This is a genomic window from Ruegeria jejuensis (assembly GCF_041537905.1).
Taxonomy (GTDB): domain Bacteria; phylum Pseudomonadota; class Alphaproteobacteria; order Rhodobacterales; family Rhodobacteraceae; genus Ruegeria_C.
On record NZ_JBGRUO010000019.1, the window covers coordinates 56,458 to 111,488 of the forward strand.

The 55,031-nt window shown below is 60.4% G+C and carries 56 protein-coding genes, 1 tRNA gene and 1 riboswitch (1 of these 58 running past the window's edge); of the genes, 38 read left to right on the forward strand and 19 right to left on the reverse strand.

All coding sequences use genetic code 11. The features are described 5' to 3' along the window. Nucleotides 1–827, reverse strand: the 5' portion of a protein-coding gene (locus AB1E34_RS19265) for a LysR family transcriptional regulator (protein WP_372573942.1). Its footprint begins 82 nt before the window's first position; only the first 827 of its 909 coding nucleotides appear in the window; the start codon lies at nt 825–827; the stop codon falls past the left edge of the window. Nucleotides 828–922: 95 nt separating this feature from the next. Between AB1E34_RS19265 and AB1E34_RS19270 the strand changes: the two genes are divergently transcribed. Then, nucleotides 923–2,152 (forward strand): acyl-CoA dehydrogenase, encoded by a 1,230-nt coding sequence (locus AB1E34_RS19270; protein ID WP_372573943.1) that lies wholly within the window; start codon nt 923–925, stop codon nt 2,150–2,152. 109 nt (nt 2,153–2,261) lie between these two features. Here the strand turns inward: AB1E34_RS19270 and AB1E34_RS19275 are convergent, their stop codons facing one another. Genes AB1E34_RS19275 through AB1E34_RS19295 form a run of 5 tightly spaced genes read right to left on the reverse strand, consistent with a single transcriptional unit; the run spans nt 2,262 to nt 6,190 of the window. Further along, entirely contained in the window at nt 2,262–2,924 is a 663-nt protein-coding gene (locus AB1E34_RS19275; protein WP_372573944.1) for a glutathione S-transferase family protein, read from the reverse strand. Continuing rightward, entirely contained in the window at nt 2,921–3,346 is a 426-nt protein-coding gene (locus AB1E34_RS19280) for a pseudoazurin (RefSeq protein ID WP_372573945.1), read from the reverse strand. The genes AB1E34_RS19275 and AB1E34_RS19280 overlap by 4 nt, the downstream gene beginning before the upstream one ends. Nucleotides 3,347–3,360: 14 nt before the next feature. Continuing rightward, nucleotides 3,361–4,128: an ABC transporter ATP-binding protein gene (locus AB1E34_RS19285; RefSeq protein ID WP_372573946.1), complete on the reverse strand. Its 768-nt coding sequence runs from the start codon at nt 4,126–4,128 to the stop codon at nt 3,361–3,363. After that, nucleotides 4,125–5,177 carry a FecCD family ABC transporter permease gene (locus tag AB1E34_RS19290; RefSeq protein WP_372573947.1) on the reverse strand — a complete coding sequence of 351 codons (1,053 nt, stop codon included), beginning with the start codon at nt 5,175–5,177 and terminating at the stop codon, nt 4,125–4,127. Before AB1E34_RS19290 ends, AB1E34_RS19285 begins: the two co-directional genes overlap by 4 nt. After that, the gene (locus AB1E34_RS19295; RefSeq protein WP_372573948.1) at nt 5,174–6,190 is read right to left on the reverse strand and encodes an ABC transporter substrate-binding protein; all 1,017 of its coding nucleotides are present in this window, start codon (nt 6,188–6,190) and stop codon (nt 5,174–5,176) included. The genes AB1E34_RS19290 and AB1E34_RS19295 overlap by 4 nt, the downstream gene beginning before the upstream one ends. A gap of 142 nt (nt 6,191–6,332) precedes the next feature. Continuing rightward, nucleotides 6,333–6,532, reverse strand: a riboswitch (cobalamin riboswitch). Nucleotides 6,533–6,864: 332 nt separating this feature from the next. On the opposite strand from AB1E34_RS19295, the gene AB1E34_RS19300 reads away from it, so the two are divergent. The 4 genes from AB1E34_RS19300 to AB1E34_RS19315 are packed head-to-tail and all read left to right on the forward strand — an operon-like array spanning nt 6,865 to nt 11,633. Further along, entirely contained in the window at nt 6,865–7,662 is a 798-nt protein-coding gene (locus AB1E34_RS19300) for an ATP-binding cassette domain-containing protein (protein ID WP_372573949.1), read from the forward strand. Continuing rightward, a complete protein-coding gene (locus AB1E34_RS19305) occupies nt 7,659–8,444 on the forward strand; it encodes an ABC transporter ATP-binding protein (protein WP_372573950.1) in 786 nt (261 codons plus the stop codon). Before AB1E34_RS19300 ends, AB1E34_RS19305 begins: the two co-directional genes overlap by 4 nt. 13 nt (nt 8,445–8,457) lie before the next feature. Further along, entirely contained in the window at nt 8,458–9,915 is a 1,458-nt protein-coding gene (locus AB1E34_RS19310) for an ABC transporter substrate-binding protein (RefSeq protein ID WP_372573951.1), read from the forward strand. Further along, the gene (locus tag AB1E34_RS19315) at nt 9,912–11,633 is read left to right on the forward strand and encodes an ABC transporter permease subunit (protein ID WP_372573952.1); all 1,722 of its coding nucleotides are present in this window, start codon (nt 9,912–9,914) and stop codon (nt 11,631–11,633) included. The genes AB1E34_RS19310 and AB1E34_RS19315 overlap by 4 nt, the downstream gene beginning before the upstream one ends. A gap of 1,021 nt (nt 11,634–12,654) precedes the next feature. Here AB1E34_RS19315 and AB1E34_RS19320 read toward each other — a convergent pair. Continuing rightward, a tRNA-Ser gene (locus AB1E34_RS19320) sits at nt 12,655–12,744 on the reverse strand. 133 nt (nt 12,745–12,877) lie between these two features. On the opposite strand from AB1E34_RS19320, the gene AB1E34_RS19325 reads away from it, so the two are divergent. The 11 genes from AB1E34_RS19325 (at nt 12,878) to AB1E34_RS19375 (ending at nt 21,372) form a co-directional block, all read left to right on the forward strand. After that, nucleotides 12,878–13,720 carry a DUF2059 domain-containing protein gene (locus tag AB1E34_RS19325; protein ID WP_372573953.1) on the forward strand — a complete coding sequence of 281 codons (843 nt, stop codon included), beginning with the start codon at nt 12,878–12,880 and terminating at the stop codon, nt 13,718–13,720. Continuing rightward, nucleotides 13,720–14,529 (forward strand): DUF2059 domain-containing protein, encoded by an 810-nt coding sequence (locus tag AB1E34_RS19330; RefSeq protein WP_372573954.1) that lies wholly within the window; start codon nt 13,720–13,722, stop codon nt 14,527–14,529. Before AB1E34_RS19325 ends, AB1E34_RS19330 begins: the two co-directional genes overlap by 1 nt. Before the next feature lie 245 nt (nt 14,530–14,774). Beyond that, nucleotides 14,775–15,392, forward strand: coding sequence for a 50S ribosomal protein L21 (locus tag AB1E34_RS19335; protein WP_372573955.1), 618 nt, complete (start codon nt 14,775–14,777; stop codon nt 15,390–15,392). Nucleotides 15,393–15,403: 11 nt separating this feature from the next. Further along, nucleotides 15,404–15,673, forward strand: a complete 270-nt coding sequence (gene rpmA / locus AB1E34_RS19340) for a 50S ribosomal protein L27 (protein ID WP_136442474.1) — start codon at nt 15,404–15,406, stop codon at nt 15,671–15,673. A 79-nt stretch (nt 15,674–15,752) separates the two neighbouring features. Next, the gene (locus AB1E34_RS19345; RefSeq protein ID WP_372573956.1) at nt 15,753–16,253 is read left to right on the forward strand and encodes a GNAT family N-acetyltransferase; all 501 of its coding nucleotides are present in this window, start codon (nt 15,753–15,755) and stop codon (nt 16,251–16,253) included. Next, on the forward strand, nt 16,253–16,756 hold the full coding sequence (locus AB1E34_RS19350) for a GNAT family N-acetyltransferase (protein ID WP_372573957.1): 504 nt from the start codon (nt 16,253–16,255) through the stop codon (nt 16,754–16,756). The genes AB1E34_RS19345 and AB1E34_RS19350 overlap by 1 nt, the downstream gene beginning before the upstream one ends. Continuing rightward, nucleotides 16,753–17,361 (forward strand): LysE family translocator, encoded by a 609-nt coding sequence (locus AB1E34_RS19355; RefSeq protein ID WP_372573958.1) that lies wholly within the window; start codon nt 16,753–16,755, stop codon nt 17,359–17,361. Before AB1E34_RS19350 ends, AB1E34_RS19355 begins: the two co-directional genes overlap by 4 nt. Next, nucleotides 17,358–17,894, forward strand: a complete 537-nt coding sequence (locus tag AB1E34_RS19360; RefSeq protein WP_372573959.1) for a GNAT family N-acetyltransferase — start codon at nt 17,358–17,360, stop codon at nt 17,892–17,894. Before AB1E34_RS19355 ends, AB1E34_RS19360 begins: the two co-directional genes overlap by 4 nt. Before the next feature lie 37 nt (nt 17,895–17,931). Beyond that, nucleotides 17,932–18,966: a GTPase ObgE gene (gene obgE / locus AB1E34_RS19365; RefSeq protein WP_372573960.1), complete on the forward strand. Its 1,035-nt coding sequence runs from the start codon at nt 17,932–17,934 to the stop codon at nt 18,964–18,966. Continuing rightward, nucleotides 18,954–20,060, forward strand: coding sequence for a glutamate 5-kinase (gene proB, locus AB1E34_RS19370; RefSeq protein ID WP_372573961.1), 1,107 nt, complete (start codon nt 18,954–18,956; stop codon nt 20,058–20,060). Before obgE ends, proB begins: the two co-directional genes overlap by 13 nt. A 49-nt stretch (nt 20,061–20,109) precedes the next feature. Further along, the gene (locus AB1E34_RS19375; protein WP_372573962.1) at nt 20,110–21,372 is read left to right on the forward strand and encodes a glutamate-5-semialdehyde dehydrogenase; all 1,263 of its coding nucleotides are present in this window, start codon (nt 20,110–20,112) and stop codon (nt 21,370–21,372) included. Nucleotides 21,373–21,376: 4 nt separating this feature from the next. On the opposite strand, the gene AB1E34_RS19380 is transcribed toward AB1E34_RS19375, so the two are convergent. After that, nucleotides 21,377–21,973, reverse strand: coding sequence for a histidine phosphotransferase family protein (locus tag AB1E34_RS19380; RefSeq protein WP_372573963.1), 597 nt, complete (start codon nt 21,971–21,973; stop codon nt 21,377–21,379). A 48-nt stretch (nt 21,974–22,021) separates the two neighbouring features. On the opposite strand from AB1E34_RS19380, the gene AB1E34_RS19385 reads away from it, so the two are divergent. The 5 genes from AB1E34_RS19385 to tsf all read left to right on the forward strand — a co-directional run bounded on the left by AB1E34_RS19385 (nt 22,022) and on the right by tsf (nt 25,807). Beyond that, nucleotides 22,022–22,204 (forward strand): DUF3553 domain-containing protein, encoded by a 183-nt coding sequence (locus AB1E34_RS19385; protein WP_306194223.1) that lies wholly within the window; start codon nt 22,022–22,024, stop codon nt 22,202–22,204. Between the two features lie 96 nt (nt 22,205–22,300). Continuing rightward, nucleotides 22,301–23,065 (forward strand): L-ornithine N(alpha)-acyltransferase, encoded by a 765-nt coding sequence (olsB, locus tag AB1E34_RS19390; protein ID WP_372573964.1) that lies wholly within the window; start codon nt 22,301–22,303, stop codon nt 23,063–23,065. Beyond that, nucleotides 23,062–23,904: a lyso-ornithine lipid O-acyltransferase gene (olsA, locus tag AB1E34_RS19395; protein WP_372573965.1), complete on the forward strand. Its 843-nt coding sequence runs from the start codon at nt 23,062–23,064 to the stop codon at nt 23,902–23,904. Before olsB ends, olsA begins: the two co-directional genes overlap by 4 nt. Before the next feature lie 161 nt (nt 23,905–24,065). Then, a complete protein-coding gene (gene rpsB, locus AB1E34_RS19400; protein ID WP_372573966.1) occupies nt 24,066–24,854 on the forward strand; it encodes a 30S ribosomal protein S2 in 789 nt (262 codons plus the stop codon). 77 nt (nt 24,855–24,931) lie between these two features. After that, nucleotides 24,932–25,807: a translation elongation factor Ts gene (gene tsf / locus AB1E34_RS19405; protein ID WP_372573967.1), complete on the forward strand. Its 876-nt coding sequence runs from the start codon at nt 24,932–24,934 to the stop codon at nt 25,805–25,807. Nucleotides 25,808–26,210: 403 nt separating this feature from the next. On the opposite strand, the gene AB1E34_RS19410 is transcribed toward tsf, so the two are convergent. The 3 genes from AB1E34_RS19410 to AB1E34_RS19420 form a co-directional block, all read right to left on the reverse strand. Then, nucleotides 26,211–26,966, reverse strand: a complete 756-nt coding sequence (locus tag AB1E34_RS19410; RefSeq protein WP_372573968.1) for a LuxR family transcriptional regulator — start codon at nt 26,964–26,966, stop codon at nt 26,211–26,213. Further along, complete coding sequence (gene aroQ, locus AB1E34_RS19415; protein WP_372573969.1) at nt 26,963–27,412, reverse strand: type II 3-dehydroquinate dehydratase; 450 nt, start codon at nt 27,410–27,412, stop codon at nt 26,963–26,965. Before aroQ ends, AB1E34_RS19410 begins: the two co-directional genes overlap by 4 nt. 363 nt (nt 27,413–27,775) lie before the next feature. Continuing rightward, on the reverse strand, nt 27,776–28,780 hold the full coding sequence (locus AB1E34_RS19420) for an NADPH:quinone oxidoreductase family protein (protein ID WP_372573970.1): 1,005 nt from the start codon (nt 28,778–28,780) through the stop codon (nt 27,776–27,778). A gap of 128 nt (nt 28,781–28,908) precedes the next feature. On the opposite strand from AB1E34_RS19420, the gene AB1E34_RS19425 reads away from it, so the two are divergent. Beyond that, complete coding sequence (locus tag AB1E34_RS19425) at nt 28,909–29,739, forward strand: SDR family oxidoreductase (protein ID WP_372573971.1); 831 nt, start codon at nt 28,909–28,911, stop codon at nt 29,737–29,739. Between the two features lie 40 nt (nt 29,740–29,779). Then, complete coding sequence (locus AB1E34_RS19430; protein WP_372573972.1) at nt 29,780–30,808, forward strand: phosphotransferase family protein; 1,029 nt, start codon at nt 29,780–29,782, stop codon at nt 30,806–30,808. Here AB1E34_RS19430 and AB1E34_RS19435 read toward each other — a convergent pair. Then, entirely contained in the window at nt 30,805–31,569 is a 765-nt protein-coding gene (locus AB1E34_RS19435) for an SDR family NAD(P)-dependent oxidoreductase (protein WP_372573973.1), read from the reverse strand. The two genes, AB1E34_RS19430 and AB1E34_RS19435, sit on opposite strands and share 4 nt — an antisense overlap. A gap of 698 nt (nt 31,570–32,267) precedes the next feature. Between AB1E34_RS19435 and AB1E34_RS19440 the strand changes: the two genes are divergently transcribed. Beyond that, nucleotides 32,268–32,924 (forward strand): PAS domain-containing protein, encoded by a 657-nt coding sequence (locus AB1E34_RS19440; protein ID WP_372573974.1) that lies wholly within the window; start codon nt 32,268–32,270, stop codon nt 32,922–32,924. 49 nt (nt 32,925–32,973) lie between these two features. Here the strand turns inward: AB1E34_RS19440 and AB1E34_RS19445 are convergent, their stop codons facing one another. Next, nucleotides 32,974–34,344, reverse strand: coding sequence for a class II 3-deoxy-7-phosphoheptulonate synthase (locus tag AB1E34_RS19445; protein WP_372573975.1), 1,371 nt, complete (start codon nt 34,342–34,344; stop codon nt 32,974–32,976). Between the two features lie 174 nt (nt 34,345–34,518). Between AB1E34_RS19445 and AB1E34_RS19450 the strand changes: the two genes are divergently transcribed. Together AB1E34_RS19450 and AB1E34_RS19455 are read left to right on the forward strand one after the other, a co-directional pair. After that, on the forward strand, nt 34,519–35,523 hold the full coding sequence (locus AB1E34_RS19450) for a GlxA family transcriptional regulator (protein ID WP_372573976.1): 1,005 nt from the start codon (nt 34,519–34,521) through the stop codon (nt 35,521–35,523). Nucleotides 35,524–35,719: 196 nt separating this feature from the next. After that, nucleotides 35,720–35,953 carry a DUF1127 domain-containing protein gene (locus tag AB1E34_RS19455; RefSeq protein ID WP_372573977.1) on the forward strand — a complete coding sequence of 78 codons (234 nt, stop codon included), beginning with the start codon at nt 35,720–35,722 and terminating at the stop codon, nt 35,951–35,953. A gap of 84 nt (nt 35,954–36,037) precedes the next feature. Here the strand turns inward: AB1E34_RS19455 and AB1E34_RS19460 are convergent, their stop codons facing one another. Beyond that, nucleotides 36,038–37,135, reverse strand: a complete 1,098-nt coding sequence (locus AB1E34_RS19460) for a PQQ-dependent sugar dehydrogenase (RefSeq protein WP_372573978.1) — start codon at nt 37,133–37,135, stop codon at nt 36,038–36,040. 178 nt (nt 37,136–37,313) lie between these two features. Between AB1E34_RS19460 and AB1E34_RS19465 the strand changes: the two genes are divergently transcribed. The 7 genes from AB1E34_RS19465 (at nt 37,314) to AB1E34_RS19495 (ending at nt 43,340) form a co-directional block, all read left to right on the forward strand. Then, nucleotides 37,314–38,504 carry an ABC transporter substrate-binding protein gene (locus AB1E34_RS19465; RefSeq protein WP_372573979.1) on the forward strand — a complete coding sequence of 397 codons (1,191 nt, stop codon included), beginning with the start codon at nt 37,314–37,316 and terminating at the stop codon, nt 38,502–38,504. Nucleotides 38,505–38,602: 98 nt separating this feature from the next. Next, entirely contained in the window at nt 38,603–39,394 is a 792-nt protein-coding gene (locus AB1E34_RS19470; RefSeq protein WP_372573980.1) for an ABC transporter ATP-binding protein, read from the forward strand. After that, nucleotides 39,387–40,100 carry an ABC transporter ATP-binding protein gene (locus AB1E34_RS19475; protein WP_372573981.1) on the forward strand — a complete coding sequence of 238 codons (714 nt, stop codon included), beginning with the start codon at nt 39,387–39,389 and terminating at the stop codon, nt 40,098–40,100. Before AB1E34_RS19470 ends, AB1E34_RS19475 begins: the two co-directional genes overlap by 8 nt. Before the next feature lie 2 nt (nt 40,101–40,102). Continuing rightward, on the forward strand, nt 40,103–40,639 hold the full coding sequence (locus AB1E34_RS19480) for a hypothetical protein (RefSeq protein WP_372573982.1): 537 nt from the start codon (nt 40,103–40,105) through the stop codon (nt 40,637–40,639). Next, nucleotides 40,639–41,649: a branched-chain amino acid ABC transporter permease gene (locus tag AB1E34_RS19485; protein WP_372573983.1), complete on the forward strand. Its 1,011-nt coding sequence runs from the start codon at nt 40,639–40,641 to the stop codon at nt 41,647–41,649. The genes AB1E34_RS19480 and AB1E34_RS19485 overlap by 1 nt, the downstream gene beginning before the upstream one ends. Continuing rightward, complete coding sequence (locus AB1E34_RS19490) at nt 41,646–42,986, forward strand: branched-chain amino acid ABC transporter permease (protein WP_372573984.1); 1,341 nt, start codon at nt 41,646–41,648, stop codon at nt 42,984–42,986. The genes AB1E34_RS19485 and AB1E34_RS19490 overlap by 4 nt, the downstream gene beginning before the upstream one ends. A gap of 99 nt (nt 42,987–43,085) precedes the next feature. Beyond that, nucleotides 43,086–43,340 carry a hypothetical protein gene (locus AB1E34_RS19495; RefSeq protein ID WP_372573985.1) on the forward strand — a complete coding sequence of 85 codons (255 nt, stop codon included), beginning with the start codon at nt 43,086–43,088 and terminating at the stop codon, nt 43,338–43,340. A gap of 3 nt (nt 43,341–43,343) precedes the next feature. On the opposite strand, the gene AB1E34_RS19500 is transcribed toward AB1E34_RS19495, so the two are convergent. Next, on the reverse strand, nt 43,344–44,885 hold the full coding sequence (locus AB1E34_RS19500) for a helicase HerA-like domain-containing protein (protein WP_372573986.1): 1,542 nt from the start codon (nt 44,883–44,885) through the stop codon (nt 43,344–43,346). A 413-nt stretch (nt 44,886–45,298) separates the two neighbouring features. Here AB1E34_RS19500 and AB1E34_RS19505 point away from each other — a divergent pair, with 413 nt between their 5' ends. After that, entirely contained in the window at nt 45,299–45,919 is a 621-nt protein-coding gene (locus AB1E34_RS19505; protein ID WP_372573987.1) for an invasion associated locus B family protein, read from the forward strand. A gap of 95 nt (nt 45,920–46,014) precedes the next feature. Here AB1E34_RS19505 and AB1E34_RS19510 read toward each other — a convergent pair whose 3' ends face one another. From AB1E34_RS19510 to AB1E34_RS19525, 4 genes are read right to left on the reverse strand one after another with little or no spacing between them, the layout of a single operon-like run. Beyond that, a complete protein-coding gene (locus tag AB1E34_RS19510; protein ID WP_372573988.1) occupies nt 46,015–47,223 on the reverse strand; it encodes a beta-ketoacyl-[acyl-carrier-protein] synthase family protein in 1,209 nt (402 codons plus the stop codon). A gap of 9 nt (nt 47,224–47,232) precedes the next feature. Continuing rightward, nucleotides 47,233–47,490 carry an acyl carrier protein gene (locus AB1E34_RS19515; RefSeq protein WP_372573989.1) on the reverse strand — a complete coding sequence of 86 codons (258 nt, stop codon included), beginning with the start codon at nt 47,488–47,490 and terminating at the stop codon, nt 47,233–47,235. Between the two features lie 33 nt (nt 47,491–47,523). After that, nucleotides 47,524–48,612 carry a UDP-3-O-(3-hydroxymyristoyl)glucosamine N-acyltransferase gene (gene lpxD / locus AB1E34_RS19520; protein ID WP_372573990.1) on the reverse strand — a complete coding sequence of 363 codons (1,089 nt, stop codon included), beginning with the start codon at nt 48,610–48,612 and terminating at the stop codon, nt 47,524–47,526. A 36-nt stretch (nt 48,613–48,648) separates the two neighbouring features. Beyond that, complete coding sequence (locus AB1E34_RS19525; RefSeq protein ID WP_372573991.1) at nt 48,649–50,265, reverse strand: L,D-transpeptidase family protein; 1,617 nt, start codon at nt 50,263–50,265, stop codon at nt 48,649–48,651. 355 nt (nt 50,266–50,620) lie between these two features. Here AB1E34_RS19525 and mepK point away from each other — a divergent pair, with 355 nt between their 5' ends. The 4 genes from mepK to AB1E34_RS19545 all read left to right on the forward strand — a co-directional run bounded on the left by mepK (nt 50,621) and on the right by AB1E34_RS19545 (nt 54,905). Then, a complete protein-coding gene (gene mepK / locus AB1E34_RS19530; RefSeq protein ID WP_306194162.1) occupies nt 50,621–51,190 on the forward strand; it encodes a peptidoglycan L,D-endopeptidase MepK in 570 nt (189 codons plus the stop codon). A 317-nt stretch (nt 51,191–51,507) separates the two neighbouring features. Then, complete coding sequence (locus tag AB1E34_RS19535; protein ID WP_372573992.1) at nt 51,508–52,593, forward strand: hypothetical protein; 1,086 nt, start codon at nt 51,508–51,510, stop codon at nt 52,591–52,593. A 945-nt stretch (nt 52,594–53,538) separates the two neighbouring features. Further along, nucleotides 53,539–54,768, forward strand: a complete 1,230-nt coding sequence (istA, locus tag AB1E34_RS19540) for an IS21 family transposase (protein ID WP_372573993.1) — start codon at nt 53,539–53,541, stop codon at nt 54,766–54,768. Further along, nucleotides 54,765–54,905, forward strand: coding sequence for a hypothetical protein (locus AB1E34_RS19545; protein ID WP_372573994.1), 141 nt, complete (start codon nt 54,765–54,767; stop codon nt 54,903–54,905). The genes istA and AB1E34_RS19545 overlap by 4 nt, the downstream gene beginning before the upstream one ends. Nucleotides 54,906–55,031 lie beyond the last annotated feature (126 nt).

The window sequence follows — 55,031 nt, forward strand, 5'->3', positions numbered from 1 at the left end:
GATTTTGGCCAGACGAGATAATAGGCGCCGTTGGCTTCGACCGAATGGTCATGAACCGGAACCAACCGTCCGGTCGCCAGTTCCTGCTCGACCAGGTATTCCGGCATCAGGGCGACACCAAGCCCGTGCAGGGCGGCCTGTGTGATGGTCGAGAACTGATCATAGATCATGCCGGGCAGGGGCGGTGACACTGCTACGCCCACGCGCGCAAACCAGTCCTGCCAGGCATTGGGCCGGGTCTGAATATGCAGCAGCGGCAGTTTCAGCAGGTCCGCCGGATCATCGGGTGGCCTACCGATCAGACCGGGGGCCGCCACCGGCACAACACGCTCGGTCTTCAGCAAAAGCGCCTCGGTGCCCCGCCAATCCGGTTGACCGAAATGTATCGCCGCATCAAAGGGTTCCACGTCGAAGCTGAACGGTCTGAGCTGGGTCGACAGGTTGACCGTTATGTCGGGATGCAGATGGGTGAATTCGGGCAATCTGGGTACCAGCCAGCGCATTCCGAATGTGGGCAGGATCGCAAGGGTCAAGCTGCCGCCGGTGGGCTGTACCTGCAATTGGATCGACGCCTGCGCAATCTGGTTCAGGGCCGCGCGGACCTCGACGACATAGTCGGATGCGGCCGAGGTCAGCGACAGGCGCTTTCTGTCGCGCCGGATCAGCGTGACGCCCAGTTGCTCTTCCAGCCCTTGAAGCTGTCTGGAAATCGCACTCTGCGTCAGGGCCATTTCCTCGGCCACAGCCGAGGCCGAGCCAAGGCGGTCGAGCGCCTCCAGCGCGCGCAACGCGGAAAGGGACGGGATCAGACGGCGGGCAGGAGTCATCTATGCGAAAATCTCACGTATCGATGCGGTTTTATCGCTGTTTTTTGCGCCCTGCGCACGTTATTTTTACCCCAGCCCTGCATTGGAGACCTGCCATGAACGCCCCCGTTGCCAAACCGACCCTGAAAGCCAAGGACGCGCCAGATCTGGGGCCGTTCAATTGGGAAGACCCGCTGCGGCTGCAGGACCAGTTGACCGAAGACGAGCGCATGATCGCCCAAAGCGCCCACGCTTATGCGCAAGAAAAGCTGCAGTCGCGCGTGACCGAGGCGTTCGAAACCGAGGCCACCGATCCGGCGATCTTTCGCGAGATGGGCGAGATGGGGCTGCTGGGCATCACCATCCCCGAGGAATATGGCGGGCTGGGCGCGGGCTATGTGTCTTATGGGCTGGTCGCGCGCGAGATCGAGCGGGTGGATAGCGGCTATCGTTCGATGATGTCGGTGCAAAGCTCGCTGGTCATGTATCCGATCTATGCCTATGGCAGCGAAGCACAGCGTCAGAAATACCTGCCAAAGCTTGCCAGCGGTGAATATATCGGCTGTTTCGGCCTGACCGAACCGGACGCGGGCTCTGACCCGGCGGGCATGAAAACCCGCGCCGAAAAGATCGAGGGCGGCTATCGCCTGACCGGCACCAAGATGTGGATTTCCAACGCGCCGATCGCGGATGTCTTTGTGGTCTGGGCCAAGTCCGACGCTCATGACGGCAAAATCCGTGGCTTCGTGCTGGATAAGGGCCTGCCGGGCCTGAGCGCGCCGAAGATCGCCAACAAGATGTCCCTGCGCGCGTCGATCACCGGCGAGATCGTCATGGACGGCGTCGAGGTCGGTGAAGAGGCGCTTTTGCCCAATGTGCAGGGCCTCAAGGGGCCGTTTGGGTGTTTGAACCGCGCCCGCTATGGCATCTCCTGGGGTGTGATGGGTGCGGCCGAGGCGTGCTGGCACGGCGCGCGGCAATACGGGCTGGATCGCAAACAGTTCAACAAGCCCCTGGCACAAACACAGCTGTTCCAGCGCAAACTGGCCGATATGCAGACCGAGATCGCGCTGGGTCTGCAGGCCAGCCTGCGGGTCGGGCGGCTGATGGATGAGGCCAGTGCCGCGCCCGAGATGATCTCGATCATCAAGCGCAACAATTGCGGCAAGGCGCTGGAGATCGCGCGTCACGCCCGCGACATGCATGGTGGCAACGGGATCAGCCTGGAATTCCAGGTGATCCGCCACATGGTGAACCTTGAAACGGTGAACACCTACGAAGGCACCCATGACGTCCACGCGCTGATCCTGGGGCGCGCCCAAACCGGATTGCAGGCCTTTTATTAAGCGTGGGGCCTCTTTAAGCCCGAACGCGAGCTGGAGCGCCGTTTGTGATTTGTCCCTCTACATCAGACGGTTCTGAACTTCCAGCAGGTTCTGTCGTATCACGAATTGGCTATTCGTCTTGCCACCGATGATCCAACCGATGATCGAAGTTCCGGAACCAGATTTCCGCTATCTGCTCTTGATTGGCGACAAATTCTGTCACTGCGTTGCAGCGCGGCAGATCTGGCTGCGGGTTGTGCCAAGCCGAGAGCATAGCCAGAAAGATATCAGCCGGAGACAGCCTCATCCCGCAAAGAAAGGCGCTATCCGCGAGTTCGTTTTCGATAAGATGCAAAGCCCGGTGCGTGCGGGCCCTGGCGGCGGTCCTTATGGCGTTGCGTAGCTGCTCTTGCGGAATAGAGGGGTCAATCGCGTATCTGTCAGGGTAGCTTTTTCGCAGGATACCTTCATAGACATTGGTCGCCAGAAAGCTGGTCCAGCGATAGAAGCGGGAAACATCTTCGACAAACAGGTTTGGCCCGTACCGAAGCGATCTGTGCCTCTCGGCGAGATAAAACAGGATGGCGGCGCATTCGGTCAGAACCGCGCCCTCGGGCGTGGTCAGGACGGGCACTTGCCCCCATGGATTGAGATCGCGGAACTGATCGGGCAATGGCGAGGACGGGTCGGATGCGATCAGATCGAGTTCGAACGGTATGTCGGCCAGTGTCAGAGCAGCCTCAACAACAAAGCCACCCGAGCCAAGGCGGTTGATCAATCGGTAAGGTTTCATTGCGGCTGCGCCGAGATATAGCTCAGAAGACGGTCCTTCGCGCGCTTCGGTAGGTCGTCGGGCAGGGTATCCGGGGTCGCTGGCCCATCTCCGACCTGGATCAGCATGACCATGCCCATCGCGTAATGCGGCGTGCATTTGATGCCGTAGATGCCGGGAACCGTAAAGGTGACCTCGATCTCTTCATTGATCTTGCCTTTGAAGGGCTCGGCGCCACCGGGCACCATACCATCGATGCTGGCAGCGTTGTGGCCCGGTCGTGTGGCGAGGAATTTCACCGTGTCGCCGGGCGCGATCTTCAGATAGCTCGGGGCATAGACCATCGAGCCGGTCTCATCGCGGTTCAGCATCTCAACCTCATGCAGCTCTGCCAGCGCAACGGACGGTAAGATAGAAACAATGAGGGCAACGAGTAAACGCATGTTGGGTCCTTTGGCTATGACATGGCTGTGTGGAAACGGATGACCTGCGATTGATCCGCCGGGTCGGTGAGGAAGTGGGCGCAGACGCCGAACACCTCGCGCAGCATCCCCTCTGACAGAATTTCTTTCGGGGTTCCGCTGGCCTTGAGGCGGCCATTCTCAAGAATGCAAATCCGGTCGCAGAGCATCGCCTGGTTCAGATCATGCAGCGCAATCACGGCGGTTACGGGCAGGCGCGCAACCATGTGCAGGATCGCCAGTTGGTGTCGGATATCCAGATGGTTGGTCGGCTCGTCCAGCAGCAGGATTTGCGGCTGCTGCGCCAGCGCGCGGGCGATATGAACCCGCTGCCGTTCGCCGCCGGACAGCGTGTGCCAGTGTCGGTGCCCAAAGCCCGACAGGTCCACATCGGCCAGCGCCTGCGCAACAATCGCATCATCCTGAGCGCCCCAGCCCCGCAACGCCGACAGCCAGGGGGTGCGGCCCAATTCGACCGCATCGCGTACGGTGATGCGGTCGGCAGTGTCGGCATGTTGCTCAACCAGCGCCAATCTTTGCGCGATCTCGCGCTGGCGCATCCCGGCCATGCTCTGGCCACCCAGATGCACGGAACCTCTGGAGGGCGTGCGGATGCCCGCAAGCATACGCAGCAAAGTGGATTTGCCCGACCCGTTTGGCCCGATCAGCCCCAGCTTTTCGCCTTCGTTCACGGTCAAGGAAATATCGCTGACGATGGGTTTCCCGCGCGTCTCCCAGCCGAGGTTTTGGCACGACAGGATCATGGCGACGTTCTCCCGCCGATCAGGATCAGGGCAAACACGGGCGCGCCGACCAGGGCGGTGACGACCCCGATAGGCAAAACCTGTCCGGGGATGATCATGCGTGAGATGACATCCGCGAAGATAAGGAAGACGGCTCCGGCGAGCGCCGAGGCGGGCACCAACCGGCCATGCCGGTGGCCGACCACAAAGCGCATGGCGTGCGGGATCACAAGGCCGACAAAGCCGATGGCCCCGACAACTGAAACCATGGCGGCGGTTACCAGCGCGGCGATACCGATCAGGGTCAGTTGCACGCGCTTCACAGCGATACCCAGCGAGGCGGCGCTGTCTGCACCAAAGGTGAACGCATCCAGAGCGCGGGTGTTCCACAGGCAGGCCACGATGCCAAACATTGCAGCGGGCAGCGCGCTGGCAACGTCAGGCCAGCGCACACCGGACATATTGCCCAGCAACCAGAACATGATGGCGCGGGCCTGTTCCGCATTGGCGGATTTGGTGATCAGAAAGGCGGTCAATGCGTTGAACATTTGCGACCCGGCGATCCCGGCCAAAACGATGACCCCCGCCGCGCGCAGGCCGACACCGCCGCCCGCAGCATGGGCGAGCAGCGCGACAAAAGCGAAGGCCAGCAGGGAACCCATGAACGCGCCTGCAGACAGCGAGATCAGCCCGCCGCCCAGCCCCAGCACGGTGACGGCGACGGCTCCGGTTGAGGCCCCCGCCGAGATGCCCAGAAGATAGGGATCGGCCAGCGCATTGCGCAGCAGCGCCTGCAAGATCACGCCGGACAGGGCCAGCCCCGCGCCGCAGCAGGCGGCCACAACCGCGCGCGACATGCGGTAATTCCAGATGATGCCCTCGTCGATCTTGTCGACGGGATAGCCCGCATCAAACAGTTTGTTGGCCAGCACCTTCAGTACCACGCCGGGTGGAATACTGGTTTCCCCCAAAGCGGCCCCGAACAACAGCGCGGCCAGAAGCACCGGGGGCACGACCAGCCCCCAGTGCCACAGCGACCGGCGCGCAAGTGGCCGATCAATTGCCGTCATTGGGTCAGACCAAAAGCAGGCAGTTCATCCGCGATCTGCTCCAATGCATAGATGGCGCGGACGGTCGGGCTCATGGCATGGGCGTCGATGGTGATGATCCGGCCTTCCTTGACGGCGGTCATTTCCTTGGCGACCGGGTCGCTCATAAGGAATGCGCGCTTTTTCTCGACGTCGTCCGCCGGGAAACGGCGGCGGTCCATTTCGGCAATCACAATGAAGGTCGGATCAGCCTTGGCGATGGTTTCCCAGCCCACAAGCGGCCATTCCTCGCCCGAGGTAACCACATTATCGACACCCAGCTTGTCCATCATGTAAGCAGGAACGCCCTGCTGACCGGCGACATAAGGGTCTGACTCCATATCCGCCGACGAGAACCAGAACAGCGCCGAGGACCCCTCTGGCAGGTTCAGGCCTGCGGCCTTGGCGATGGCCTGTTCCTCGCGGGTTTTCAGATCGTCTACCAGCGCGGCACCCGCATCCTGAGCATCATAGATTTCGGCAAGCTGTTCGATGCTGGTGTACAATTGCTGGGTCGAGAACAGTTCCGACCGTGTGCCATCGACCCCAACCGAGTTATCCTTGGCCGCGCAATCGGTGGGCATCACATAGGTGGGCACGTTCACATCGTGAAACATCTCGCGCGTGGCGACGATCCCTTCGGCTCCCACATGCCATTCATACATGACTGTGACCAGTTGGGGTTTCTTGCCAACGACGCTTTCAAAGCTGGGATCATTATCGGCCAGACGTTCGATCTTGTCGTTGATCTCTTTGAACTCGGGCAGGACCGGGTTGAACCAGACCGAGGTGCCCGAGAGTTTGTCCTGCTGGCCCAGCAGATACAGGATTTCGGTCGTGGACTGCCCGATGGTCACGGTGCTGTCGGGTGCCTTGTCGAAGGTCAGCGTGTGGCCGCAATTCTCAATGGTCAGCGGATAGCTGGTCTTATCCGCAAAGGCCGGTGCGCTCAGCACAGCGGCCAGCGCGGTCAGGGTGATGAATTTGGATGTCATTGTCTTGGCTCCGGTAAATCCGATGCCGGGGTTTGAAAACAGAAAGAAAAAGGCCAGCAACCGGGCAGGCAAGTGCACTAATCCATGCACGGCACAAAGGTGTCAGTCGCATCACGATCCTTTCCCGAGCAACCCCGCCCGGTGGTTCAGGTTTACGTCGGCAGGTCTCCTGACTGACGGATCTTAGCTGGCCCTGACCTTCCCAGACCGTTTGGCCCAGTGGTATGTTCAGAGCTGGCTCACCGCCTACAGTTGCGGGGGCAGTTTCGGTTCATATGGGTCTGACCCATATGGCGAATTCCCTGTTAGGTCCGAATGGACACCGACAAACCGCGCATGACATCTCAGGGCTGTATCGTCAAGATTCGAAATCATCCAAAGATGGTCAGTCGTCAATTCTGCTAGCGCAACGCTGCCCCTTTTGGCACGCCGCAACGAAGCTTTTGGGCCCTTGTTGAGCGACAAGTATCGGCGGATCGTCAGCTATGCAACTTGGCAAGGCCTAAACCGCTTCTTGTCGGCTTAGGTCTTACGGCCCGGGCAGCGCCAATAAGCACAAGATACATCAAACCCAAGATCGCATCAGAGGGTCAATTACCAGCGATTCTGCCACTTGAGCTTGCTGATACGTTATACTATCACAGGTAAATCTGAACCAGATTCTGTGTGAAATCGTGGCGCTTTCCCCTTGCCTGTCCATTGACCGATTAACGGTTTCTCTGAATGGGCAATCGATCCTGAACGGTATCGATCTTGTGCTTGAACCGGGTCAGCGGGTTGCCCTGCTGGGCCAATCCGGATCCGGCAAGTCCATGACGGCACGGGCCGCTCTGGGCCTGCTTCCGCCGCAGGCCGAGATCACCGGGCGGATCGACGTTGGCGGTGTTGATGTCACCCGCACGCCGGCCCTCTCGCGGCCCGCATCAGCACGGCCGGCGATGGTGATGCAGGATACGCAGGCGGCGCTCAACCCGTTGACAACCATCGGTTATCAGCTTGAACAACCGCTGCGAAAATCAGGTTTGGGTGCCGCGGACGCGCGCCGAGCAAGCATCGACCTTCTGGCGCGGGTCGGCATGCCCGAGCCTGAGCAGATCGCGCGGCGGTGTTCTCCCGAATTGTCGGGCGGTCAGCGACAGCGGGTTTGTATTGCGATGGCCGTCGCCTGCAAGGCTCAGACAATCATCGGGGACGAACCCACCTCGGCGCTGGATGTGGTGACGCAGGCTCAGATCCTGAGGCTTTTGCGCGACGTCACCCAAGCCCCCGGCGGGCCGGGCCTGTTGCTGATTACCCATGACCTTCACGCAGCCGCGCATCTATGTGACCGCGCCCTTGTCATCGAGGCAGGGCGCATCGTCGAGGACGCACCGATGCAACGGCTCGTGACCGATCCTCAGCACGCGCATACGCGTGAGTTGATCGCCTCAGCCAGAAACTGCGGCATCGCCTGCGAGAGGTTGTACGGATGACCTTCCTGTCGATAGGTAACCTGTCGCTTGCGTATCCGGCGCCGCGCGGGTTTTGGCGTAAGACACCGCCGGCGCCCGCGCTGCACGAAGTCTCCTTCGATCTCGACGCAGGCGACCGAGTCGGTCTGGTTGGCGTGTCCGGCTCTGGAAAGTCCAGCCTGCTGCGATGCCTTCTTGCGCTTGAAGCCCCGCAGGCCGGGCAGATCTTTTGTGACGGGCGCGCCGTCCTGCCAGGTTCAGTCGCGTCGCTGCGCTGGTATCGGCGCATGGTGCAGTATATTCCGCAGGATCCGGCGGGATCGCTGGAGCCGCGCATGACGGTCTTACAACTCGTGACCGAACCGTTGCTGCGCCTGCATATCGACCGGAACCCCGAACAACTCGCAAAACAGGCGCTCGCCAGCATTGGCCTGGATCACCGTTTCCTTTCGCGCCGACCGGGCGAGTTGTCTGGCGGGCAGGCGCAACGCGTAGCGATTGCCCGTGCCATTGCGATGCGCCCTGTATTCCTGCTGGCGGACGAGCCGGTCAGTGGGCTGGATATGACCATCCGCGCCCAGGTGGCGCGCGTGCTGAAAGACCTTTCCACAGATCAAGGCACAGGCTTCCTTATGGTGTCACATGACATCTCCATTTTGGCTGAACTGTGCCAGCGGATACTGGTCATGCAAGAGGGCCGCATAGTCGAAGATCGACCCACCCGCGACCTGCTGCGCGACCCGCACCACCCGCATACGCAAGAATTGTTAAACGCCGCACCGCCGATGATCGCCGCGGCATAAGAAAGGACCCCCAATGAAATCTACCCTTCTAAGCGCCGCGCTCGTCGGCCTGAGCCTCGCAGGCGCTGCGCATGCCGAAGACCCGCGCATCGGTGTCGCAATGCTGCAACCGCCGCGCTCGGGGTTGAGCCCGTTATCCGACGACGCCTTCAAGTTGTCCCGCTGGTCCACTGCGGAAACACTGATCCGCCTGAACGCCGACGGTGAACCGCAGCCCTTGCTGGCAACCGAATGGAGCCGAATTGACGATCATACGTGGCGGTTTGTGATCAGGTCCGGCGTCAAGTTTCACGATGGCACCGATCTGACCCCGGAGCAGGTCGCAGCCGCGTTGTTGGCGGCAACGCAGGCCGCGCCCAAGCCGCGCATTCTTGATGGGGTCGAGATGGCGGTTGAGGTCGATGGCAATGCCGTGATCGTTCGCACCGAGGCCGTCGATCCTTTGGTACCCAATCGTCTCTCCAGCCCGCAGCTCGCGATTCTGGCTGAAAAAGCCTATGGCGAAAAAGGTGTCGTGACACCGACCGGAGCAGGGACCGGCCCGTTTGTTCTGACGGAAATCAACGGCGTGACGAGCGCGCATCTGGATCGGTTCGACGACTATTGGGGTGAGCGTGCCAAGCTAGCGGGCATCGATGCCGACTATGTAGGCGATGGCACCGCGCGAGGGGCCGCGTTGCGCACCGGTACCGCGCAGGTGGTCGAAACCGTTCCGGTCAGCCAGGCTGCGCTGATCGACCCGGCTCTGATTCACGAAGTCCCGATGCCGCGCACCAATACGCTCTACGTGAACTCCAAGAAGGGCCCGCTGACCGATCCCGCCCTGCGCAGCGCGGTACGTGATGCGATTGACCGCGACGCTATCGTCCGGACCGTTTATGAAGGGCGGGCCGACGTCGCGCGCGGTCTGTTCGGCCCGGCGCTACCCTGGGCGAACCCCTTGCGAACGCCGATCGATCACGTCCAAGCCAAGGCCCCTGAAGGCACCAAGATCACGCTTGGCACCTATACTGACCGGGCCGAATTGCCCGAAGTCGCCGTACTGGTCGCCCAAATGCTGGGCGAGGCGGGTTTCGACGTCACTCAGGATGTCCGCGAATACGCCAATATCGAGGCCGACATGCTGGCTGGTAATTTCGACCTCATTATTCTGTCACGTGCCACCGTGCTCGATAGCGGTGATCCGGTGTCCTACATGGTCAGTGATTTCGGGTGCGAAGGCTCGTTCAACATCTCGCAGCTTTGCGACCCGGCAGTCGACGCCGCCCTTGAGGCCGCAGCCGCAATCGAGCCCGGTGTGGAGCGCCGCGAGGCCATCATCGCCGCTGAGGCCGCCATTCTGGCAAGTGGTGCAGCCGTTCCGATGCTGCATGGGCGCATCATTCAAGGTGAGGCCGCTAACGTGTCCGGAGCGCAACGCGACCCGCGCGAGCGCAGGCTGATCACGGAACACACCACGCTGACCAAATGATCCAAACGCTGGATCGTCTGACCCCCGCGCTTTCGCGCGGGGTGACATTGGTTGGTGTGATGGTTCTGGTGGCCTTGCTGCCCTGGATCTCGAACAAAGATCCCGCGCTCAGCATTCTGCGGGCGCGGATGGGCGAGCAGAACCCGACGCCCGAAGCGCTGGCGGCCATTCGTGAGCGGCTTGGACTGGCGCTCGGGCCGGTTGAGCACCTCAAGGCCTGGGCTGCGGGGCTCTTGCATGGCGATCTGGGGACCTCGTGGATTTCCGGCGCCCCCGTTCTGTCGGACATGCTCAATGCCTTCGGTGTGTCATTGATCCTGATGGCGGCGGCCTTTACGGTTGCCAGCGCGATTGCCTTTTTGGTCTGCTGGCCCACGATGCGGCGCGGTTTGCACGGGCGTGATACCCGGACATCCGGCATCGTCGCAGCGACGCTGACCGCACTGCCCGAGTTCCTGCTGTCGGCTTTGCTGCTGGTTATGTTCTCGGTCTGGCTTGGCTGGTTTCCCCCCTATGGTTGGGGTGATGTGGTGCATGTCGTGTTGCCGGCCTTTGCTCTGGGCCTGCCGGCGGGCGGGTATCTGGGACGGCTTATTTCAAATGCGATTTCCGCGACATTCCAGGAGCGTTGGATCGCGACATGGGCCATGGCGGGGTTTTCGCGCGGTAAAATCGCGCGGGCTGTTATGCGTCGCAGCCTGCCTGCGCTGATGCCGCAGATTGGCATGGTTATCGTGGCGATGACAGGTGGTGCCATCGCCGTTGAACAGGTCTTCTCGATCCCTGGCCTTGGTCGGGCAGTTCTTGGGGCGGCCTCGGCGCAGGACCTTCCGGCGCTCCAGGCCGGAATCCTGATCCTGCTGGTCAATGCGCTGCTGATCGGAGTGATCGCCAACCTGATCCGGGTCGCCCTGCTGGGTCGCGCGCTTGGCATAGGTGCGCTGCCGGTGCCCGAACTCGAACAACCAACGCGGGATCGTCGGCTCTGGCTGGTGCCTTGCGCGGTTGTGCTTATCCTTCTTTTGATGATCGTTCTGGGTCTGCCGCGCGACCCGTTCACATCACTATACATTCGATTGCAACCCCCAAGCCTGTCTTTGCCGCTGGGAGCTGATGGCCTTGGTCGGGATGTGCTCGCACGTATTGCACATGGCGCGGTCGCGACCATCGGAATGGCACTGGTCGTGACGCTGGTCTCGCTGATCATCGGACTGGCTATGGGGTTGATGCCCCGTCTGGCCATCGGCTTGATCGAGGTCACCAAAGCCACGCCGCCGACCATTGCTGCCCTGATTGTTGTGGCCGCAATCGGGCCAAGCCTGATCGGCGCGCTGATCGCCGTGTGTGCGGTCGCCTGGGCGCCCCTTGCGGCGCACACCGCCGCGCTGGTTTCAGAGGCGCGATCCCAGCCCCATGTCCGCATCGCACCTATACTGGGTGTCACACGTCTGCGCCTCATTCCGCGTTCAATCCTGCCTGCGGTGTTTGGCCCCGTAATGCGCCACGCCATGCTGCGCCTGCCGGGAAACGCGCTTGCCCTGGCGGCGCTTGGCTTTCTCGGGCTCGGCTCGCCGCCGCCGTCACCGGAATGGGGCCTGATCCTGGCTGACGCGCTGCCTTACATGGAACGCGCGCCCCTGGCGGTGCTGGCCCCCGCAGCCTCATTGGCGCTGATGTCGGTGCTGGGCGTGTCACTGGCCGCACTGGTGCGGCGCTAACAGTGGCTTAGTCGCAAGCAGCAATGAAGCCAGCCCAGAGCAGCCACCTGGCTGCTCAGCGCAGGTCAAATGAGACACACTCAGAGGCTTACCCCGGCACGAACCCGCTGGGCCGAGAAGTGACGGCTTGCCGATTTACGTTAGGACACAACCCGAATCTCTTGGGCGCGTTGCTGCACCCGTGCGTCCAGAACGGCGCTTTGCCCCGGCATTAAACAAAAGCTGCGACATACGGGCGCCAAATTCATAACCGCCGATCCACCCATCTGCCGCGGACAGGTCAGGTGTTGTCGCGCCATCATTCACGCTGCCTCCGGCAAAGGTGTCCAGTTCGAACCGTGGGGCCCAGAAAATTCCCGGCTTGCTGAAGCTCGCACGCATTCGCCCGCTTGTTGGACTCTTGAACGACACCATTTGTTGAGGTGTCTGGTAGTCGGTTCGATAGTTCAGAAACAGTTCGCGGCGCCTTTGCGCCACACATCGCGCTGGCAACGGAATTGCCCGGCACTCCTTCGTTTGCCAGTGCTAGAGTCAGGGAAACATTCAGCGACGATGCCAAAAGGGATGATTGGTTGTCGTCCTGCTTGACGCTTGCGCATGAAGTGATTGAACTGATGCCCCAGCAAGAGCAACTGGCTGGCCATGTGTCAGCGGGCGTTGGCAGCGTGACCGCAATCAGCGAGAAACCTGTTGCCTTCGCAAATCTAACGACCGGGGCTGTTCATGAAGACCGAGAGCTGACAGTCAGAACCACCGTTCAAAGTAGGTGATTGAACCGCTTGGGGCGTGACGGCATTAACAAGACTCGAAAGTTTCGCGAATTGTAAACAGCGTGTTCAATCACCCCGCCCCGAGCTTACTGTTGAACCCTTCGATGAAACCGTTATCGGTGGGTACTCTAGGCCGTTAGACGTCTCGTGTGACGCCGTTGGCAGGCCGACTCTCAACGCGGAAGAACACCAACATCCGTTCCTCAGCTCAGCATCAAACAGGTAAAAACGCATGATATTCTGATGATTAGTGGCGGAGAGACAGGGATTCGAACCCTGGGTGGGCTTGCACCCACAACGGTTTTCGAGACCGCCCCGTTCGACCACTCCGGCACCTCTCCGCGGGGGTCTGGTGAAGCGGGGATGTAGTCAGGAACGCCGCGCGGTGCAAGCAGAAATTTCCGAAAACCACACCTGGGAAATTATCACCCGAAATTGATTGCCCGTTTACGGAAATGGATTAGGCTTGAGAGCATGCTGATACGAGTTTTGACACCGCCGGTCTTTACGGCCCTGATCGCAGCCCTGATCCTCTGGACGACACCCGCAGCGCAAGCCGCGGATCGCACGCGGGTCGAGGCATTCCTTGCAACCACCGGATTTGACGTAGCGCTGGACAGTATCGCGCTGTCTTCGTCCTCGGCCCCTGAGATGCTGGGGTTCGACCCGGGCGAGTTCGGGTCCGAATGGACGCGCCTGACCAACGAGGTTTTTGATACCGAGGTGATGCGCGGCCTCGCCCTGGACATCCTCGAACAGACCCTGAGCGACGAGGCGCTGACCCATGCGGTCGAGTTTTACGCCAGCAATCTGGGCCAGCGTCTGGTCGAGGCCGAAAACGCCTCGCATATGATCGAAGATGACAGTGTCAAGCGCGACGCGGGCGAGGCGCTGGTGTCGCAATGGGTCGCGGACGGATCGCATCGGGTCGAAACGCTCAAGCGGATGAACATGGCCATCGATTCCACGGGCAGCTCGCTGCGGGCATTGCAGGAAATCCAGTACCGGTTCCTGCTGGCGGCCAGCGCTGCGGGGGTGGTCGATCTGCGCCTTGATCCCGGCGATCTGCGCGAGATGCTGCAAAACAACGAAACCGAGCTGCGGCTGGCCCTGCAACGCTCAGCTCTGGCCGGAGCGGCCTATACCTATCAGGATTTCTCGGACGAGGATGTGCTGGCCTATACCGAGGCGCTGGAACAGCCGCTGATGCAGGAGGTGTATGAACTCCTCAACGCGGTTCAGTACGAGATCATGGCCAACCGGTTCGAAGTCTTGGCCGCGCGCATGGCCGATCTGCGCCCCTCGCAGGAATTGTAATGCGTCAGGCGGCTGCAATCCTGACCTCCGCCATGCTGTTGGCGGCGCCCGCGGGGGCGGAGGAATCGCTGGACGAGTTGGTCGGTGCCATGCGGCTGGATGAGGTTGTCACGATTCTGGTCGATGAAGGGCGCAGCTATGCCGCGTCGCTGAACACTGACATGCTGGACGGGGATGCGGGCAGCTATTTCTTCGACAAGGTCGACGAGATTTATGCGCCCGATCAGATGGTCCGGACAATGCGTGAGACCATCCGAGAGGAGTTGAGCCCGGAACAGATTTCCGAGGCAGCGGTGTTTTTCAGTAGCGATCTGGGGCAGACCATCATCTCGCTGGAAAATTCGGCCCGGCGTGCGCTCAAAGACCCGGCAGTCGAAGAGATGGCGCAGGAAAACGCGAAACTGATGGACCGTGAGGGCGACCGGTTTCACCTGATCGAGGAATATATCGAGGTCAACGAACTGGTCGCGCGCAATGTCGAAGGCACCTTGAGTTCCGATTTCAGCTTTTTTCAGGGCATGGCCTCGGTTCAAGACACACAATCCGACGACCGCGCCTTGCTGGCAGAGCTGTTTTCCCAGCGCGATGAAATGGAAAGCGAGACGCGGGACTGGCTGCATGGGTTCCTGGTGCTGGCCTATCAGCCGCTCACAGATATCCAGATGCGCGAGAATATTGCCTTTTCCGCCTCCGAGACGGGGCAGGCGCTCAATCAGGCGCTGTTCGTGGGCTTTGACCGGATCTATGACCGGATCTCGTTCGAATTGGGCGAGGCGGTGGGATTCGCCATGCAATCCAGCGATCTCTGAACAGCGTCCGAAAGCTCTGATTCAGCGACCTCTGAAAAGGGATTGACATCTGCCCCCGATCCATCAATAAGCGCCCATCCCGGCCCGGCATGTCCTGCGCCGGGTTTCGTTATCATTGGTCCCTCGGGGCCTGCAAATCCGCCCGAACAAAGGGCGCGCTGTTCGAAGGTGGCCCTGCCTGAAACGGGGGGTCGCAAACACCCGGACCGGGGACCACAGAACGCGGTAAAGAAAAGGAAACTCGCATGTTCGCGGTTCTCAAGACCGGCGGCAAGCAATACAAGGTTCAGGCGGGCGACATCCTGCGCGTCGAGAAACTTGCTGCTGATGCCGGCGAAACAGTTCAATTCAACGAAGTTCTGATGCTGGGCGGTGACGCTCCGGTTGTTGGTGCGCCTTTTGTGGACGGTGCCGCCGTTCAGGCCGAGGTCATCGACCAGATCAAGGGTGAAAAGCTCATCCACTTCGTCAAGCGTCGCCGCAAGCACAGCTCGCAGCGCACCAAAGGTCACCGTCAGAAGCTGACGCTGGTCAAGATCACCGACATTCTGGCCGCTGGCGCCGACAAGTCGGGCATCAAGGCCGCAACCGGTTCCGCACCTGCTGGCGCTGCTGCGCCCGCCGCGAAACCTGCCAAGAAGGCCGAGGCAAAAGCCGAAGCGCCTGCCGCAGCCGCTGCTACTGCTGACGATCTTACCAAGCTGACCGGCGTCGGCCCTGCCGCCGCCAAGAAGCTGGCCGAGGCCGGTATCGAGAGCTTTGCCGCTCTGGCCGCCTTGTCGGACGAGCAGATTGCTGCTATCGACAGCGTCAAAGTGAAACCCGAATGGGTTGAGCAGGCCAAAGAACTGGCCAAAGGCTAAGGAGAGAGAGAATGGCACATAAAAAAGCTGGCGGTTCCTCCCGTAACGGTCGCGACTCTGCGGGTCGTCGCCTTGGCGTGAAACTCTATGGTGGCCAGGCGGCTATCCCGGGCAACATCATCGTGCGTCAGCGCGGCACCAAGTTCTGGCCGGGCGAAGGCGTTGGCATGGGCAAGGATCACACGATCTTTGCAACTGTTGATGGCGCCGTGACCTTCCACAAGGGCCTCAAAGGCCGCACCTTTATTTCGGTCCTGCCAGTGGCGGAGGCCGCCGAGTAAGCCGGAACCCACAAAGGTTTAACAAAATCAGGGGATCGGCAGAAATGCCGGTCCCTTTCTCGTTTTCAGGAGCGGTCCCATGACCGACGTGATCACAACCAGACGCCTTGTCCTGCGCCGCTTCCGGCGTGGCGATGCGGATGCGTTGGTTGACCTCCTGAACAATCTGAATGTGGTACGTTGGCTCACAAGGGTGCCGTATCCCTACCGGCTCGATCATGCGTATGATTTCATTGAGAATCTCGCTTCCCGGGAATTGAATGCCTTTGCAATCCTGAAAGATCAGCAGCTTGTTGGCGCGATTTCCGTGGGTCAGGAGCTGGGCTATTGGATTGGGCAGCCCTATTGGAACCGGGGCTATGTGACCGAAGCTGCAAGGGCGATGATCCCAAGGTACTTCGAGCGACATGACGCCGATCTGCCGTCGGGCTATCACCTGGGCAATGAAAGATCCTCTGCGGTTCTGGGCAAACTGGGCTTTCTGCTGGCAGGGCAGCGCCGTGCGGTGTCGGAGGCCCTGCAACGCGAAGTCACGATTCAAAACATGGTTCTGACTCGTGCCAGATGGGAGGCGTTGTGATGTGTGAAACGATCACCACACAGCGCCTCGTTCTGCGCCGGTTCCAAAGTCGGGACTCGGGTGACGTGGCCGCCTTGCTGAACAATCTGGAGGTCGCGCGTTGGGTCAACAACGTGCCGCATCCGTTCACCATCGACCATGCCGAGGACTTCATCCGCGATCGGGCCGAGCAGGAATACGATGCATTTGCTATCACCGAGGATGAGCGCCTGATCGGACTGATCTCGGCTGGTGATGAGCTGGGATATTGGCTGGGACAGCCGTTCTGGGGGCAGGGATATGCCACCGAAGCTGCGCGCGCCGTCACTGCGCGACATTTCGCACGCGAACAGGGTGACTTGCAGTCATCTTACCATCTGGGCAATGCGGCCTCCTGCGCGATCCTGTCCAAGCTGGGCTTCGAGCCCACGACACAGAGCGAGAAAGAGGTCCGAGCAACCGGCGAGACGGTGACGCTCCAGAACGTGGCCCTCACCCGCTCCCGCTGGGAGGCTCTGCAATGAGCGTTGCTGCGGGCAGCTTCCTGATCTTTGCCGCCAGCCAGGTCGGCACGCCGGGACCGGCCAATATGGTCTTGCTGGGCACCGGTGCGCGCTATGGGTTCCGGGCCGCGTTGCCTTTCGTGGCGGGCGTGAGCGCGGGCAAGCAACTGATCATCTGGCCGGTGGGCTTTGGCCTGATGCAACTGGCCGATCAGGCGCCCATTGTGTTCGCCACGTTGAAATACGCCTCGGCCGCCTATATCTGCTGGTTGGCATGGAAGGTCGCGAACCTGCGCCTGACACCAGGACAGGCAGAGCAGGCCGCGCCGGGATTTCTGCCCGGTCTGATCGTCCATCCGCTCAACCCCAAGGCCTGGGCCATGATCGTGGCCGGGTTTACCGGCTTCGTCGCCCCAGGATCGTCACCATTCTGGTCTACGCTCACAATCGCTCTTTGTTTGTTGAGCTGCCAGGTGATCCTGCACCCGATCTGGACCTTCGCCGGGGATCGGATCGCGCATAGCGTTGCCGGACGCCCGGCGGAGAAATATCTGATGTGGACATTGGCGGTGCTCACCGTCGCATCCGTCCTGTTTGTGCTGTTCGGAGGAGGGGCGCACATATGAAATTTGATACCATCATCAATCAGCCGGTCATTGAAACCGAACGGTTTGTCCTGCGCCCTCTGCGGCGTTCGGATATGGGGCTGATCGAGCATTTTGCCAGTGACAAGCGCGTCGCCTATATGACCCGGTCGATCCCGCACCCGGTACCGCCGGGAATGGTCGAATCCTTTGTGACCCGCTCCATGTCCGAGGATCGCGACGAGGATGTCTGGGCCATCGATGGCAGCAAGGATGGCGGGTCGGAACTGATGGGGCTGATCGCGCTTGAGTGGATGGATCGCAACCAATCCGAGATCGGATATTGGGTTGCGCCGGTGTTCTGGAACACCGGCATCGCGTCTCTGGCGGTCGAAGCGCTCGTCGAGAATAACCCGCTTGGCAATGACACGATGTTTGCCAGCGTATTTCAGGACAATCCGGCCTCGGCGCGGGTGCTGACGCGGTGCGGATTCGAATATCTGGGTGATGCCGAAAGTTTCTCTGTGGCGCGCGATGCAAATGTGCCCACCTGGACCTATAGCCGAAAACTCTGACTTGAGGTCGATGGGGCCTTTGCATTAGGGGATGCACATGAAATTTCTCGATCTCGCAAAGGTCTATATCCGATCCGGTGGTGGCGGTGGCGGCTGTGTCAGCTTCCGCCGCGAAAAGTTCATCGAATATGGTGGGCCGGATGGCGGTGATGGCGGCAAGGGTGGCACGGTCTGGGCCGAGGCGGTGCATGGGCTGAACACGCTCATCGACTTCCGCTATCAGCAGCATTTCTTTGCCAAGAACGGCCAGCCCGGCAAGGGCCAGCAGCGCACCGGCAAGGATGGCGATGATATCGTACTGCGCGTTCCCGTCGGCACCGAAATCCTTGATGAGGATGAAGAGACGGTGATCGCCGACCTGACCGAGGTCGGTCAGCGCGTGCAACTGGCGCGCGGCGGCAATGGCGGGTTCGGCAACCTGCATTTCAAATCCGCCACCAATCAGGCCCCGCGCCGCGCCAATCCGGGGCAGGAGGGGGTCGAGCGCACGCTCTGGCTGCGGCTGAAGCTGATCGCCGATGTGGGTCTGCTGGGTCTGCCTAATGCGGGCAAATCGACATTTCTGGCCGCCACCTCGAACGCGCGGCCCAAGATCGCCGATTACCCCTTCACCACGCTGCATCCCAATCTGGGCGTTGTCGGCGTGGATAACGTGGAATTTGTCGTGGCCGATATTCCCGGCCTGATCGCGGGCGCCCATGAAGGGCGCGGTATCGGCGACCGGTTTCTGGGCCATGTGGAGCGTTGCGCGGTGCTGTTGCATCTGGTGGATGGCACCTCGGGCACCGTGGCCGAAGATTACCGGACGATTATCGGTGAGCTTGAGGCTTATGGTGGTCATCTGGCCGACAAGCCTCGCGTGACGGTGCTGAACAAGGTCGACGCGCTGGACGCGGAGCAGCGTGAAGAGGCCGCGCAGGCGCTGCGCGAGGCGTCGGGTGGCCCGGTGATGCTGATGTCGGGCGTGGCCCGCGAAGGCGTGACCGAGGTCTTGCGCACCCTGCGCAGCCAGATCGACGCCGACCGTCTGCGCCACAAACCTGTGGAGGAGGCCGCGCCTTGGCAACCGTGAGCGCGGCGAAACGAATTGTCGTCAAGATCGGTTCCGCCCTGCTGGTGGACCGTGCCAGCGGCGCGTTGCGCGCCCACTGGCTGCATTCGCTTGCGCAGGACGTGGCCTGGCTGAAAGGGCGGGGGGCTGATGTCATTCTGGTCTCGTCCGGCTCCATCGCGCTGGGGCGCGGCGTGCTTGGCCTGAATGGCGATACTTTGGCACTGGAGCAGTCGCAGGCCGCGGCCGCTGTCGGCCAGATTCGACTGGCGCGGGCCTATGAAGAGGCGCTGACACCTTACGAGATCAAAACCGCGCAGGTGCTGGTCACGCTGGAAGACAGCGCCAATCGCCGCCGCTACCTGAACTCGCGCGCGACGCTGGAAACCCTGCTGGGGCTCGGCGTGGTCCCGATCGTCAATGAAAACGACACCATCGCAACCGATGAAATCCGCTATGGTGACAATGACCGGCTCGCAGCGCAGGTGGCCGTCACCGTGGGGGCGGATCAGTTGATCCTGCTCTCGGATGTGGACGGGTTCTATTCCGCCAACCCATCAGATGACCCCACCGCCAAACGCTATGACGTGATCGACCGCATCACGCCCGAGATCGAGCGGATGGCAGGTGATGCGGGATCGGGGCTGTCGAAAGGCGGCATGAAAACCAAGCTGATGGCGGCGCAGATGGCGACGGCGGCAGGATGTGCCATGGCGATCACGGAAGGGTCGCCCGATAACCCACTGACAAAACTTGAAAATGGCGCGACCTGCACTTGGTTCACTGCCACGCTAGATCCGCAGGCCGCCCGCAAACGCTGGATCGCAGCGATGAAGCCGCGCGGTGAGATTCTGGTCGATGCCGGAGCGGCCAATGCGCTGTCCAATGGCAAGAGCTTGCTGCCCGCCGGGATCGTTGAAGTGACTGGTGATTTCGGGCGTGGTGATCCGGTGGCCATCCGTGGACCAGAGACGCGCAGGCTGGGCCAGGGCCTCAGCCGCTATACCGCGCAGGAGGCTGACGCCATCAAGGGCCGCAAATCCTCCGAGATCGAAGCGACGCTGGGCTATCCCGGTCGCGCCGCATTGATTCACCGGGACGATATGGCGCTGTGAGGCGTCTTCCTGCTAAAGACAAACAAGAACCTGACCAAAGGCGCATGTGATGAAAGACCTCGACAACATTCCCGCCCTGATGGCTGATATCGGCACCCGCGCCAAAGCGGCCTCGGCAGAGCTTGCCTTTGCCAGCGCCGAACGCAAGCACGCCGCGCTGATCGGCGCTGCGGACGCGGTCTGGGCCCGCCGGGCCGAGATCATCGCGGCCAATGCCAAAGACCTGGATTATGGCCGCGACAAGGGTCTGAGCCCGGCAATGATGGACCGGCTGATGCTGGACGAGGACCGCATTCGCGGCATGGTCGACGGGTTGCGCACGGTGGCCGAACAACCTGATCCCGTTGGCGAGGTGCTGGCCGAATGGGACATGCCCTCTGGCCTGCATATTCGCCGGGTGCGCACGCCTTTGGGCGTGATCGGGGTGATCTACGAAAGCCGCCCCAACGTGACCGCTGATGCCGGTGCGCTGTGCCTGAAATCGGGCAACGCGGTGATCCTGCGCGGCGGGTCGGAGAGCTTTCATTCCTCGGGCGCGATCCATGCCTGTCTGGTGGACGGGCTGAAATCCGCAAACCTGCCCGAAGATGCGATCCAGCTTGTGCCAACCCGCGACCGCGCGGCGGTGCAGGAATTGCTGACCATGACCGACACGGTTGACGTGATCGTGCCGCGCGGTGGCAAGGGGCTGGTCGGCCTGGTGCAGCGCGAGGCACGGGTGCCGGTTTTTGCCCATCTCGAAGGCATCGTGCATATCTATCTCGACAAGGATGCTGACCCGAAAAAGGCGCGCGAGGTGGTGATGAACGCCAAGACCCGGCGCACCGGGATTTGCGGTGCCGCCGAATGCCTGTTGGTGCATCAGGACATCCTCAACAGCATCGGCCACGACACCATCGCGGCGCTGGTACAGGCGGGCGTTGACGTGCATGCCGAGGGGGCGCTTGCGCAAGAGGGCACCTCGACCGCTACGGCGGAGGATTGGGGCAGGGAATTCCTCGACATGATCATCGCGGCCAAGCCCGTTGCCAACATAGATGAGGCCATCGCCCATATCCGCACCTATGGCTCGAACCACACCGATTGCATCATCACCGAGGATGACGCGGCGGCGGCGCGGTTCTTTGAACGTCTCGACAGCGCGATCCTGATGCGCAACGCCTCGACCCAGTTCGCCGATGGTGGTGAGTTTGGCATGGGCGCCGAGATCGGGATTGCGACCGGCAAGATGCACGCGCGTGGCCCGGTGGGCGCGGCGCAGCTGACCAGTTTCAAATATCTGGTCGAGGGTGATGGAACCCTCCGGCCCTGAGCGATCAGAACCGAATGGTGATCTGCGCCTCGTCCGAGGTCACCTCAACGCGGCTGCCAAGCTCGGCGGCCGCAGCGGGCAGCATGGCGAACTGAACCAGCGCAGGCGTGATTTCGGCCCCGGCGGACGGGTTGCTGAGCGTTTCCCAGATATTGGGGTCCAGCGCCAGGGCCGGGCCGGTTGCGGTCACGCTCCAACGCCCGTCCATATGGTCGAAACGCACCTGTCCGCCCTGCGGCAAAGCCGTTTCGCAACATTGGAAGGCGAGGAAGGCCAGCCGCACAGCGGTGCGCGGAGCGGGATCGACGCAGCGCCATTCCGCCGTGACGCGCGCGCCCCGGTTCACCTCTTTCAGGACCGCATTAATCTCCGAAGCGCCCAGCATCTGCGCCCCGGCGATTCCGTAGGCAATGCGAAAGAACTGAATGCGCGCGCCCGCGCTGCCGACACTGTCCGAGATCAGATCCATTTCGGGGCCGCTGGGCGCGCCTGTCATTTCAAGCAGTTCCAGCCCGTTGTTGATGGCACCGATCGGGCTGATCAGATCATGACAGATACGCGACCCGATCAGGGTTGCCAGGTTGACGGTGCTTTCGCCCATGCGCTACCTCCGGTAAATCGCTTTCTCATATCCCAGACAGGGGCCGACATGTCTGATCTGAACGCTATCCTTGCACCGGGCATGTTCGTGCGCCACCCCGATTACCCCGATTGGGGCATTGGACAGGTGCAGTCCAATATCGGCGGCAAGATCACCGTGAATTTCCCAGATCAAGGGAAGGTGGTGATCGACGGCACGCGCATCGCCCTGATGCCCGTCTTTGATCCGTGAAATAGGTTTATGAAAGGTTAATCTGCCTTCGGTTGCAATCGCCGATTGAGATGCGGTATCAGCGCGCAAACCCACGCTTTTTGAGACCTGTACCCCATGCCGGATAGCGGACCGAGCTTTACAGTCAGACTGGCCGAAAGTGACGCCGATCTGCGCGCCGCGCAGCGGTTGCGCTATGAGGTTTTCGTGCGTGAACTGGGCGGCGGCGGAGACATGGTCGATCATGAGCAGGGGCTGGAACAGGATCGCTTCGATCCCTTCTATGACCATATGCTGATCGCCGATGACAGCTCGGGACAGGTGGTCGGTGTCTACCGCCTGCTGCGCGGCGATCAGGCCGAGAAACTGGGTCAATTCTATTCCGAGGATGAATACGATCTGAGTGTGCTGCGCCAAAGCGGGCGTAAGCTGCTGGAGCTGGGCCGCTCCTGCCTGCATGCCGATTACCGGGGCGGGGCGGCGATGTATCATCTGTGGAACGGGCTGTCGGATTATGTGGCCGATCACGACATCGAGGTTCTGTTCGGCGTGGCAAGCTTTCACGGCACCGATATGAGTGCGTTGGCGCAGCCGCTGTCGATGTTGCACCACAACCATCTGGCGCCACCGGAACTTCGGGTCCGTGCCCAGCCTGCGCATTTCCAGTCGATGGATCTGATCGCCCCCGATCAGTTGGACCGGCGTGCTGCGATGGTGCAGGTACCGGCGCTGATCAAGGCCTATCTGCGGCTCGGCGGCTTTGTGGGCGAGGGGGCGTTCATCGACCATGCCTTCAACACCACCGATATCTGTCTGGTCCTGGACACTGCGCGCCTCAACGCCCGGCAGCGGCGGATCTATGGCGGGGACCGCAGCCAATGAGTGCGACGTGGCAGGGTGACGATGCCCCCGATCCGCTGCAGATCGGCGTGATCGGCTGGGGGCTTGTGGCCCTGCGCGGGCTCGTTCTGGCGATGCTGGTGTTTGGTGGCCTGCTGATCCTGTTGCTTTTGCGCCTGTTTGAGCGCCCTATATTCGGAACGCGCCGACCGGTGACGCCCTACATTACGCAATTCGTCTGCCGCAACGCGTTCCGCATTCTGGGGATGAAATTCCGCACACGCGGCGCGCTGATGACCGAGCGGGGCGCGGTTGTGGCCAATCACAGCTCGTGGCTGGATATCTTTGCGCTGAACGCCCGCAAACGCATCTATTTCGTGTCCAAGGCCGAAGTGGCGAAGTGGCCCGGCATCGGGTGGCTGGCCCGCGCGACCGGCACCGTGTTCATTGAGCGTGATCGTCGCAAGGCGCGCGAGCAGACCGAAATGTTCGAAGAACGATTAAGGGCCGGGCACAAGCTGCTGTTTTTTCCCGAGGGCACCTCGACCGACGGGCAGCGGGTACTGCCCTTCAAGACCACGCTCTTTGCCGCGTTCTTCACCGAGCAATTGCGCGACTTCATGCATGTGCAGCCGGTCTCGGTCGTGTTTCATGCGCCCAAAGGCCAGCCCGATCGCTTCTATGGCTGGTGGGGCGAGATGGAGTTCGGCCCGCATTTGCTGAAAACGCTGGCCGCCTGGCCGCAGGGCGGGGTGGAACTGACCTATCATCCGCCCGTGAAAGTCAGCGATTTTGCCGACCGCAAGATGCTGGCAGCCTATTGCGAGCAGGCCGTGCGGCAAGGCCATACCGACATGCGCGCGCTGGAGGCGCAGCCCTGAAAAATAGAGCTTGCGGTTAAGTCAGCGCTGACTTATACGCGCGCCATTAACCCACAGGCGGGGTTTTGGCCTGTTCAGGAGAGACATCCCTGACAGACCCCCGGTTGGAGCATCCGCTCTGCACCCCCGTCGAGGATCGAAACCGGAAAGGATACTTGAGCATGGCTCTTCCTGAGTTCTCCATGCGTCAGCTGCTCGAAGCTGGCGTTCACTTTGGCCACCAGACCCAGCGCTGGAACCCGCGCATGGGCCCGTTCATCTACGGCTCGCGCAACGGCATCCACATCATGGACCTGACGCAGACCGTTCCAATGCTGGACCAGGCACTGCAGGCCATCCGTGACACCGTCGCCAAGGGCGGCCGCGTGTTGTTCGTCGGCACCAAGCGTCAGGCGGCACAGCCGATCGCCGAAGCGGCCGAGAAGTCGGCACAATACTACATGAACCACCGCTGGCTGGGCGGCACGCTGACCAACTGGAAAACCGTGTCCCAGTCGATCAACCGTCTGCGTCAGATTGACGAGACCATGGAAGGTGGCGCCGAAGGCCTGACCAAGAAAGAGCGTCTGGGCATGGAACGCGACCAGCAGAAGCTGCAGGCCTCGCTGGGCGGTATCCGCGAGATGGGCGGCACCCCCGACCTGCTCTTCGTCATCGACGTCAAGAAAGAAGCGCTGGCCATCGCCGAAGCCAACAAGCTGGGTATCCCGGTTGTGGCTGTTGTCGATACCAACTGCTCGCCCGATGGTGTTGATTACATCATCCCCGGCAATGACGACGCCGCACGTGCCATCGCGCTGTATTGCGATCTGGCGGCGCGCGCCGCTCTGGACGGCATGACCGCTCAGTTGGGCAGCGCAGGTGTTGACCTGGGCGCGATGGAAGAGGCACCGGTCGAAGAAGCGGTCGCGGAAGAAGCACCGGCAGCGGAAACGCCCGCCGAAGCCTGATCCGACCGTCATCGGAATGACATGAGGGGCAGGGTATGACCTGCCCCAAACCGTTTTGAATTGAGGAGAGCCAAGAGATGGCAATCACAGCAGCAATGGTGAAAGAACTGCGCGACAGCACGGGCGCAGGCATGATGGACGCCAAGAAGGCGCTGACCGAGACCGAAGGCAACATGGACGAGGCCGTCGATTGGCTGCGCACCAAGGGTCTGGCGAAAGCTGCAAAGAAATCGGGCCGTACCGCCGCCGAAGGTCTGGTGGCCGTTGTGGTTGACGGTGGCACCGGTGTTGCGGTTGAGGTGAACTCGGAAACCGACTTTGTCGGCAAGAATGCCGAGTTCCAGGAAATGGTCGGCAAGATCGCCTTTGCGGCGCTGGGTGTTGACGATGTCGACGCGCTGAAAACGGCTGATCTGGGTGGCAAAACCGTCGCCGACACACTGACCGACAAGATCGCCACCATCGGCGAGAACATGTCCGTGCGCCGCATGGCCAAGCTGGAAGGCGAAACCGTTGTCAGCTACGTGCACAACGCGGCAACCAATGGCATGGGCAAAATCGGTGTTCTGGTCGCGCTGAACGGTGGCGACGCGGCCATCGGCAAGCAGGTTGCGATGCACATCGCGGCAGCAAACCCGGCGGCCCTGTCCGAAGCGGACATGGACCCGGCGGTTGTCGAAAAGGAAAAGCAGGTCCAGATGGACATCGCCCGCGAATCCGGCAAGCCGGAGCAGGTGATCGAAAAGATGATCATCGGCCGAATGAAGAAATTCGTCGCTGAATCGACCCTGCTGAACCAGGCCTTTGTTGTGAACCCCGACCTGACCGTCGAAGCCGCCGCCAAAGAAGCGGGCGCAACCATCACCGGTTTCGTGCGTCTGGAAGTTGGCGAAGGCATCGAGGTTGAAAAGGAAGACTTCGCAGCCGAGGTGGCCAAGGCCGCTCAGGGCTGAACCAGTCGCAGTGAGGATCGGGTAACCTGATCCCCTCCAAAGCCTTAAAACCGGTCACCCCAGGGTGGCCGGTTTTTTTGCGCCGCGCACAGGGCACCCCCATATGCAACCCGCACGGGTACATTCAGCGCTTAGTTTCATGGAGGGTTTATGGAAGAGGGGCCCCAGTTCAATGGGGATGGACGGAGCCCCTCATAAGCTCCGAAGTGGATGCGGACTATACACACCCAACTCCGGACAGGTTAGAGAGCCCTGAAATCACAGGGGTCATATCCCAATGTCCCTTGGCTAAAGCCACCACTCACGGAACGTAAACATATTGCTAAAATATGTATCATAACGAAAGTAATGGATTCCTTACCTTACGTAAACTTGACGCGAGTAAAGAAACGGCGCCCAAATCTTATGCTTCGACCACAAACATCTGGTTGTGCAATGCGGCTTTCAGAACCGCCTGGGCCGTGGTTTCCACCGCCAGGGATTCCCGCGCGAGGCGCAGGTGTTTTTCGACCGTTGCCGATGTCAGCCCCATCAGCACGGCGATATCCTGAATGGTCTTGCCATCCCCGACCCATACCAGCGCTTCGCGCTGCCGTTTGGTCAAAGCGCGGTTGGGGGCGGCATAGGGCAGGGTGAGGATCTTGAGATGCGCGATATTGTTCATCAACAGCACCTCGCGGCCCTTTTCGGCCCATAGCGCATCAACCTCGTCCTGTGACAGATCAGATTGCGCACACAGAGAAATCGCGCCCTTTGTCCGCATTGAAACCGAGTTGAAACTGACGGTGTATCCGACCGTCACGCCCTTGCTGGCATTGAATTCATGGACTTCGCAGGCTTTTTGGGACACGCCGCGCTCGTTCATCAGCTTTCCGATCATGCGCCAGCTGCCCGCGCCTTCGTTTTCAAGCGCCCATTGCAGCATCGGTGCGTGAAAGTAGAGACCGGAATGCAGAAACCCGTCGATGTAATCCTGATCATGATTGGTCAAGATAACGAAATCTTCGGGGTCACCCAGCGACGTGGCCGTTCGAAATTGGGTATAGCCGTATAGCAACCGGTCAAAGCCGTAATTGGCCATCTGGGCACAATGGCCGGCCCAGAGTTCTTCGAGTGTCTTCGTATAACTGATGAACTCAAGATATTCGATCAGCTTCATTCCGGCCGCCCCCCACGGATATGGGCGGCCAGCGCATCCAGCGCCAGAATATAGCTGTCGGCTCCGAACCCGCTGATCTGGCCAATCGCTACCTTGACGATATAGGAGTTGTGGCGGAACGGCTCGCGCGCATGGATGTTGGACAGGTGCACCTCGACAACCGGCAGCTCGACCGAGGCGATCGCATCCATCAGCGCAATCGATGTGTGGGTATAGGCCCCGGCATTGAGGACGATCCCGTCCTGCGTGCCGCGCGCCTCGTGGATCAGGTCGATCAACGCGCCTTCGTGATTGCTCTGGGCGCAGGTGACCGTCACCCCGATCTGCGCGCCGTGGCTCGAGCAGGCATCCTCAACCATCGCGAGAGTGGTCGCGCCATAGACCTCGGGCTGCCGTGTGCCCAGAAGATTGAGGTTCGGACCATTCAGAACCAGAATATTCGCCATATCAAAAGTCCCCGTTCATAAAACCAATAAGCGCGTTGCGGCCGGCTTGTCCAGAGACGGTGCGGCAGGCATCGAAAGGTAAGTCGATCCGTCTGTCATGGGCTAAAACGAGATATTGCGATCAACTTAAGGATGAAACCTCCGCCTTTTCATTGGATAAATAACGGCAACTGCAGATATACCGCAGCCAATACGTGTGTGCCCCAAAATCTGAAAAACCTCATTTAGGGGCATGAACCCGCCGAAAGTTGATCGCACCAGAGGTGTCAGAATGTCGCAGTAAGCAGCACGGCGCCCGCTTTGCGGGCGAATTGCACCGGGCGGAGGCGCCTTGTGCTGAATTTTTGAGCACGTTTGGCGGGATCATTCCGGTTCGCCCGTGAGGATCACAACTTTGCCCATCACCTTGCGATCCTGCATCAGGTTCAGCGCCTGTGCTACATCGGGCAGGGGATAGCGTGCACTGATCGGCGGGGCGATCGCACCCTCGGCATAGAGGGTGAACAGCGCCTTCATGTTGGCAGCATGCGTTTGCGGATCGCGGCGCACCGCATCCCCCCAGAATACACCGACGATCTGGACCCCCTTCAGCAGCGGCAGGTTCAGCGGAAGGCTGGGAATACCAGCCGGGAACCCAACAACCAGATAGCGCCCCTGCCACGCCATGGCCCGCAGCGCCGGTTCGGCATAATCACCACCCACCGCGTCGTAGACCACATCCACGCCTTTGTGTCCGGTTAGCGATTTGATCTCATTTGACAGCGCTTTCTGCGCGTCGCGATCCATGTCTTTGGCATAGACCAGCGTATCATCCGCACCAAGAGATTTGCAGAACTCGGCTTTCTCCTGAGACGAAACCGCAGCAATCACGCGGGCGCCCGCGGCTTTGCCTAGCTCGATCGCGGCAGAGCCGACGCCGCCCGCTGCGCCAAGGATCAGCAGGGTTTCACCCGGCTTGATCGCCGCCCGGTCATGCAAGGCATGGTAGGATGTGCCGTAGGTGAAGATGAACGCCGCCGCCACATCATAAGGCATCCCATCTGGCAGCGGCACCAGCGCCGTGGCCGGAACAACCGCATGGGTGGCAAAGCCACCATAGCCGGTCAGCGCCAGCACCCTATCGCCCGGTTTGACGCTGGTGACCCCTTCGCCACAGCTCAGAACCTCGCCGGCGATCTCTCCGCCCGGGGCGAAGGGACGACGCGGCTTCATCTGGTAGAGGTCGCGTATGATCAGCGTGTCGGGATAGTTGACGCCCGCCGCATGCACGCGCACAAGAACCTGTCCTTTGCCCGGTTCGGGATCGGGCAGGTCGGTCAGTTCCAGCGTTTCGGGGCCGCCCGGCTCGGTGCTTAGCATGGCTTTCATCGGAGTCTCGCTCTTGTGATTTCGGCTGGCTCTGCGGGATGACGCAAAGTCGTTCAGGCAAATGTTGTTTATCGCGTCCCCCGATGCAATGGTTCATTGACACCAATCCGAGTATCGCAGGAAGACCTATGACCAATCTTACCCCAAAGACCCTGTTCTCGCTGCATGGCAAGACCGCCCTGGTGACCGGGGGGGCAACCGGAATCGGTCGTATGGCCGCCGAAGGGCTGATCCAGGCTGGCGCGCGGGTTCTGATCGCCTCACGCAAGGCCGACGCCTGCCGGGCCGTGGCCGATGAGTTGAACGCGATTGGAGCCGAGGGCAGCGTAGAGGGATTCGGCGGTGATGTCGGCACGGCCGAGGGTCTCTCGGCCCTCGTGGGAGAGATTAAGAGTCGAACGGACAGGCTTGATATTCTTATGAATAACGCAGGGCTAAGCTGGGGTGCCCCGCTGGAAGAGTTCCCGTATGACGCCTGGCAAAGCGTCATGGCCGTCAATGTCGCCGGTCCGTTCGAACTGACCCGCCAATTGCTACCCCTGCTGCGCGCGGCGGCAAGCGCCGAGGACCCGGCGCGGATCGTGAATGTCGGCTCGGTCATGGGCGAGGTTCCTATGGGCGATGGGGCCTATAGCTATGCTGTGTCCAAATCCGCCATCATCCACATGACGCGGATCCTGGCCAAGGAACTGGCCCCTGAGCATATCACCGCAAACGCGCTTGCGCCGGGGCCGTTTGTCTCGCGCATGACCGCATTTGCAACCGCAGACCCCAAGACCCGCGATAAGGTCGGCAAATCGGTTCCGCTAGGCCGCGTTGGCCGCGACGAGGATATCGCCGCCGCAATGCAGTTCCTGTGCGGCCCCGGTGGCGGCTATGTGACAGGGGCGATCATTCCGGTCTCTGGCGGCATCAACGTGATGTCCGGGCAGAACATCTTTGCCGCCGCGCTCGAATGAGCCAACCTTGCCACGCTGAATAAACGCGAAAGATGAGCCTATGACCAACGCGGCACAATCCATCGATCTGCAGGCCGTTGATGCCTATCTGTCCGAGCAGCTTCCCGGTTATGCAGGGCCGCTGACGGCACAGAAGTTCGAAACCGGACAATCCAACCCGACCTTCCTGCTGCAAACCCCTGAAAAGAAATATGTTCTGCGTCGCAAACCGCCGGGTGCTCTGCTGAAATCAGCCCATGCGGTCGACCGTGAATTCCGGGTCCAGAAGGCGCTGCAAGGCAGTGAGGTTCCGGTCGCGGCCATGCATGTTCTGTGTCAGAACGATGCGGTGATCGGCTCGGATTTCTACGTGATGGAACATATCGAGGGGCGCATATTTGCGGATCCAACTATGCCGGATGAAACGCCGGAGGCACGGGCCGCGATCCTTGATGAGATGAACCGGGTCCTGGCGGCGTTACACGGTGTCGATATCGAGCGGGCAGGGCTGTCGGATTACGGCCCAGAGGGGAACTACTTCGAACGTCAGATCGCCCGTTGGACCAAGCAATACCGCGCCTCGGAAACCCTTGATATTCCGGGCATGAACGCGTTGATCGAGGCATTGCCCAAGGCGATGCCACCCGATGACGGCCAACGGACACTGGTGCATGGCGACTACCGGATCGACAATTTGATCTACGCGCCCGAAGGCAGCGCATGTCTGGCGGTGCTGGATTGGGAATTGTCCACCATCGGCCATCCTTATGCCGATCTGGCCGCCGTCATCATGCAATGGCAGATGCCGCCGGGCCGGGAAGGGCGGGGGCTGGCGGGCATCGATCGTGCCGCACTTGGTCTGCCCTCGGATGCCGAATTCGTGGCGCGTTATTGCGAGAGACGCGGCTTGCCAGGGATCGAGCGGTTCGGCTTCTACCTGTCCTTCACGTTTTTTCGCATGGCCGGTATCCTGCAAGGTGTCGCCAAACGGGCGCAGGACGGCAATGCCTCGAACCCGGAACATGCTGCAAGATTAGGACGTTACGTGCCGATCTTCGCGCAACATGGATTGGAGGCGCTGGAGCGTTAGAGCCCGAATTGTCGCTTCAGCTTGCGCATACCACCCAACCATCGATCATAGTTGCTACCTTTCAGGGCGACATAATCGCGAACCTGCGGATGCGGAAGCACAAGAAATTCTTCCTTTTCAATAGCTTCCATACAGGATTTCGCAACATCTTCCGGCGATATGATGCCATCCAGACTGGCGATTGACGCCTCGTTACCCTGGATCATGTCGGTCTGTACGGCCTGCGGACACAGGACCGAAACGCCGATGCCCTGATCGTGATATTCGATATGCAACCATTCCGCCAATCCAATGGCGGCATGTTTGGTAACGCCATAAGGCGCGGCGCCGATCTGGTTCAACAAGCCAGCCGCAGAAGCCGTGTTCAGAAGGTAGCCGCCACCACGTTCGATCATGCGCGGGACCACGTGACGCGCAGCCCAGACATGAGACATCACGTTGATTTCCCATGTCTTTTGCCAGTCCGCATCGCTGACGTCGACACCACCGAGTGTCAGGATGCCCGCATTGGAACAGAAGATATCAATCCCGCCGGTCTGGTCTTCGATGTCCTCGACCAACCGCGCGATCTCGGCCTCGTTGCGCAGGTCAGCAGCCACGGCGATGCCATCGACATCACGCGCGACGTCTTCAACGTCCTGCGCCCGCAAATCCGTGCAGACAACTTTGGCTGCGCCTTGCTCGGCAAATGCCTTTGCCAGCGCACGTCCAATACCACCGGCAGCACCAGTGACGACAATCACTCGATCTTTGATGTCCATATCAAGCTATATCCAATTTACATAATACCAATTATACAAAGTATCGCTCACAGTGATGCGCGCTACTTTCAAGTGCGGCTCCTGTTAGAAACCAAGGGCTTATCTGACGCGGAGATCATGGCACGGGCACCGGATATTCGCAACTGAGCTGCGAAGAAAGCCGCGGGATGAAACGGTGTTGGCAAGCGAAGGTTCGTGTTTGTGAGATGGCGCGCACTCAGAAGCGCTCAGTGGAACTTTGCTCGGAGTTCTGTCTATCCGAGATGTTATGGCTACACGGTTGGACATCTGAACAAGTAGGCAATCGGGTGATCCACGAAGATGCGAGGCTGAGGGTCTGCCGATAGATGATCTATCGGTGCACCTCCTCTGAGGAAGGAGTTGGGCAAGCGCCCTACCCTCGAAAACAACAGCAGTAGCGGCTCAAGTACCGCTTACAGCCAGATCGATGGCCGTATGCCACGCACCGCGCGTCCCGACTCTGCCTCTTCTGAATACGGCCCAGCGAGGAAAGACAGCCCATGACAGGGGCATAGAGTGTTAAAATTCCCCGTCACGCGGAGCAGCTTCGTTAACCAGTCGTTAAAGAATTGATCCAAAATTGAAGCAAATCATGTCAGTTTGAGAGACAGCAGAGGTTTCGTGGGGTGAACCACCCCGGATGAAACCGGACATGAGACCGCAAGAGGAGCGCATCGATGAAACCGCTGGCCGGACCCGACAATATCTCGGACAAGGGTGCAAAAATTGTCACGCTCGACAGTTTCCGGCCCCGCGCCAGCCTGTCGCCGCTGCGTCAGGCCGAAGCCTATTGGGCCGCGCTGCGCGAGGGGGATGGGGTTCCCAAGCGGGCGGCGATTGATCCGCGCGGGCTGTCCAACCTGCTGCAATATGCCTTCATTCTGGAACGTGTGGCTCCCGGTGTGGCCCGGTTTCGGCTGGCCGGGCAGCACCTGACGCAGCTGATGGATATGGAGGTGTCGGGCATCCCGCTGACCGCGCTTTTTGCAGGATCTGACCGGCAGATGATGAGTGACCATCTGACCCGGCTGTTCGACGGTCCCGCCATTGTGGAACTGACCCTTAACGGGCAGCGGCGCTTTGGGCGCAAGCCGGCCGGTGCGCGGATGATCCTGTTGCCGCTGCGCAGTGAATGTGGCCGGGTGGACCGGGCGCTGGGGGTGGTCGTGTCAGAAGATGACACGGCCCGGAATATTGGCCAGCTGGGCATCGAGACCGCACATCATCGGGCAGTAGATCCGGATTTTGAGCCCGCACCACGCCCGGATGCGCCGTCATCTCCGCACGCGCGCGCACGCACCGGGGTCCGTCTGATTTCGGTCGACGAGGCATGAAAAAGGCGGGCGCATCGCCCGCCTTATCCGTTTTCGTTAGTCGCTTGGCTCAGCCGGCCGCGCGCTTGTCACCGTTGCGGCGGCGCTGCGACAATTCCTCGGCCACGAGGAAAGCCAGTTCCAGCGACTGGTTGGCATTCAGACGCGGATCGCAGGCCGTGTGATACCGGTCGCTCAGATCCTCTTCGGTCACGGCGCGCACGCCACCGGTGCATTCGGTCACGTCCTGACCGGTCATCTCGAAATGCACGCCACCGGGGATGGTGCCCTCGGCCTGATGCACCGCGAAGAAATCACGCACCTCGCCCAGAACCGCGTTGAAGGGCCGCGTTTTATAACCGGTGGCCGACTTGATCGTGTTGCCATGCATCGGGTCGCAGACCCAGGTCACGGTCGCGCCCTCTTCTTTCACCGCATTGATAAGACGCGGCAGGTGTTCGCCCACCTTGCCCGCCCCGAATCGCGCGATCAGGGTCAGACGCCCCTCTTCGTTTTCGGGGTTCAGCTTGGCCATCAGCACCTTGAGGTCCTCCGGCGTTGTGGTCGGGCCGCATTTCAAACCAATCGGGTTCAGCACACCGCGCGCAAATTCCACATGCGCCCCGTCGGGCTGGCGGGTGCGGTCGCCAATCCAGATCATGTGCCCCGACCCTGCCAGCCAGTTGCCGGAGGTCGAATCGAGCCGCGTCAGCGCCTCTTCATATTCCAGCAGCAGACCTTCGTGGCTGGTGTAGAACTCGACCGATTGCAGCGTGTGGGCGGCGTCATTGGTCACGCCCGCCGCCTTCATGAAGTCCAGCGTGTCGGTGATGCGGTTGGCCACCTCGCGATAGGCTTCGGCCTTTTCGCTTTCGGTAAAGCCCAGCGTCCAGGCATGGACCTGATGCACATCCGCGTAACCACCCGTGGAAAAGGCCCGGATCAGGTTCAGCGTCGCCGCCGCCTGGGTGTAGGCCTGCAGCATCTTCTTGGGATCGGGAATACGCGCCTCGGGCGTGAAATCCAGCTCGTTGATGATATCACCGCGATAGCTGGGCAGTTCCACGCCATCCACCACCTCGGTCGGCGCGCTGCGCGGCTTGGCGAACTGACCCGCCATGCGGCCCAGTTTCACCACCGGCACCTTGGCGCCATAGGTCAGCACCATCGCCATCTGCAGCATCACTTTGAACGTGTCGCGAATGCCATCGGCGCTGAATTGCTCGAAGCTCTCGGCGCAATCGCCCCCCTGCAACAGGAACGCTTCGCCCCGGCCCGCCGCACCGATATGCTGTTTCAGCCGCCGCGCCTCGCCCGCAAAGACCAGCGGAGGATATTTCGCAAGCTGCGCCTCAACCGCAGCCAGGGCCGCCGGATCGGTATAGTCGGGCATCTGAACCCGAGGCTTGTTGCGCCAGTCGGTTTTTTGCCACTCACTCATAGCTTTTCGTCTCCGCTAAGAACTGTTCAGAAGGCTTCTATACAAAAAGCCTGAAACAGAGGCCATACGTGATTTGAGGCCCTTGACGTGGCAATTTCCGTCAGAGCATGGTGCTGCGCACGCCACCCTGTTCGGCACCCTCCGAAACAGGCGCCAGTTTGGGAAGATCCTGGAATGAAAGAGCAACGCCAAGTTGTCGATGTGGACACCGAATCCACAAAACCGAAGCATTACGTCTTTGTCCTGTTGAACAAGTTCTCGGTTCTGTCCTTTGCCTCCGCCCTGGACAGCGTGAGAATCGCCAATCGCATGTCGGGTCGCGAGCTATATAGCTGGAGCCTGATCGGCGAAGGTGGGGATCTGGCGCATTGCTCGGCAGGCACCAGTTTCAAGCTGGACGGCGATCTGGGCGAGTTGTCGCGCGATGATACGATTTTGCTCTGCGGCGGCGTGGACGTGCAACAGGCCACCACCAAGCGCCTGCTCAGCTGGCTGCGCCGCGAGGCGCGCAAGGGAATCAGGATCGGCGGGCTTTGCACCGGAGCCTTCACACTGGCCAAGGCGGGTTTGCTGGATGGCAAGCGCGCCACCATCCATTGGGAAAACTCCGACAGTTTTGCCGAGGAATTCGACGAGGTCGAATTGACCAAATCCGTCTTTCTGATCGACGGCAACCGGATGACGACGGCGGGCGGCACCTCGTCCATTGATCTGATGCTGAAGATCATCGCCGATGATTTCGGCGAGGAGCTGGCCAATGCTGTGGCCGATCAGATGATCTATTCCACCATCCGCACCGATCAGGACACCCAGCGCCTGTCGGTGCCCACCCGCATCGGCGTGCGCCACCCCAAGCTGAGCCAGGTGATCCAGATGATGGAGCGCAATATCGAGGAACCGATCAGCCCCTCGATCTTGGCCAAGGATGTGGGCATGTCCACGCGCCAGCTTGAACGGTTGTTCCGGCGCTACCTGAATCGCAGCCCGAAGCGTTACTACATGGAGTTGCGCCTGCAAAAGGCGCGCAACCTGCTGATGCAGACCGACATGACGGTGATCAACGTGGCGCTGGCCTGCGGGTTCGCCTCGCCCAGCCATTTCTCGAAATGCTACCGCGCGCATTACAACACGACGCCGTATCGCGAGCGTGGCGCACAGGCAGGGCGGACGTCTGGCTAGGCCGCGTTCCACAAGCGTGGCCGATAGTGCCGGGCTTGTGCCAGAGATTTGCAGGACCAGACGGCCCGTTCGGGGGTTTTCCTGCTATTTTCCCGAATGTTAACGAGAATTAACTTTCGGGACCGGCCCCCTTAATCCGCGATGCTTTCATCAAATTGTATCGGAAGCCCCGATAACAAGTTTGGAGGAACACGTCATGACCTATGCACATACAGCGACACACCCCGGTTTCCTCACGCGGATCTATTCTGCCTGGGCCGAGAACAAACTCAACCAGTATCGCCGCGCTCTTTACAGCAGAACCGTGCGCGAGCTTGAAAACCTCAGCGATATGCAGTTGAACGACATCGGCATCGCACGCCCCGACATCAAGCACAAAGCTTATGCGAGCGTCTATCAGAACGCGCCTTATGCGACGTCGTTTCACTGAAGCGGCCAATGCGACGCAGACCGACCGATGATCGCACACAAAACAGAGGAGGCAACCGCCTCCTCTCTTGCTTTCTGCGTCAGCTCAGCCTGGCGTCATCCGGTAAACCGCCCCGTCGCCCACCGAAATGAACCAGATGGATCCATCCGGCGCCTCGACAATGTCGCGGACGCGAGCGGTTGACTGGCCTTCGATCTGCTCGACCTCGCGCAGATCACCTCCGGCAAGCCGTGAGATATAGTCGAATTTCAGCGAGCCGACAAAGATATCGCCACGCCAGTCCGGCCAGAGTTCGCCGGAATAGACCATCAGGCCCGAGGGGGCGATTGAGGGGTCCCAGTAATACTCGGGTTGCGCCATCCCGTCTTTTGCGGTGCCCTCACCGATCTTTGCACCCGAATAGTGCCGCCCGTAGGAAATGACCGGCCAGCCGTAATTGGCCCCCTTGCGGATCAGGTTCACCTCGTCCCCGCCCTGCGCACCATGTTCCGACGTCCAGAGCCGCCCCTGCAGGTCCAGCCCGGCGCCTTGCGGATTGCGATGGCCGTAAGACCAGATTTCCGGACGCACGCCATCCTGTCCGACAAAGGGGTTGTCGGCGGGCACCGATCCGTCCCGGTTGATCCGCACGATTGTCCCGTTGTGATTGCTCACATCCTGAGCCGAAGGGCGATCACCGCGCTCGCCGATGGTGACAAAGAGCGTCCCGTCCGGCGCTTCGACCACGCGGCTGCCGAAATGCCGCCCGCCCGAGCGGCCTTCGGAGGCCTCGAAAATCACCCGAACATCCTGCAATCGGCTGTTATCGGCGCTGAGCCGTCCAACCGCCAAAGCGGTGCCGGCCCCGCCCTGCATCTTCTTTGAAAACGTCAGAAACACCTCGCGGCTTTGCGCAAAATCCCGCGGCAGGGTGATATCCAGCAAACCGCCCTGCCCGCGCGCCACCACTTTGGGCACGCCTTTGACCCGGGTCTTTTTGCCGCCCACCACATGGATCAGATCGCCAGAGCGTTCGGTGACCAGGAACCCGCCATCAGGCAGATGGGCGATGGCCCAGGGCGCATCAAGACCACTTGCCATCTCGTCAATCCTGACCGGTCCCGCGCTGGTTTGCAGCGGATCAGCGGCCTGCGCCACCCCGGCAAGAACAAGGGCGGCAAAAACTGAGCTGAGCAGACGCATGAAACCTCCTGAACACCTGAGAATACTTGTCTGACATCTATGCCGTTATGCCCCCGAGGCGAGCCGATTGCAGATGAAGTTTACGTCATGCCAGCCAGTTTCCTTTGCACTTTTCTTTTTAATGACACTTGCCTAGGGTCAGAGCAGAACAAAAAACGTCCAAACTGGGAGTAAATTCATGAAGAAACTGCTGACGGCCACTGCGGCCACTGCATTGCTGTCGGGTGCTGCCTTTGCCGATGCGCACGCAAATGAGGTCAAGCTCGGCATTCTGATCGGTTTCACGGGTCCAATTGAATCGCTCGCCCCCGCCATGGCGTCGGGCGCGGAACTGGCGATGAAAGAAGCGACAGACAGCGGGTTGCTGCTGGACAGCGCCACCGTTGTGCCGATGCGCGCCGACACCAACTGTATCGATAACGGCCTGGCCACCTCGAACGCAGAGCGTTTGATTTCCGATGGCATTCACGGGCTTATCGGCGGCGATTGCTCCGGCGTAACCGGCGCGATCCTGCAAAACGTGGCGATCCCGAACGGGATGGTGATGATCTCGCCCTCCGCCACCTCGCCGGGTCTGACCACGGTTGAAGACAATGACCTGTTCTTCCGCACCGCGCCCTCGGATGCGCGCGAAGGCGAAGTGATGGCCGATGTGCTGAAGGATCGCGGCATCAATTCGATCGCGCTGACCTATACCAACAATGACTACGGCAAGGGTCTGGCCGATGCGATCACCAACGCGTTCACGGCTGCAGGCGGCGAAGTGACCATTGCCGCCGCGCATGAGGATGGCAAGGGCGACTATTCCGCCGAAGTGGGCGCGCTGGCCTCGGCCGGAGGCGACATTCTGGTGGTTGCGGGCTATCTGGACCAGGGCGGTCTGGGCATCATCCAGTCCTCGCTGGATAGCGGAGCCTTCGACACGTTCGGCCTGCCCGGTGGCATGATCGGTGACAGCCTGCCTGCCAATGTGGGTCCCGACCTGAACGGGTCTTTCGGTCAGATCGCGGGCTCGGGCGGTGAAGGCATCGAGCGGCTGACTGCGCTGGCCGGTGACGCCTTTGACGCCACCTCGCCTTATGCGCCGGAAAGCTATGATGCGGCGGCACTGTTCATGTTTGCCATGCAGGCGGCCAATTCGACCGATCCCGCAGAATATGGCCCGAAAATCATGGAAGTCGCCAATGCCCCGGGTGAGAAAATCTATCCCGGCGAGTTGGCCAAGGGCCTGCAAATCCTCAAGGATGGTGGCGAGATCGACTATGTCGGCGGCTCGGCGGTTGAACTGATCGGCCCCGGCGAAAGCGCGGGCACCTATCGCGAGATCGAAGTCAAGGATGGCAGCAACGAAACGGTTGGGTTCCGCTGATCCTTTGATCCAGAACGAATTGAACGGCCCGGGGCTCCCCCTCGGGCTGTTTCAATAAAATCAAAAGCCGCAGCAAAGCGGCGCGGGGGCAATTTTCTATGATCACCGTAGAAGACGTGCACAAGCATTTCGGTGGTTTTCACGCCGTCGACGGGGCGACGCTGGAAATCTCGCAGGGCACGATCACTGGGCTGATCGGACCTAACGGGGCCGGAAAAACCACCCTTTTCAACGTGATCGCTGGCGTTCTTCCACCGACCTCGGGCAGCGTGAGTATGGATGGCGAGGATATCACCGGCCTGCCGCCGCATACGCTGTTTCACAAGGGGCTGCTGCGCACCTTCCAGATCGCGCATGAGTTTGCCACCATGTCCTGCCGCGAGAACCTGATGATGGTGCCCGGCGGGCAATCGGGCGAGTCGCTCTGGAACACGTGGTTCGGACGCAAGCGCATCGCTGACGAGGAACGCGCGCTCAGGGCCAAGGCGGATGAGGTGCTGGAATTTCTGACTATCGAACATTTGGCGGACCACAAGGCAGGTCAGGTCTCGGGCGGGCAGAAGAAACTGCTGGAACTGGGCCGCACCATGATGGTGGACGCCAAGATCGTGTTTCTGGACGAGGTCGGCGCGGGCGTGAACCGCACCCTGCTCAACACCATCGGCGACGCGATCATCCGGCTGAACAAGGAACGTGGCTATACCTTCGTGGTGATTGAGCATGACATGGACTTCATCGGTCGGCTTTGCGATCCGGTGATCTGCATGGCCGAGGGCAAGGTGCTGGCCGAGGGCACGCTGGACGAGATCAAGGCCAACGAGCATGTGATCGAGGCCTATCTGGGCACCGGCCTGAAGAACAAGGCAAAGCTGGAGACAAGTGATGGCTGAGCCGTTTCTGATCGGCGACACCATGACCGGCGGCTATGGCAACGGGCCGGACATCCTGCATGACTGCACCATTGCGGTGAACCCCGGTGAGATCGCGGTCATTGTCGGCCCCAACGGGGCGGGCAAATCGACGGCGATGAAGGCGGTGTTCGGGATGCTGGACGTGCGGTCTGGCCATGTGCGGCTGGATGGCGAGGATATCACCGGGTTGTCTCCGCAGGACCGGGTGGTCAAGGGCATGGGGTTTGTGCCGCAGACCTCGAACATCTTCACCTCGATGACGGTGGAGGAGAACCTGGAGATGGGCGCCTTCATCCGGCGCGACGATATCTCGGGCACGATGGAGCAGGTCTATCACCTGTTCCCGATCCTGAAGGAAAAGCGCAATCAGGCCGCCGGAGAACTGTCGGGGGGTCAGCGCCAGCAGGTGGCCGTGGGCCGCGCGCTGATGACCCAGCCCAAGGTGCTGATGCTGGACGAGCCCACGGCGGGTGTGTCGCCCATCGTAATGGATGAGCTGTTTGACCGGATCATTGAGGTCTCGCGCACCGGCCTGCCGATCCTGATGGTAGAACAGAACGCCAAGCAAGCCCTTGAGATCGCGGACAAAGGCTATGTGCTGGTGCAGGGGCGCAATGCCTATACGGGGACGGGCAAGGAATTGCTGGCCGATCCGGATGTGCGCAAGAGTTTCTTGGGGGGATGAGTATGAAGACAGCGACCATATACATCCCAATACTGATCTTGGGCGCGGCAAGGTGCGTTGGGAATACGATGAAGTCCGAGAAGAAATATATCAGTGCGAACATCGCCCCCTACATCTTTGCTTCTTTCTTTATGCTGACGTCGGGAATGCCCCTAACCGTGAATGCAGAGAGGGCTCTTGAGCCGACCGTCCCTGCTACCATGAAAGCTCAGTGCATCTTCGTTGAAAACTGCATTGCCGGGGAGAGGTATAAATCTGGCAAAAACTGCCAGGATGAACGTTTGAAACTGGGTTTTTGGATCGATGGTTCGACAGGTTCGGCCACCGTTACTCGTCCAAACGGCAGTCAAACAACTGGTACGGCACTTGAGTATCGAAAGTATGAAGACCTTCCCTATGTCGTTGTCTCCACAAGTGATGGGAGTGGTTCCTCAATGTTAACTCTGCTCCCAAATCACGACGCTATCTGGACGGCCCACTTTACGCTGGCGCGCAACGTTGCGTACAACCATTTCGGCACTTGCGAGGTTATCGATTAGTGGACTTCCTCAACGCCCTTGTGGCCCTCTCCAACTTTGTTCTGATCCCCGCCATCGCCTACGGCAGCCAGCTTGCGCTGGGTGCGCTGGGGGTGACGATGATCTACGGCATCCTGCGGTTCTCGAACTTTGCCCATGGCGACACGATGGCCTTTGGGGCGATGATCGCGGTGCTGGTCACATGGTGGATGCAGAGCGTCGGCATCAGCCTCGGGCCGCTGCCCACCGCCCTGCTCGCCCTGCCCTTTGCCATTCTCGGCTGCATGGCGTTGCTGCTGGTCACCGACCGGATGGTCTATCGCTTCTATCGCGAGCAGAAGGCCAAGCCGGTGATCCTGGTCATTGTCTCGATGGGTGTGATGTTCATCTTCAACGGGCTCGTGCGCTTCATCATCGGCCCCGGCGATCAGCGCTTTGTGGATGGCGAGCGGTTCATCATCTCGGCGCGCGAGTTCAAGGCGATGACCGGGCTGAAAGAAGGGCTGGCGATCAAGACCACCCAAGGCATCACCGTGGTTGTGGCGGTGATCTGCGTGGCGCTGCTATTCTGGTTCCTGAACCGCACCCGCACCGGCAAATCGATGCGCGCCTATTCCGACAATGAGGATCTGGCGCTGCTGTCGGGCATCAACCCCGAGCGCGTCGTGATGTATACATGGCTGATCGTGGCAGCGCTGGCGACCACGGCGGGGGTGCTTTATGGGCTCGACAAGAGCTTTCGGCCTTTTGTCTATTTCCAGCTGCTGCTGCCGATCTTCGCCTCGGCCATTGTCGGCGGGCTGGGCAACCCGCTGGGCGCCATTGCGGGTGGCTTCCTGATCGCGTTTTCCGAAGTGCTGATCACCTATGCCTGGAAGAAAGTGCTGGTCTACATGATGCCCGAAGCGCTTGAGCCTTCGGGCCTCGCGCAGTTGCTGAGTACTGATTACAAATTCGCGGTCAGCTTCGTGATCCTGCTGATCGTGCTGCTGTTCCGACCGACGGGCCTGTTCAAGGGGCAAACGATATGAGCGAGAGCGTCAGGAATACCGGGCTGTTTGCCATCGTTGCCGGTCTGATCGTGCTGACCGGGTTCATGCAGAGCTGGAACAGCGCGCTGTTCATTTTGAACATGGGGCTGATCTCGGCCATCATGGCGATTGGCGTGAACCTGCAATGGGGCTTTGCCGGGCTATTCAACGTCGGTGTCATGGGCTTTGTGGCGCTGGGTGGGCTGGCGGCGGTTCTGGTTGCCATGCCGCCGGTGCCCGAGGCCTGGTCGGGCGGCGGGCTGGGCGTCATCCTTGGCCTGTTGTTGGGGGCCGCCACCGTTTTTGCAGCGGTGATGGTGATGAGCCGGATGCCCAAAGGCCGTGCGCGCACGCTCACCGTGATCGTCGTGCTTGTGGGCGGGTTTTTCCTGTTTCGTGCGGTGTTCGACCCGTCGGTGGCCGCAATCGAGGCGGTCAACCCGGCAGCAACAGGCTATCTGGGCGGGCTGAACGTCTTTGCTGCCGAACGGACCGAGCTGCGCGCGGACCTGTTTGCGCTGCTGTCCTGGCCGGTTGGCGGGCTGTTGGCGGCGGGCGCGGCCTGGCTGATTGGCAAGACGGCTCTGGGCCTGCGCTCGGACTATCTGGCGATTGCGACGCTGGGCATTGCCGAGATCATCATTGCGGTGATCAAGAACGAGGATTGGCTGTCGCGCGGGGTCAAGAACGTGATCGGCATCCCGCGCCCGGCGCCTTATGAGATCACCTTGCAGAACACGCCGGAATTTGTCGATCGCGCGACCAATCTGGGGTTAGACCCGGTCATCGCTTCGACGCTTTATGTCAAGCTGGTCTATACGTTCCTGTTTCTCGTGGTGCTGCTGGCCCTGCTCTGGATGGCGCAGAAAGCGCTGCACAGCCCTTGGGGACGGATGATGCGGGCGATCCGCGACAATGAGGTTGCGGCCGAGGCGATGGGCAAGGATGTCACCCGCCGCCATTTGCAGATTTTCGTGCTGGGATCGGCCATTTGCGGCATCGCTGGGGCAATGATCACCACGCTGGACGGGCAGTTGACGCCCGGCACCTATCAGCCGCTGCGCTTCACCTTCCTGATCTGGGTGATGGTGATCGTGGGCGGGTCAGGAAACAATTTCGGTGCCGTGCTGGGAGCGTTTCTGATCTGGTTCCTCTGGATACAGGTGGAGCCGATTGGCCTGTGGCTGATGCAGCTGATCACATCGGGCCTGCCCGATGGCAGCGGGTTGAAGACCCATCTGATCGACGCAGCCGCCCATATGCGCCTGTTAACAATGGGAATTATCCTTCTGGTGGTGCTGCGATTCAGCCCGCGCGGGTTGATCCCCGAGAAGTGAGCCCACCCGCAAACGTGACGCAGGTCACGCGATCTTCCCCTTCCGCAGGGGGTTTACACGGTTTATACCCCTCCAACGTTTCTTTGGGGGAAGAAAGTCATGAAAAGTGTAAAGAGTTCCGTTCCGTTGTTTGCCTGTGCTGCTGCCGTGATCCTGTCGGGATGCGTGCCCTCACCGGAGAATTACGAAACGACGCCGGTACAAGTGCAGACCGAAAAGGGCATCGTCACCTGTCAGCTCTATTCCAAGGACCTCGTGGTCTGGGACAGAGCGATTGACCGACCCAACAGCATGGGCGTGCAGGAGGCTGACGCCATCTGCAAGGAAGAAGGCAAGCGCGAAAAGCGGCGCTGACGCTCACCGCCCCTTGAAAAAGCTGCCCAGTATGCCGCGCACGATGCGACGGCCGGTGGTTCCCTTAAGTTCCTTTATCACCGCCTGACCCATCGCGCTGGCAAAGGTGTCCTTGCGCCGTGTGATGCGAGAGGATGACCGGCTGACCCGCGCGCCGCTATAGCGCCGGGCCGAGGCATATTCGCGTTGTGCGGGGGGCTGTTCTTCGGCGGCGATCTCAGCGGCTTCAGCCTCCTGCGCTGCCTGCTGGGAGCGTGCGGACAGGATCTCGAAGGCGGATTTGCGATCCAGCGTGGCGTCGTATTTCCCGGCCAGATCAGAGTTGGCAAGCATCGCTTTGCGCTCAGTTGCGGTGATTGGGCCAAGCTGAGATGAGGGCGGCCGGATAAGCGTGCGCTCGACAATCCCCGGCACGCCTTTCTTTTGCAGCATCGAGGTCACCGCCTCGCCCACCCCGACCTCGCGGATGGCTTCTTCGGTGTCAAAGGCGGGGTTTTCGCGATAGGTTTCGGCCGCCAGCCGCAGGTTCTTGCGGTCGCGCGCCGTGAAGGCGCGCAGCGCGTGCTGGATGCGGTTGCCGAGCTGACCCAGAATATCCTCGGGCACGTCGGCGGGGTTCTGGGTGATGAAATAGACCCCGACCCCCTTTGACCGGATCAGCCGCGCCACCTGTTCGACCTTGTCGACCAGCACCTTGGGCGCGTCATCAAAGAGCAGATGCGCCTCGTCAAAGAAAAACACCAGTTTCGGCTTCTCGGGGTCGCCCACTTCGGGCAATTCCTCGAACAATTCGCTCAGCAGCCAAAGCAGGAAGGTGGCATACAGCCCCGGCGCCGACATCAGCTTGTCAGAGGCCAGGATATTGATCATACCCCGCCCCTCACCGTCTTGACGCATCAGGTCGGACAGTTCCAGCGCCGGTTCGCCGAACAGTTTGCTTGCCCCCTGGTTCTCGATCACCAAGAGGCGCCGCTGGATGGCGCCCACCGATGCGGTCGAGATATTGCCGTAGCGCAGTGACAATTGCGCCCGGTTTTCTCCGACCCAGACCAGCAGCGCCTGCAGGTCCTTGAGGTCGAGCAGCGGCAGCCCCTCTTCATCGCTCAGGCGGAAGGCGATGTTCAGAATGCCCTCCTGCGCTTCGGTCAGCTCCAGCAGGCGCGACAGCAAGAGCGGCCCCATCTCGCTGACCGTGGTGCGCACCGGATGACCCTGTTTGCCGAACAGATCCCAGAAGGTGACCGGGCTGGCGCCGTAGCTGTAATCATCGAACCCGATCTGCGCGGCGCGGTCGGTAAAGGCCTGATGCAGCTTGTGATCGGCTCGGCCCGATTTGGCCAGCCCCGACAGGTCGCCTTTGACATCCGCCAGAAACACCGGGACCCCGGCCTGCGAGAATCCTTCGGCCAGGATTTGCAGCGTCACGGTCTTGCCGGTGCCGGTTGCCCCGGCGATCAGCCCATGGCGGTTGGCGTAGTTCAGCGCCAGCCCCTGTTTGACGCCATAGTCCGGCCCGCCGCCGCCCAGGAAAATCTTGCCATCCATTAATCTTAAGCCCCGATATCACCGTTTCGCCCCGACCATACAAACTTAACCTTTGCTTGCGATAGTGCTTTCTGTCCCGCCGCTTGGTGGGGCGGTTTCCTCCCTGTCAGACTGGCCGTGCCTTCGGGCACGGCTTTTTTTCGCGTTTCGCTCCGCGCGATTCGTTTTTTTGCGCTTAGCTGTTGACCCGTTGGCTCTGCTCTCGTAACGTTTGCGCATAAGCAAGTCGGCCAGTCCGACGGGGAGAAAAACATTCTTTAAGAGAGGCTGATCAACGGCCTCTCTTTCTGTTTTCTGCCACTGTTTTTTCCCGCATATCCGCAAAACGCCGCGGCCCGCGCCAATTGGCCCTGACACGCCCGGGCGGCCATGCTAGACCCTGCTCAAACAGAGCGAAAACCAATGAGGCAAGCATGTTCAAGACAATGACACCGGCCTGTGTGGCGGCCCTTCTGGCGCTGAGCAGCGCCACCTATGCGCAGGAAGCGGCGCAGAACCCGGAGGCGGATCAGGGCGCCGTCGAATCCGCTCAAAGCGAGGGTGTGCTGGACCTTGGGCAGCCCGTTGGCGATGGTCCGCAATTGGGCAGCCGCTATGCCAAGGAAACGTTTGGCGACTGGACTCTGGCCTGCGTCAAGACCGAAGCCGAGACCGATCCCTGCTCCTTGTTGCAGGTCATGAACGGTCCTGATGGTCAACCGATGGCAGAGATGTCGATGTTCCGGATCGAAAACAGCGGTGCGGCAATTGCGGGAGCAACAATCATCGTCCCGCTCGAGACGCTGCTGACCGTGCCGCTGGTCATCTCGATCGATGGAGCGCCGGGCAAACGGTATAACTACACGCTGTGCAACCCGGTCGGATGTGTGGCGCAGATCGGGCTGACCCAGGCCGATATCGACGCAATGAAAAAAGGCACCGAGGCGACGATCACGCTGGTGCCCGCCCCGGCGCCGGATCAGAAGATCGATATCAAGATGTCTCTCAAGGGCTTCACCGCCGGGTTCGACGCGGTGGATGTGGTCGACAACTGAATGGCGTTTGCGGTGGGGGCGCTGCCCCCGTCGCCCTCCGGGCGCCTTCCCAGAGATATTTTCAGCCAGATGAAGTGCGGATCGACGGGCCAGTCTCAGGCCTTGCGCAGGGCAAGCACCGCGTTCAGGCCGCCAAAGGCGAAGGCGTTTGTCAGCGCGACGTCGATCTTGGCCTCGCGCGCCTCGTTGGGGACCACATCCAGAGCGCATTCGGGATCAGCCTCTTCATAGCCGATCGTGGGGGCAATCACCCCGTCTCGCAGCGCCATGATGCAGGCCAGCAGTTCCACCGCGCCGGTGCCGCCAATCAGGTGGCCATGCATGGATTTCGTGGAACTGATCATCAGGTCATCGGCATGCGGGCCGAATACACCCGCCACGGCGGCGCATTCGGTTTTGTCATTGGCCGTGGTCCCGGTGCCATGGGCGTTGATATACCCGACCTCATCGGGATTGATGCCCGCATCCGCAAGCGCGCCGGACATGGCCCGCGCCGCGCCCTGTTTCGAGGGCATTACGATATCAGCGGCGTCCGAGGACATCGCAAAGCCCGCAACCTCGCACAGGATATCCGCGCCGCGCGCGCGCGCGTGATCGTAATCTTCGAAGACGAAAACACCCGCGCCCTCGCCCTGCACCATGCCATTGCGATTGGCGCTGAACGGGCGGCAGGCGTCCTTGGACATCACCCGCAGCCCTTCCCAGGCTTTCACGCCGCCGAAACACAGCATCGATTCCGACCCGCCGGTGACCATCGCGGGGGCGGCCCCGCTGCGCACCATAGAAAAGGCCAGCGCCATGGCGTGGTTGGACGAGGCGCAGGCGGTCGAGACGGTGAAAGAGGGCCCTTTGAGGTTATACTCCATCGACACGTGGCTGGCCGCCGCGTTGTTCATGAGTTTCGGCACCACAAACGGATGCACCCGGTTCTTGCCGTCCTCATAGACCGAGCGGTAATTGTCATCCCAGGTGCTGACGCCACCACCTGCGGTGCCCAGAACCACGCCCGAACGTGCCGCCAGATCGCCGTGAAATTCGATCCCTGACTGATCGATCGCCTCTTTGGCGGCGGTCAGGGTGAATTGGGTGAACCGATCATAAAGCGTCATCTGCTGCCGGTTGAACCGGCCCTCGGCCTCGAACCCGCGCACCTGGCCGCCAATCTTGATGGCCAGCCGGTCAACATCGCGGAACTCCAGCTCGCCGATCCCGCAGCGGCCCTCGCGCATGGCCTCAAGCGTCTCGGGCACGGTATGGCCAAGCGCATTGATCGTGCCCGCACCAGTGATGACAACTCTTTTCATATGCGGGAATCAGGCCTTTTCCGTCACCAGCTTGTCGATACCGGCGATGATCGTTGCCACGTTCGAGATATCGAAATCGCTCGCCTCGGGCTCATTGGCATTGAAGGGGATCGAAATGTCGAACTCTTCCTCGATGGCGAAGATGCTTTCAACCAGCCCGAGGCTGTCGATGCCCAGATCTTCCAGCGTGCTTTCGGGTGTCACATCGGAGGGTTCCAGCACCGCCTGTTCGGCTATGATGGCAATGACGCGGTCGTTGATGCTCATGTCAGACCTCTGTCTGTTTGTCTCGGCGCAGATTTAATCGCTGGGGTCGGGTTTGGAAACCGCCTTTTTCAGCGTCTCGACGTCGCGGGCCAGTCTGGGCAGGCGGCGCTGCGTTTTGTAGATTTCGGTGTGGCTGTCCATCTTGATCGCAGGGTAGCCCATGATGACCCGGCCCGCCGGGACATTGGACAGGATTTTGGACCCGCCCCCGGCAACAACCCCGTCGCCGATAAAGATGTTGTCGACCACGCCACACATACCGCCCAGCACCACATTGTTGCCGATCTCGACCGAGCCGGAGACGCCGGTGTGGCCGCAAAGCAGACAATCGGTGCCGGTGCGGGTGTTGTGGCCCACATGCACGAGGTTATCGAGCTTGGTGCCGCTGCCGATGCGCGTGTTGCGGATGGTGCCATTGTCGACGGTGGAGTTTGCACCGATCTCGACATCGTCGCCGATTTCCACGGCACCCAGCGAATGGATGCGCAGCCAGGATTGCGCCCGTGCGCCCCCCGCATCGCCCATGGTCTTGCGGGCGTTTTCGGCGGCCGAAACCTCGGGCGTGACAAAGCTGAATCCATCAGCCCCGATCCGCGCGCCGGGCTGGGCGATGAACCGGTCACCTATGATGACCCGCGCGCCGATGCTGACATGGTCACGCAGATAAGCGCCCTCACCCAGAACCGCATCCATGCCGATGCTGCACTGTGGCCCGATGACCGAACCCGCACCGATGCGCACCCGCGCGCCGATGACGGCCAGCGGGCCGACCGAGACGCCCTCGGCAAGCTCTGCTGACGGGTCGACAACTGCTGACGGATGAATGCCCGGTGCCACGCCCTGCCCCTGGTCGAGCATCACCGTGACACCTGCCATCGCCATGCGCGGGCGGGGTGCGAAGATCGCCGCACTTAGCCCCAGCGCCTGCCAGTCGGCATCGGGCCAGAGAATGGCTACCTTGGCCTGTCCGCCGGACAGGGCATCGGCATATTTCGGAGACATAGCCAACGCCAGATCGCTGGCAGAGGCATCGCCCGGTTCAGCCGCGCGCCGGATTTCCAACGATAGATCGCCCGCCGCCTCGGCGCCGAGCGTTTCGGCTATTTCCTGAACTGTGAACACGTAGGGGCCTCCGGCTTGTTCGGGTGCCCCTCGTGCTTAGCTCTGAACGCCGGAAAGGACCACCCCTGCCCGGTTCAGCGCGTTCCAGATTTTGGCATCGCGCCCATAGACATCACGGCGGAACTGCGCCTTGCCATCCGCACCCACAAAAGCGGTCCGGTAGATCAGGTGAACCGGCACCTTCTGCTCCAGATTGACCTTGGTTTCGCGCCCGGTATTCAGAGTACGCTGGAAGAACGCCTTGGGGTTCTCCTCCTGTTTGGCCAACAGAGCATAAGCGAAGTCAAAGGGCTGCGCCAGACGGATGCAGCCATGAGAAAACGCGCGGGTTTCGCGGGCGAACAGGCTCTTCTGCGGCGTGTCATGCAGGTAGATGTTGTATTTGTTCGGGAACATGAACTTTACCAGACCCAGCGCATTCTTGGTGCTGGGGGGCTGGCGCATGGCAAAGGGGAAATTGCGACGGGAATATTGCGTGAAATCGACCGCTCCCCGATTGACGACCCGGCCCCGGCGATCGGTGATCTCCAGATGCGACACCGCGTAAGGGTTGGCCTGAAGCTTGGGCAGGTATTCCTTGCCGATGATCGAGCGCGGCACATACCAGCTCGGGTTGATGACCATATGCTCCATCTCGTCGGAAAACTCCGGGCTCTGACGGTCATGGGTGTTCTTGCCGATCACAGCGCGGGTCTCGAAGGTGATGCGCCCGTCATCGACGATCTTGGCCGAGAAATCGGTCTGGTTCACCAGAACATGGCGCGTGCCGCGTTCCTCGGGCAGCCAGCGCTCGCGCTCCAGCGCTACGATCACAGATTTCAGCCGGTCTGAAACCGAGCGGTTCAGCTCTTCTATAGTGCCGGGTCCGGCGACGCCGTCCTGTTCCAGACCATGCGCCGCTTGAAAGGCCTGAACCGCCGATTGCATCGCGGTGTCGAAATCACGGCCGGCATTGGGGCGCATATACCCCATGGCAACCAGACGGTTGCGTAGCGCAACAACGCCCTGCCCTTCGCTGCCCAGCTCAAGCTTGCCCGAGGGCACTCCAGCCCCCCAGCCACCCTGCGCCAGCAGCGCCTCAAGGTTGATCTTTTCCTTTTGCAACGCCCGATATTGCGGCGAGGACGGGGCCAGCGATCGCATATAGGCGTTGGGCTCGGACCGGATCAGCGCATTGAGCGTGACAACCGGATCTGCCCGCTCGACCTTGCGCACCATGAATTCCGCATCGATGTCGGAAGGGCGCAGGATGCCGGATTGCAGATCGCGCGCCAGTTTCAGGAATGCCTTGCTCAGGGCGACCTCGACCTGCGCCAGGTCCTGACGGGTTTTGGCCTGCGACATCTGCTCGATCAACGCGGCGCTGTCATAGCGCCCCTGCGGCAGCCCATGCACATCGGTGTTACGCATGGCAGCGATCAGGGCGGCACGGCGCGCCTGAAACTCGGGTCCCTCACCCGTCCAGACCGGCTGATAGGCATTTTCACGATAAAAAGTGGCCAGATGTTCGCTGCCATAGGTTGCTGCGGCAACGGATTGCTTGAACGCCATCTCTTGCGCAGCAACGGGTGCGCCCATCACAACCGCCACGATAGCCGCGCGAAAAACCGCCGACAGCGATTTGATTTGTTGACGCCGTCTTTTATGAGCCATGGGGAAAATCCTTAAAATCCTTGTTAAACGCATCACTCGTCACATCTTCTGTAATTTTCGGTAACAAAAGCGGAAAATGTCCACTCACAATCCTATCAGCGCATCACAGTTTTTGCAGATGATGCAGCGCTGCATCGCCACAGAACGTTGCCCGAAGGTCACGTTTGTCAAAATAACATGCATTGATGTCTCTTTGCGCAGAAAATTGCCGAAAATTCCCCCTAGTCTTTAAACCAAAAATTCCTCGCTTGGCCGACGAATCCCACTATGGCATAACGTCACCACTTGGGGATGAATATTAATAAAGCACCCGTAACATCGGGCGCAGGCAGGACTAGTACGGGACGAGCAGCAAATGACTGACATCACATCGACGGGTCTGACCCGGCGCGCTCTATTGGGTGCGTTCGCAGCAAGCGCTGTTGCAGCAGCGCCGACATATTCCCAAGCCGCAGGTTTCCTGCGCGGAGGCGGCGACATCCGGCGCATCCGCATGTATTCCGGTCGCACAGGCGAGCGAATTGACATGATATATTGGATCGACGGCGATTATATCAAGGACGCTGTCAAAGAAGTGAACCACTTCATGCGCGACTGGCGCACCGATCAGGTCAAGTCCATGGATCTGCGCACCGTCGATATCATGGCCGCCGCGCATAACCTCATGGATGTGAGCGAGCCCTATATGCTCCTCTCCGGCTATCGTAGCCCCCAGACCAACGCGATGCTGCGCAGCCGGTCGCGTGGCGTGGCCAAGAACTCGCTTCACATGAAGGGCCAGGCCGCCGATCTGCGCCTCTCCTCGCGCTCCGTGGGTCAGATCGCCCGCGCAGCCCAATCCTGCCGCGCCGGTGGCGTCGGGCGTTACTCGCGCTCAAATTTCGTGCATATGGATTGCGGCGACGTGCGCAACTGGGGCCGCTGATTCAGCGGTTCTGGACTTAGACAGTACGCCCCTACCTAACCCCCGCGGCCTTGCCCGGGGGTTTCTGCTATTGTGACGCCCCGCAGCACAAGATCGTCGCGGTCACATGAGCTGCATTTGATCTGGTGCGAAGGCCATGTCGGCGCACCAGACCTGGTTCGGGCGCTCGATATTCATCCTGCTCTGCAGATATAGTACCGTGGACAGCGGGCTGCGCGGCAAATTAACAATCTGAGCGGACTTGTGCCAGGTTGCCAAACCGCTTAGCGCGTGTTTGATTTCGCCGATTCATCAAACCTCAAAGGGCAGTGAGCAACATGAAAGCAATCATTCACATCGGAGCGCCAAAAGTGGGGTCTTCTTCGATCCAGGTGTTGCTTGCAAAGAACGCTCTGGCTTTGTCGAAACTGGGGTTCGCCTACAAGCAAAATATCAAGGGTCGCGGCAGTCAGTTCGAATACCCAATCGCCGCGCTGTCCCGAATGGGCATACACCTGCCCGGAGACGACAACAGACTTCGCTACAAATGCAGAACACTTGAGGAGCAGCGCAAAAACTCCATCCCTTACGCCGAAGGTCTCGTAGAATTGCCGCGTAGGTTTCCAGACCATGTGGCGCTCTTTTCATCCGAGCACGCGCTGCCTTGGTTGACCACCACTGAGAACATCGAAGAGTTCCACAAGATGTTTCTTGAGGTGTTTTCAGATGTCACATACTTGGCATACTTTCGGGCGCCGGAAGACCTCATCGCAAGCCAGTATTCAGAACACATCAAGACGGGTCACACAAAACCGTTCGGCGATTTTTTTCAGAGCAAGTTGAATTCTGTAAGCACATACAGACGCATCGGGAAATGGCTGGACGTCGTCGGCGCAGAACGCCTCAATGTGAGGCTTCTTAACAGGAACTGGCTAGAGGGCGGAGATCTCGTAACTGATTTTTGCCATGCATGCGGGATAGATGGTTCAGGTCTTCAGCGCCCTCCAAGGCTCAATGAATCCCTGACTGCGTCAGGAGCGGAATGCCTGCGCGCCCTCAACCGGACGATCCCTCAACTCCTGTCGGATGGTACCCGCAACCCCTTACACGCCAACCTTATTCGCGCAGTGTCTCAGCGCTCATCAGATGGACAAAAGATCTCTCTCAATGCAGGGCAGCAAAGGACACTCAGAAAGCGAATGGGACCAGACTTGGACTGGTTCACCAACACATTCTTTCCGCACGACAAAGCCCTGTTCGAACCTCCAAACGCCAATAATACACCCACACCCGTCGAGGTGAGAGATATGGCTCTGGACATCATGGCAGAGTTATATGCCGACAGCAGAATGGCAAAGATGGACGACCTAACGAAGGCGCAGCGCGATAGGTCTATCTATCGTCAAGGTGTCGGACGCTCATAGAACACAAAGCGGACAGCGCCGAGCCGCTCTGATCGCCGCTACGACCGGTTTTTTGTTGTGTGAACCTGACCGCCAAACCGTCAGTCAGTAATAGCTGATTCAGAGGGTCTTTTTTAGGGATATCCCTGTCAGTCTTTATATGCCTGACAAGGCTGAAAGCGACGAGCACATGAAGCCCTTTGAGAAGCGATTCCCATTGTCAAACAACGCCGTACTACATGGCAACATGTTGCATGTAACAGAAACATGCGAAGACTAGATTTTCTAAGCTATTGATTTTATGGCGCCCCCAAGCGAACAAACTTCGAACCAGATCTTGGAGGAACTGGCAGACTGGTCAAAAGTCATAAATCAGATGGCCTGCACCCTTTAGAGTCTGCGTTTATTGGTTAGCTCCGTGCCGTTGCCGCTGACCACGAGGCAAGGATAGTGTCTCCGTGCATTAGGGCGACATAGCAACCATTTACCACATCCGTGAAGGTGTCATACTGGAAAAGTAAATCAGCCTTTCCAATGCTTTGATCGTCGTTCGCAAATCCGGGTCGTGAGCCGATGTCAGCGATGCGCACAAAGCGGAGTTTGCAAACTCTGAGCCGTTTCTTGGGAGCCGACATTCACTTGGCGACTTAGATCTGCTAGTCGAGCCCAAAGCTGCCATCCAACTATCGTCATGGATGCTGCGGCACGGCCCGTCGAAGGAGACATTCGCTGCGAGTGCTAAATCTACTGCCTATGAATTCTTACAACCCGGCCATCCACAGCAAGCGCAACAAAAACAGTTCGCATCGATAAGTTGGCATCCTGTTAGTGGCAGTCGTATTCTCCCCGAAAGTGGCAATTGAAAATTCCCCAGCCGTGAGCGGCAGCGCCAATTCCAAACCTCAAATATTTGGAATTGGCGCTGTCGCGGGAAGCAGGCCTGATGCTCTGATTAATGAGAGTCAGGTGAAGGGATTGAGGGAGATCGTTTTGACCCACGATTTACGAAGACAGGGGCTGAGCATCTCGGCCATCGCGCGCAAGGTTGGCTCTGACCGCAAGACCGTGCGCAAATATCTGGAACAGGGCCTGGAAGCACCGAGCTACGGCCCGCGTCCATTGCAAGGCAGTGTGCTGGACCCTTACCGGATCTATCTGACGGAGCGTGTTCGGGCGTTCCCTGATTTGTCGAGTCGGCGGCTTCTGCGCGAGATCAAGTCGATGGGGTATGAGGGCAGCTATTCGACACTGAAGCCCTTTCTGCGCGAGCTGCGTCCGCCTCGACGCGCACCTTTTGCGGTGCGGTTTGAAACGCCTCCGGGCAAGCAGGCGCAGGTGGATTTTGCCGAGTTCAAGGTGGAGTTCACGGATGAGCCCGGCGTGATCCGCAAGGTCTGGCTGTTCAGCCTTGTCTTTGGCCATTCACGCTGGCTCTGGGGCAGGTTCGTGTCCAGCCAAAACCTTCAGACGGTGATGCGATGTCACATCGCCGCTTTTGACGCGATGGGCGGTACTCCGGAAGAGATCCTCTATGACCGGATGAAGACAGCGGTCATCGGGGAGGATGATGCCGGCATTGTCACCTACAACACCTCGCTCGTGGCGCTGTTGAGCCATTACGATTCTGCGCCCAAGGCTTGCAAACCGTACCGGGCGCAAACGAAGGGCAAAGTGGAGCGACCCTTCCGCTATATCCGCCAGGACTTCTTTCTGGCGCGCACCTTCCGCAACATCGATGATCTGAACGCCCAGTTGGACGCTTGGCGGTGCGAGATTGCCAATCCGCGGGTGCATGCCACCACCGAGCAGGTCGTGGATGAGGCTTTTGCCGAGGAGAAGCCGACGCTCAGACCGCTGCCCGCTATTCCCTACAGCGCGGTACTGACGGTGGAACGGCGGGTCAGCCATGAAGGCATGGTCTCGGTTGATGGCAATTACTACTCGGTGCCGGAAACGACGCGCAAACGCATAGTCGAGGTGCAGAACCACGTCGATGAGATCCGCATATTCGAAGACAGCGTTTGCATCGCCCACCATCCAGTACTGGAAGGGCGCAACCGGCGCCGGGTTGACCCCGCGCATCGCAACGCCCCGCCGCCACGGGAGATAACGCAAAGGCCTGCGGGGGTGCCACAACGGTCACTGGCCTTCTATGATGCGGTCGGTCAGCGCTTGGCTGCGGGAGGGGCTCAATGACCGAGACACTCGACCGGATCCAGGGTGCACTTCTCGGCCTGAAGTTGCCCCGCGCGCTGGAGGCGCTGGACCACACAATGCAAAAGCTGGAACAGGGGAAAATCTCTGGGATCGAGGCGCTAAAGCGGCGCGCCTGAAACGTGAATCGGGGGCTTCCAAGCGCAATTGATTTGTGATTCCTCCTTATTAGGAGGATGTTTTATGTCAGCAGCACTGCCATCTGCGCTTCGGGCGCGGTTTCAGGACTATATCGAAGAGGGCTT

Coding starts and splice junctions, on each gene's coding strand:
- AB1E34_RS19270 (WP_372573943.1), top strand. CDS start 923: ATGAACGCCCCCGTTGCCAAACCGACCCTGAAAGCCAAGGACGCGCCA.
- AB1E34_RS19275 (WP_372573944.1), bottom strand. CDS start 2,924: ATGAAACCTTACCGATTGATCAACCGCCTTGGCTCGGGTGGCTTTGTT.
- AB1E34_RS19280 (WP_372573945.1), bottom strand. CDS start 3,346: ATGCGTTTACTCGTTGCCCTCATTGTTTCTATCTTACCGTCCGTTGCG.
- AB1E34_RS19285 (WP_372573946.1), bottom strand. CDS start 4,128: ATGATCCTGTCGTGCCAAAACCTCGGCTGGGAGACGCGCGGGAAACCC.
- AB1E34_RS19290 (WP_372573947.1), bottom strand. CDS start 5,177: ATGACGGCAATTGATCGGCCACTTGCGCGCCGGTCGCTGTGGCACTGG.
- AB1E34_RS19295 (WP_372573948.1), bottom strand. CDS start 6,190: ATGACATCCAAATTCATCACCCTGACCGCGCTGGCCGCTGTGCTGAGC.
- AB1E34_RS19305 (WP_372573950.1), top strand. CDS start 7,659: ATGACCTTCCTGTCGATAGGTAACCTGTCGCTTGCGTATCCGGCGCCG.
- AB1E34_RS19310 (WP_372573951.1), top strand. CDS start 8,458: ATGAAATCTACCCTTCTAAGCGCCGCGCTCGTCGGCCTGAGCCTCGCA.
- AB1E34_RS19315 (WP_372573952.1), top strand. CDS start 9,912: ATGATCCAAACGCTGGATCGTCTGACCCCCGCGCTTTCGCGCGGGGTG.
- AB1E34_RS19325 (WP_372573953.1), top strand. CDS start 12,878: ATGCTGATACGAGTTTTGACACCGCCGGTCTTTACGGCCCTGATCGCA.
- AB1E34_RS19330 (WP_372573954.1), top strand. CDS start 13,720: ATGCGTCAGGCGGCTGCAATCCTGACCTCCGCCATGCTGTTGGCGGCG.
- AB1E34_RS19335 (WP_372573955.1), top strand. CDS start 14,775: ATGTTCGCGGTTCTCAAGACCGGCGGCAAGCAATACAAGGTTCAGGCG.
- rpmA (WP_136442474.1), top strand. CDS start 15,404: ATGGCACATAAAAAAGCTGGCGGTTCCTCCCGTAACGGTCGCGACTCT.
- AB1E34_RS19345 (WP_372573956.1), top strand. CDS start 15,753: ATGACCGACGTGATCACAACCAGACGCCTTGTCCTGCGCCGCTTCCGG.
- AB1E34_RS19350 (WP_372573957.1), top strand. CDS start 16,253: ATGTGTGAAACGATCACCACACAGCGCCTCGTTCTGCGCCGGTTCCAA.
- AB1E34_RS19355 (WP_372573958.1), top strand. CDS start 16,753: ATGAGCGTTGCTGCGGGCAGCTTCCTGATCTTTGCCGCCAGCCAGGTC.
- AB1E34_RS19360 (WP_372573959.1), top strand. CDS start 17,358: ATGAAATTTGATACCATCATCAATCAGCCGGTCATTGAAACCGAACGG.
- obgE (WP_372573960.1), top strand. CDS start 17,932: ATGAAATTTCTCGATCTCGCAAAGGTCTATATCCGATCCGGTGGTGGC.
- AB1E34_RS19375 (WP_372573962.1), top strand. CDS start 20,110: ATGAAAGACCTCGACAACATTCCCGCCCTGATGGCTGATATCGGCACC.
- AB1E34_RS19380 (WP_372573963.1), bottom strand. CDS start 21,973: ATGGGCGAAAGCACCGTCAACCTGGCAACCCTGATCGGGTCGCGTATC.
- AB1E34_RS19385 (WP_306194223.1), top strand. CDS start 22,022: ATGTCTGATCTGAACGCTATCCTTGCACCGGGCATGTTCGTGCGCCAC.
- olsB (WP_372573964.1), top strand. CDS start 22,301: ATGCCGGATAGCGGACCGAGCTTTACAGTCAGACTGGCCGAAAGTGAC.
- olsA (WP_372573965.1), top strand. CDS start 23,062: ATGAGTGCGACGTGGCAGGGTGACGATGCCCCCGATCCGCTGCAGATC.
- rpsB (WP_372573966.1), top strand. CDS start 24,066: ATGGCTCTTCCTGAGTTCTCCATGCGTCAGCTGCTCGAAGCTGGCGTT.
- tsf (WP_372573967.1), top strand. CDS start 24,932: ATGGCAATCACAGCAGCAATGGTGAAAGAACTGCGCGACAGCACGGGC.
- AB1E34_RS19410 (WP_372573968.1), bottom strand. CDS start 26,966: ATGAAGCTGATCGAATATCTTGAGTTCATCAGTTATACGAAGACACTC.
- aroQ (WP_372573969.1), bottom strand. CDS start 27,412: ATGGCGAATATTCTGGTTCTGAATGGTCCGAACCTCAATCTTCTGGGC.
- AB1E34_RS19420 (WP_372573970.1), bottom strand. CDS start 28,780: ATGAAAGCCATGCTAAGCACCGAGCCGGGCGGCCCCGAAACGCTGGAA.
- AB1E34_RS19425 (WP_372573971.1), top strand. CDS start 28,909: ATGACCAATCTTACCCCAAAGACCCTGTTCTCGCTGCATGGCAAGACC.
- AB1E34_RS19430 (WP_372573972.1), top strand. CDS start 29,780: ATGACCAACGCGGCACAATCCATCGATCTGCAGGCCGTTGATGCCTAT.
- AB1E34_RS19435 (WP_372573973.1), bottom strand. CDS start 31,569: ATGGACATCAAAGATCGAGTGATTGTCGTCACTGGTGCTGCCGGTGGT.
- AB1E34_RS19440 (WP_372573974.1), top strand. CDS start 32,268: ATGAAACCGCTGGCCGGACCCGACAATATCTCGGACAAGGGTGCAAAA.
- AB1E34_RS19445 (WP_372573975.1), bottom strand. CDS start 34,344: ATGAGTGAGTGGCAAAAAACCGACTGGCGCAACAAGCCTCGGGTTCAG.
- AB1E34_RS19450 (WP_372573976.1), top strand. CDS start 34,519: ATGAAAGAGCAACGCCAAGTTGTCGATGTGGACACCGAATCCACAAAA.
- AB1E34_RS19455 (WP_372573977.1), top strand. CDS start 35,720: ATGACCTATGCACATACAGCGACACACCCCGGTTTCCTCACGCGGATC.
- AB1E34_RS19460 (WP_372573978.1), bottom strand. CDS start 37,135: ATGCGTCTGCTCAGCTCAGTTTTTGCCGCCCTTGTTCTTGCCGGGGTG.
- AB1E34_RS19465 (WP_372573979.1), top strand. CDS start 37,314: ATGAAGAAACTGCTGACGGCCACTGCGGCCACTGCATTGCTGTCGGGT.
- AB1E34_RS19470 (WP_372573980.1), top strand. CDS start 38,603: ATGATCACCGTAGAAGACGTGCACAAGCATTTCGGTGGTTTTCACGCC.
- AB1E34_RS19475 (WP_372573981.1), top strand. CDS start 39,387: ATGGCTGAGCCGTTTCTGATCGGCGACACCATGACCGGCGGCTATGGC.
- AB1E34_RS19480 (WP_372573982.1), top strand. CDS start 40,103: ATGAAGACAGCGACCATATACATCCCAATACTGATCTTGGGCGCGGCA.
- AB1E34_RS19490 (WP_372573984.1), top strand. CDS start 41,646: ATGAGCGAGAGCGTCAGGAATACCGGGCTGTTTGCCATCGTTGCCGGT.
- AB1E34_RS19495 (WP_372573985.1), top strand. CDS start 43,086: ATGAAAAGTGTAAAGAGTTCCGTTCCGTTGTTTGCCTGTGCTGCTGCC.
- AB1E34_RS19500 (WP_372573986.1), bottom strand. CDS start 44,885: ATGGATGGCAAGATTTTCCTGGGCGGCGGCGGGCCGGACTATGGCGTC.
- AB1E34_RS19505 (WP_372573987.1), top strand. CDS start 45,299: ATGTTCAAGACAATGACACCGGCCTGTGTGGCGGCCCTTCTGGCGCTG.
- AB1E34_RS19510 (WP_372573988.1), bottom strand. CDS start 47,223: ATGAAAAGAGTTGTCATCACTGGTGCGGGCACGATCAATGCGCTTGGC.
- AB1E34_RS19515 (WP_372573989.1), bottom strand. CDS start 47,490: ATGAGCATCAACGACCGCGTCATTGCCATCATAGCCGAACAGGCGGTG.
- AB1E34_RS19525 (WP_372573991.1), bottom strand. CDS start 50,265: ATGGCTCATAAAAGACGGCGTCAACAAATCAAATCGCTGTCGGCGGTT.
- mepK (WP_306194162.1), top strand. CDS start 50,621: ATGACTGACATCACATCGACGGGTCTGACCCGGCGCGCTCTATTGGGT.
- AB1E34_RS19535 (WP_372573992.1), top strand. CDS start 51,508: ATGAAAGCAATCATTCACATCGGAGCGCCAAAAGTGGGGTCTTCTTCG.
- AB1E34_RS19545 (WP_372573994.1), top strand. CDS start 54,765: ATGACCGAGACACTCGACCGGATCCAGGGTGCACTTCTCGGCCTGAAG.